Genomic DNA, 56,880 nt, shown 5'->3' on the forward strand with positions numbered 1-56,880 from the left:
GCTCCGGCGGCTCCGGCGGCTCCGGCGGCTCCGGCGGCTCCGGCGGCTCCGGCGGCTCCGGCGGCTCCGGCGGCTCCGGCGGCTCCGGCCCGTCCCGCACCTGCGGCCTGCACCGGTACGGCAGCCGCCACGGCCGTGCCCTCGCCGGGTGCGGACTCGACCGTCAGGGTGCCGCCGAGTTCGGCGATGCGCTCGCGCATGCCGTGGAGGCCGAAGGTGCGGCGCCCGTCGGCGGGGCCCTCGCCCGGGGTGAAGCCGACGCCGTCGTCGTAGACGTCCAGCGTGACCTGACCGTCGAGGTAGGCCAGGGTCACGGCGGTGTGCGCGGCCCGTGCGTGGCGGGCGACGTTGGCGAGCGCCTCCTGGGTCAGGCGCAGCAGGGCGACCTCGCACTCCACGGGCAGCGGGCAGGGCTCGCCGTCGAGCCGGAAGACGGCCCCCGGGAGGGCCCGGGCGGTGACCCGGCGCAGTGCCTCCGGCAGCGGCGCCTCCGCCAGGGCGGGCGGGACGAGGGCGTGGACGAACCGCCGGGCCTCGGCCAGGTTGTCCGAGGCGGTACGGCCGATCTCGCGCACCCGCTCCGGCACCGTGGCGGGCGCGGCGGTCTCCGCGGCCCGGGCCAGCAGCACGATGCTGGACAGGCCCTGGGCGAGGGTGTCGTGGATCTCCCGGGCCAGCCGCTGCCGCTCGGCGAGGCGGCCCGCCTCGCGCTGGGCGGCGGCGAGCTCGTCCCGGGTGCGCACCAGGTCGTCGATGAGCTGCTGGCGCCGGCGGCTCTCCCGGGACAGCGCGGCGTAGCCGTACCCGGTCAGGAGCGCCGCCGCGGCCCCGGCCACCGGCCCGATCACCTTGGCGACGGTGAGCCCGCCGGGTGCGGCCGCCTGCGCGGCCACGACCGCCGCGGTGGCGGCCGCGACGGCGGCGTGCGCCCGGCGCACGGGCAGGGCGCGCAGGAAGTGGAAGAACAGCGGGAAGGCGAGGTAGCTGAAGCCGTGGTCCATGGCCAGCAGGAGCAGCCAGAGCGCGGTCACGGCGGCCAGCGCGACGCCGGGCCGCCGGCCGTGCCGGACGAGCCCGGCCCCGTAGACGACGGCGAGCGCGCAGGCGGGCGGCAGGACGGCCGGGGAGCCGTCCCCGAGGAGCGTGGGGCCGAGGGCGACGAGCAGCAGGGCGTAGAACGCGCCGTGCAGCGCGAGCCGCACCAGCCGCAGCGAGGGCACGTCGAAGCCGGCCCGCACGTCGGCGAGCGAGGCGCCCGGCCGCCGCGGGCCGCGCGGGGGGTCGCCCGCCGAGGAGGTGGCGGCGGCGAGGGACGGTCGGCTCATCCCATCGAGCCTACGGGCCCCCGGGCGGGCCCTCGCCGCCGTGGCCATCAACCGTTCGATGGATTTCCGGGTGCACCGCAGGGACGAGCCCGCAACCGCTCCTTGCCCTGATGGCGGGCGGGCCCGCGCGGGCGACCGTGGAGGGGTCGTTGCCCGAGCCCCGGAAGGGTTCCCCGTGTTCGTCGCGCTCCGTGACATCCGCTTCGCCCGGGGGCGGTTCGCCCTCATGGGCACCGTCGTCGCGCTCATCACCCTGCTGGTGGTCTTCCTCCACGGCCTGACCGCCGGCCTGGCCCGGGAGGCGACGTCGGCCGTCGCCGGGCTGCCGGCGGACCGGATCGTCTTCGGCGCCCCGGCCGGGGGCGAGCCGCGGGCGTCCTTCTCCCAGAGCACCGTCGACGAGCGGCAGGCCGCCGCGTGGGGGCGGGCACCGGGCGTGCGGTCCGCCCGTCCGCTGGGCGTGGCGATGACGCGTCTCGCGGCAGGCGGCCACGCCCTCCCCGTGAGCGTCCTCGGCGCCTCCGCGGAACTGCTCCCGGCGCTCCGGACGGGCACCGCGCCCGGGGACGGCCAGGTGGCCGTCGGGCAGCGCACCGCCCGCGAGAACGGGCTGCGCCCCGGCGACCGGATCACCCTGGGCACCCGCGGGCTGACCGTCTCCGGCATCACCGCCGACCGCAGCCACGCCCACGCCCCCGCCGTGTGGACGACGCTCGCCACCTGGGGCGAGGTGACCCGCCAGCCGCAGCCGACCGTGCTCGCCGTGACCGGCGGCGGCAGCCCCCCGGGCGCCGCGGCGCGCACGACGAAGGCCGTGGGCCTCCGCGCGGCGCTGGACGGCATCGACGGCTACGCCGCCGAGCACGGCACCCTCCGGCTCGTCCAGGGCTTCCTGGTCGTGGTGGGCGCCCTGGTGGTGGGGGCCTTCTTCGCCGTGTGGACGGTGCAGCGGCGCCCCGACGCGGCGGTGCTCAGGGCGGTGGGGGCGAGCAGCGCCTACCTGCTGCGCGACGCCCTCGGGCAGGCCGCCCTCGTGCTGACCGCCGGGACCGCCGCGGGCACCGCGGCGGGCGTGCTGGCCGGGGTGCCGGCCGCGGCGGCGGTCCCGTTCGAACTGAGCGCGGCCGCGGTGGCCGCGCCGGTGGCGGCGATGGTGCTGCTGGGACTGGCCGGCTCCGCCCTCGCCGTACGCCGTATCACCTCCGTCGACCCGCTGACCGCCCTGGGAGCCTCCCGATGACCGCCACACCCGCCGGCCGCCCGCCGGCCGCCACCCCCGCAGCCGCCGCGACCGCACTGTCGCTGGAGGACGTCACCCTCACCTACCCGGACGGCGGCCGACGGCTCACCGCCCTGGACGGGGTGTCCCTGTCCGTGGCCGAGGGCGAGCTCGTGGCCGTCGTCGGCCCGTCCGGGTCCGGCAAGTCGACCCTGCTGGCGGTGGCCGCGACGTTGCTGAGCCCGGACGCGGGGCGCGTGGTCGTGGCCGGGCGGGACACCTCGGGGACGACCGCGAAGGAGCGCACGGCGCTGCGCCGCGAGCGGATCGGCATCGTCTTCCAGCAGCCGAACCTGCTGCCGTCGCTGACGGCCGAGGAACAGCTGATGGCGGTGGCGCACCTGCGGGGCGGCCGGCGGGGACGCCTCCGCGCGCCGTTCGGGCCGTGGGCGCGGGCGGCGCGGGCGGACGCCGCCGGGCTGCTGGAGTCGGTCGGGCTGGACGCGGCGCAGCGGGCCCGCCGCCCCCACCGGCTCTCGGGCGGCGAGCGGCAGCGCGTGAACATCGCCCGGGCGCTGTCCGGCGGCCCGTCGGTGCTGCTGGTGGACGAGCCGACGTCGGCCCTGGACCACGAGCGCGGCGAGCGGGTCGTGGAGCTGCTGGCCGAGGTCACCCGGCGGCACCGGACGGCGACGGTGCTGGTCACCCACGACCGGACGCTGCTCGGCCGGGCGGACCGCGTGCTGGAGATGCGCGACGGCCGGCTGGGCGCCGGCCCGGCTCACTCCTCCTCGTCCGGCGTCTCCTCCACGTCGTTGTGGGCGTAGAGCTTCAGGACGGGCACGCCGACCTTGTGGCGGGCGCGCGACGCCCAGTCGCGGTGGAAGAACTCCTCGACCAGGTGCGGGGCGGTCAGCACGATCACCTCGTCGGCGTGGGTCTGCTCGACGACGGAGCGCAGCAGGTCCAGCGGGTGCTTGTCGATGATCTGGCCGACGGCCTCGCAGCCCGCCGTCCGCAGGCTCTGCAGGGAGTGCTCCAGCGCGAGGGCGGCGGGCCGCAGGGCCGCCTCGCCCTCGGGCTCGTCGGCCTCGTGGACGGCCTGCTCCAGCTCACCGAGGGCCACGTCGTCGATGGCGCGCAGCAGCCGGTCCTCGTCCCCGCGGGGCCGCATGAGGACCACGAAGGACAGGTCGTCGTCGTGCAGGGTCGTGACGAAATCGACGTCCGCGGCGGACAGCGGCTGCTCGATCATCAATACGCTCGTGAACACGTGAGGGCCCTTCTCCTACGTGGCCCAGCCGGGCCCAACAGAAACCATCCTGCGCGTGCTCCCCATGAGCCCGCCTGTTGTGATCCTGTGCCCTCGGGGGAGCGTCTGACTCAATTCTGCCCACCGGAAGCGAACCGGAACGGCAAATTCCGCCGATTGTCAGATCCTTCGGTAGCGGGTGAAGAGGAAGCCGCCGTCCTCCAGCACGGAGCCGAGGGCGAAGCGTTCCGGCACCGCGAGCGGCGGGCCCGCCATGATGCGCGGCGCCGTACCCGTGGCCACCACCGGAGCCAGCGACAGGCACATCTCGTCCAGCACCTGCGCCGAGGCGAACTGCCCCAGCAGCCGGGGCCCGCCCTCGGTGAGCAGGCGGGTGAGCCCGCGCTCGGCCAGCACCTGCGGCACCCGCACGGGATCCACCCCCGGCCCCTCGCCCGCCACGATCACCTCGGCACCCGCGGCCCGGGCCGCGGCCACCCGCTCCGCCGGCGCGTCCGCGCCCGTCAGCACGACGGTGGGCACGAGCGGCGAGACGAAGAGGGGGAGGGAGAAGTCCAGGTCGAGCCCGGCGCTCACCACCGCTATGACGGGCGCGGGCCCCTGGCCCAGCGCCGCCCGCCGCGCCGCGAACGCCTCGCGTGCCCGCGCGGGCCGGTACCCCTCCTGCCGCACGGTCTCGGCGCCCACCACCACCGCGTCGGCGAGCCCCCGCAGGGTGCCGAAGATCCGCATGTCGGCGGCGGACGACAGCGGCTGCGAGCGCCCCTCGTGGTGGGCGGCGCCGTCCAGCGAGGAGACCATGTTGGCCCGCAGCCACGCGCCGCCGGCGGGCACGTCGGAGGGGTAGGCGTAGAGGTCGGCGAGCTCGTCCAGCCCCCATTCGCGGTCGTCGAGGTCGGAGGGGCTCAGCGGGGAGGGGAACAGGCGTCGCATAGGCCGCAGTGTGACACGGGTCGCCCCGCGCGCGGCCTTCTCCTCCTCGTCCCGGGGCTACCCTGGACAGCTGTGTCGTCCTCCACCGCATCCCCCGCAAGCGCAGCAGGCTCCGCCGCGAGCAGTCCCGCAGCCGGACGTGACCTGGCCGGGCAGCCCGTCGCGCTGACCTCGCGCGCCCCGCACGTCCCGGCCGACCGCCTGGTCGCCGAGATGGTGCCGCCGCCGCGGTTCGGCTCGGTGCGGTTCGACAACTACATACCCGACCCGAACCAGCCCAGCCAGGCCGAGGCCGTCACCGTCCTCAGCGGCTTCGCCGCCGGCCTCGGCGGCGCCGCGGAGAGCGGCGGCCGCAAGCGCTGGTTCCGGCGCGAGACGAAGCCCGCCGCCCCCGCCGGCCCCCGCGGCGTCTACCTCGACGGCGGCTACGGCGTCGGCAAGACCCACCTGCTGGCCTCCCTCTGGCACGCCACCGCCGCGGCGCCCGAGCAGAAGGCGTTCGGCACGTTCGTGGAGCTGACCAACCTCGTCGGCGCCCTCGGCTTCCAGCAGACCGTGCAGACCCTCAGCGGCCACAAGCTCCTGTGCATCGACGAGTTCGAACTCGACGACCCGGGCGACACCGTGCTCGTCTCCACGCTCCTGGGCAAGCTCGTCGACGCGGGCGTCGCCCTGGCCGCAACGTCCAACACCCTGCCCGGCAAGCTCGGCGAGGGCCGCTTCGCCGCCGCCGACTTCCTGCGCGAGATCCAGGGCCTGTCCGCGCACTTCCGCCCGCTGCGCATCGACGGCGAGGACTACCGCCACCGCGGCCTGCCGCAGGCGCCCGCCCCGCACGACGACGACACCGTCAAGCGGGTGGCGCACGCCACGGACGGCGCCTCCTACGACGCCTTCCCCGACCTCCTCGACCACCTCTCGAAGGTCCACCCCAGCCGCTACGGCGCCATGTGCGACGGCATCCGCGCGGTCTGCCTGACCGGCGTCGAGCCGGTGCCGGACCAGTCGACGGCCCTGCGCCTGGTGGTGCTCGCCGACCGGCTCTACGACCGCGAGGTGCCGGTGCTGGCGTCGGGACGCCCGTTCGACGAGCTGTTCAGTGAGGAGATGCTGAACGGCGGCTACCGCAAGAAGTACTTCCGGGCCATCTCCCGCCTCACCGCGCTGGCGCGCGACGCGAAGGGGCTCGTCGAGGCGTAGGGCGCAGCCCCGGTTTCGGGAAGGGGCGGGGTGGGGGAAAGAATCGGCCCATGCCCCGACCCCCGCGCGCCGCACTCGCCGTGGCGGCCCTCCTGTGCTGCACCCTCACCGCCTGCGGCGGCAGCGGAACGGCCCAGCCTGCCTCCACCGGACCGGCGAGCGCCAAGGCGTCCGCCTCTGCCACCGCCGGCCCGTCCGCAACCCCCGCCCCCACCCTGCCGCCCGGCCCCGGCGGCGCCGCCCCCGTCTTCTCGCACGGCCGGCGCGACGGCGGCAAGAAGGTCGCCCTCACCTTCGACGCCGACATGACGTCCGATCAGGGCCCGCGCGCCGCCCGGGGCGAGCACTTCGACAACCCCGCGCTGATCGAGACCCTGCGCCGGCTGAAGGTCCCCGCCACCGTCTTCATGACCGGCAGGTGGGCGGAGCAGTACCCGGACCAGGCCAAGTCCATCGGCACGGACCCCCTCTTCGAACTGGCCAACCACTCCTACAGCCACCACGCCTTCTCGACGCCCTGCTACCGCCTGCCGACCGTGCCGCCCGGCGAGGCCCGGGCCGACGTGGAGCGCGCGTTCACGGCCTTCCGGCGCGCCGGGGCCGAGCGGATCGTGCCCTACTTCCGCTTCCCCGGCGGCTGCCACAACGAGGCGGCGCTACGGGAGATCGGCCCGGCGAAGGTGACGGCCGTGCAGTGGGACGTCGTCAGCGGCGACGCGTTCGCCAAACAGGCGGCCCCCGTGGCGACGCAGGTGATCTCGCAGGTCAAGCCGGGCTCGGTCGTGGTGATGCACTGCACGCGCAGCGCGGCGCCGACGACGGAGGAGGCGGTCCGGCGGATCGTGCCGGAGCTGCGGGCCAAGGGCTACGAGTTCGTCCGCGTCTCCGACCTGATCGGCGCGGCCGCCGGCCGCTAGGGCGTGCCCTGGCCGGCCTCCCGCGCCCGTATCAGCAGGGCCACCGGCCAGGGCCCCAGCAGCCGGTCCAGCGGTGCGCACCCCTCGTACGGACGGTCCGTCAGCAGCTCCCGCCACGGGCCGCCCCCGGGCAGCGGCAGCACCGCGCCCCGCCAGCCCCCGGCCTCCGCCAGGCGGCGCGGCAGCCGCGTCACCGCCGTGACCACCTCGCCCGCCCGCGCGAACGCCACGCAGTGCTCGGCCGCCGGGCCGTCCACGACGACCGGCTCGTACGCACCCCCTGCCCCGAACCACTGCGGATGCGCCCGCCGCAGCCGCAGGGCCGTGCGGGTCAGGCGCAGCTTCTGCCCGTCCAGCCCCTCGCCCGGCCCCTCGCCGTCCCCGGGCGGGAAGCGCGGCGGCTGCCGGTTGTCGGGGTCGACCAGCGCCGCGTACACCGACTCCGTGCCCATGTAGACGTCCGGGACGCCCGGCATCGTCAGGTGCAGCAGGGCCGCGCCCAGCACATGGGCGCGTACGGTCGGCTCCGTCTCGCGTGCCAGGGCGGTCAGCGCCTCGTGCGCGGGGCCGGCCGGGCCGGCCGCGACGAACGCCTCGACGGCCGCCTCGTAGGCGGTGTCCTGCTCGGTCCACGTCGTCAGCAGGGCGGCCTCGCGGACGCTCTTGAGGACGGCCGGGGCCAGCCGCCCGCCGTCCCGGGCGCCGAGCCCGACGGCGTTCTGCCAGGCCACCCACGCCACGTGCGGATCGGGTGCGGGGACCTCGGCCCACAGCCGGTCCATCAGCTCCGCCCACCGCCCCGGGTACTCGCTCAGTGCCGCGATCCGCGCCCGGGCGTCGGCGCTGCGCTTGGTGTCGTGGGTGGAGAGCACGGTGCCGCCGGCGGGCCAGTGGCGCTGCCGGCGGGCGCAGTGGGCGTGGAAGTCGGCCGGGGCCAGGGCCGGCCGGTCCGGGACGGCGCCGACCTCGGTGGCCGAGAGCAGCGGCGCGTAGCGGTAGAACGCGGTGTCCTCCACCGACTTGGCGCGCAGCGCGGAGGCGGTCTGGGCGAAGCGGGCGCAGAAGTCCCGCTGGTCCGGGCCGTCCCCGAGCCGCCCGAGGGCCGCGTCCCGGACGAGCTCGACGACCTCGGCCTCCTCGGGGACGGCGAAGGCGGTGCGGGCGCCCTGGGCGGCCTCGTCCAGCAGCGCCGCGTCCGAGGGGGCGACGGGCCGGCCGGGCGCGGCGTAGGGGCGGTAGACCGGCAGCCGGACGAGGATCTCGCACAGGGCGGTGCGCAGGGCCCAGGGGGCGTGGTCGCGCAGGGGGTGGGCGGCCTCGCACAGCCGGGTGGCGGTGCGCACCAGCCGCCCGACCTCCGTGGCCAGTTCGTGGGTGACCACCCGGTAGGCGGCGCGGCGCAGCGTCGCGGGCCAGTCGCCGCCCCGGTCGGCCGGCGCCCCGGTGAAGGCGCGGTAGGCGGCGGTGAGCGCGGCGGCCCCGTGGGGGTCGGTGAAGAGCCCGTCGAGGTCGCGCAGGGCGTCGTAGCCGGTGGTGCCGGCGACGGGCCAGGCGGCGGGCAGCCGCTCGTCCCCGCTGAGGATCTTCTCCACGACCGTCCAGCGGCCGCCGGTGGCCTCGTGCAGCCGGCGCAGGTAGCCGGGCGGGTCCGCGAGGCCGTCGGGGTGGTCGACGCGCAGCCCGTCCACGACGTCCTCGCGCAGCAGCTGCAGCACCTTGGCGTGCGTGGCGGCGAAGACCTCGGGGTCCTCGACGCGCACGGCGATGAGCTCGGCGATGGTGAAGAAGCGCCGGTAGTTCAGCTCGGTGCGGGCGAGCCGCCACCAGGCGGGGCGGTACCACTGGGCGTCCAGCAGCTCGGGCAGCGGCAGCCGTTCGGTGCCCGGCCGCACGGGCAGCACGTGGTCGCCGTAGTGCAGCACGGCCTCGCCGCCGGGCCCCTCGCCCGTGCGGAAGCGCGCCAGCTCGGCGCCGAGCCGGCCGGCGAGCACCGGCAGCAGGACCTTGCCGCCGTGCTCGGACCAGTCGACGTCGAACCAGCGGGCGCAGGGGGAGGCCGGGCCGTCGCGCAGCATCTGCCACAGCGGCCCGTTGAGGTGCTCGGGCGCGGGCACGGCCATGTGGTTGGGCACGATGTCGAGGACGAGCCCCAGGCCGTGGGCGCGGGCGGTGCGGGAGAGCGCCCGCAGGCCCTCCTCCCCGCCCAGCTCGGCGCGCACGGCCGTGTGGTCGACGACGTCGTAGCCGTGGGTGGAGCCGGGCACGGCCTCCAGCACGGGGGAGAGGTGCAGGTGGGAGACGCCGAGGGCGGCGAGGTGCGGCACGGCCCGCTCGGCCGCCGCGAAGGGGAAGGCGGGCTGGAGCTGGAGCCGGTAGGTGGCGGTCGGCGGGGAGCAGATGTCGCGCTTCACGGGAACATGCGTACCCACAACGGGCCCGGATGCCGCAGCCCGCTTCGCTTCCGATGTGCTAGGCGGGTCGTTGCAGCACCGTCAGGCTGCGGTCGGTGAGCGTCATCCGTTCCCCGGCCGCCACCTTCGGGCCGCCGGGAGCGGCGCCCTCGGGGCGGGCGGTGTCGACGATCACCTGCCACTGCCTGCCGTGGTTCATGGGCACGACGAAGTCGAGCGGCCGGTCGTGGGCGTTGAACATCAGCAGGAAGGAGTCGTCGACGATCGGCTCACCGCGCGGCCCCGGCTCGGAAATGGCCCCGCCGTTGAGGAAGACGGTCAGCGAACGGGCGTGGGCGGCCTGCCAGTCGCCCTGCTGCATCTCCTCCCCTTCCGGGGTGAACCAGGCGATGTCGGACAGGTCGTCGTGGGTGCCCTGTACCGGACGGCCGTGGAAGAAGCGGCGGCGCCGGAAGACGGGGTGGTCGCGGCGGAGCCAGACCAGCGAGCGGGTGAAGCGCAGCATCCGCTGCGCCCGCTCCGAGGACTCCTCGCCCGGGCGCGGCCAGTGCACCCAGGACAGCTCGCTGTCCTGGCAGTAGGCGTTGTTGTTGCCCTGCTGGGTGCGGGCGAACTCGTCGCCGTGGCTGAGCATCGGCACGCCCTGCGACACCAGCAGGGTGGCCATGAAGTTGCGCATCTGCCGCTCGCGCAGCTCCAGCACGCCCGGGTCGTCGCTCTCGCCCTCGGCCCCGCAGTTCCACGAGCGGTTGTGGCCCTCGCCGTCCTGGTTGTTCTCGCCGTTGGCCTCGTTGTGCTTGTCGTTGTACGCGACCAGGTCGTGCAGGGTGAAGCCGTCGTGACAGGTGACGAAGTTGACGGACGCCAGCGGGCGCCTGCCGTCGCCCTGGTAGAGGTCGGAGGAGCCGGTCAGGCGCGAGCCGAACTCGGCCAGGGTGGCCGGCTCGCCGCGCCAGAGGTCCCGCACCGTATCGCGGAATTTCCCATTCCACTCGGTCCACAGCGGAGGGAAATTACCGACCTGATAGCCGCCCTCGCCCACGTCCCACGGCTCGGCGATCAGCTTCACCTGGCTGACCACCGGATCCTGCTGCACCAGGTCGAAGAAGGACGACAGCCGGTCCACCTCGTGGAACTGCCGGGCCAGCGTCGCCGCCAGATCGAAGCGGAAGCCGTCCACCCGCATCTCGCTCACCCAGTAGCGCAGCGAGTCCATGATGAGCTGCAGCACGTGCGGGCTGCGCATCAGCAGGGAATTGCCGGTGCCGGTGGTGTCCATGTAGTAGCGCGGATCGTCCGTCAGCCGGTAGTAGGAGGCGTTGTCCAGCCCCCGGAAGGAGAGCGTCGGGCCCAGGTGATTGCCTTCGGCCGTGTGGTTGTACACCACATCCAGGATCACCTCGATGCCCGCCGCGTGCAGCGCCCGCACCGCCGACTTGAACTCCAGCACCTGCTGCCCCCGGTCGCCCCACGAGGCGTAGGCGTTGTGCGGGGCGAAGAAGCCGATGGTGTTGTACCCCCAGTAGTTGGCCAGCCCCGCGTCCACCAGCCGGTGGTCGTTGACGAACTGATGCACCGGCATCAGCTCGATCGCGGTGACCCCCAGCTCCGTGAGGTGCTCGATCACCGCCGGGTGCGCGAGCGCGGCGTACGTGCCGCGCACCTCCTCCGGCAGCGCCGGGTGCAGCATCGTCAGGCCCTTCACATGGGCCTCGTAGATGACCGTGCGGTGGTAGTCCGTGCGCGGCGGCCGGTCGTCGCCCCAGTCGAAGTACGGATTGACCACCACCGAAGTCATCATGTGCGGGGCGGAGTCCATGTCATTGCGCTTCTCCGGCCGCCCGAAGTGGTAGCCGTAGACCGCCTCCCCCCAGTCGACGGCCCCGCTCACCGCCTTCGCGTAGGGGTCGAGCAGCAATTTGGCCGAGTTGCACCGCTGCCCACGGGCCGGCTCGTACGGGCCGTGGGCCCGGAAGCCGTACCGCTGGCCCGGCATGATGCCGGGGAGATAGGCGTGGCGCACGAACGCGTCGCTCTCGCGCAGCTCCACCGCAGTCTCCGAACCGTCGTCGTGCAACAGGCACAACTCGATCCGGTCGGCGGCCTCGGAGAAGACCGCGAAATTGGTCCCGGCGCCGTCGTACGTGGCGCCGAGGGGATACGCCTGACCCGGCCAGACCTGCATGGGCGTCAGTCTTCCACCCCGGGCGGCCCTTTCCGCAGATCTTCCCCAAAACCCCAGCGGGAAGCCGCCACCGGGGCCGCCCGGGCTCCGCCAAGCGGGTGATCACCACTCTTCCGGCTATGAATCAGCTCACTCCCGCCGCACGGGCCGCCGGACAACCGCCACGTGAACGCGGCGAGTTGTCCGGAAGGGGCTGCGGAGGCGCGTGCACCGCCTCCCGCCCGCACAGTAGTCTGCCTTGATCGTTGGACGGGGGCGGAAGGCGGTGCACTGGTGAGCTCGGGCGGGCTGGAGCTGCCCCCCGGGGACGGAATCCCCGAGGGAGACGGCTCGACCGACACACCACCGGGTGTGGTGTCCCTGACCCGCCCGAGGGAGATCGGGGCGGAACTGGACTGGGACGCCGGTGCCTGGAGCGAGGTGCGCACGCGCGCCCGCCGCGCCGGGCGGGCGTACATCTGGCTGAACCTCGTCGAACAGCGGCTGCGCGTCGTCGTGGCCGCCGTGCTGCGGCCCGTCTACGAGCCCGTGCACGGCGAGGAGGAGTGGGTCGTGGCCGCCGCCGGCCCCGCCGGCCAGGAGTGGGTGCAGCGCGCCGTGGCCGTCCGCGAGGTCAGCCGTCGCAAGGGCTACCTGCTCGACCCCGCCGACGACAACGTCCTCAGCTTCCTCACCCTGCCGCAGCTGCGCGAACTGCTCGTCCAGCACTGGCCGTGCTTCGAGCCGTACCTCGACGACCGGCGCGAGCTCGAACTCGCACTGGACGAGCTGGAGGTGGCCCGCAACGTCGTCTCCCGCAACCGCGCCCTCTCCCGGGCCGTCCTCGCCCAGGCCGAGCGGGCCTCGGCCCGCCTGCTGGAGATCCTCGGCGGCGGAGGCACCCCCTCCGCCGACCGGCTGCCCGTCGACGCCGTCGAGGACCTGGTCGGCGACCGCTACGCCGACGTCGTCGGCGTCCACCCCGACCGGGTCCGCCTGCAGCGCCAGCTGCCCGTGGAGGACCTCTTCGGCAACGCCCGCCGCCTCGACGCGGTCGGCATAGGGCTGAACCTGCTCGTGCAGAACTACTCCGGCCGGCGCCTGGTGCGCCTGGCGGAGTCCGGCTGCCGCGCCCGGCTGCTCTTCCTCAACCCGGCCAGCAGCGCGGTGCGCCGCCGCGAGCGGGAACTGGGGATCAAGAAGGGCGAGATGAGCCGGTCCGTGGAGATGAACATCATGCACATGCGGCGGGTGCGCGACCGGCTGCGCGACACCGCCGCCTTCGAGATCCGCGTCTTCGACGAGACGCCGCGCTTCACCGCCTACCTCGTCAACGGCGACGGCCCGGACGGGCTGGCCGTCGTCCAGTCCTACCTGCGCAAGGCGCGCGGCATGGAGTCGCCGGTGCTGGTGCTGCGGGGCGGCAGCCGGGACGTCCTGCGCGAGGGCCGCCCCGCGGACGACACCGGGGGCCTCTTCGAGACCTACCGCGAGGAGTTCGAGGGGGTCTGGGCCGACTCCCGGCCCGTCTCCTGACGGGTGCGCAGCCGAGGCGTTGTCAGTGGGCCGTGCGACGCTGGGGAACCAGACGGGGGAAGCACCACCGAAGGGGGAACCGCCATGGGCTGGCACGAGGAGCTGCTGATCGGCTTCGACCTGGAGACGACGGGCACCGATCCGGCCGAGTCCCGGATCGTCACGGCCGCGGTCGTGGAGACCAAGGGCGCGGAGGTGGTCGCCAGCCGGCACTGGCTGGCGGACCCGGGCGTCCCGATCCCGGCCGAGGCGGCGGCCATCCACGGCATCACGAGCGAACGGGCCGCAGCCCAGGGGCGGCCCGCGGCCGAGGTCGCGGAGGAGATAGCCGCGGTGCTGGCCGGCCACTGGTCCGTGGGCGTGCCGGTGGTGGCCTACAACGCCGCCTTCGACCTCAGCCTGCTGGCGGCGGAGCTGCGCCGGCACGGCCTGACCCCGCTCTCCGAGCGGCTGTCCGGTGCCCGGACGGGCCCGGTCGTCGACCCGTACACGATCGACCGGGCGGTGGACCGCTACCGCAAGGGCCGGCGCACGCTGGAGGCGGTCTGCCGGGAGTACGGAATCGTGCTGGACGGGGCGCACGAGGCGGGCGCGGACGCCCTGGGCGCGGTGCGCGTCGCCCGGGCCATCGCCCTGCGCCACCCGCGCATAGCGGAGACCGGCCTCTGGGAGCTCCACCGCGACCAGGTCCGCTGGTACGGCGAGTGGGCCGCGGGCTACCAGAAGTGGCTGCGCCGCCAGGGACAGGAGGACGCGGTGGTGGACGGCACCTGGCCGGTGCGCTGAGGCGCACCGCGCCGGGGCCGCGCCCCGGCGGGGGTCAGCCCGGCTGCCGCAGCCGGAGCACCTCCGCGTCGCAGGCGACGATCTCCACGACGCGCTCCGGCCGCCCGGTCCCCGGGAAGGACAGGGTGATCCGCCGGTCGTCCTCCGCATGCCAGAACCCCGGCACCGAGGCCGGCGCGTCGCCCCGCCCGATCGGATGGTCGACGAACGTGCCGTCGGTGCGGAACTCCACGCCGCTGCGGCCCCGCGCGGGCGGGAAGGCATAGCCGGTGGGCCGGTAGACGCTCACGTCGTCGTAGTCCTCCTCGTGCGCGTGCACCCAGCGCTGGAAGAGGGCGGCGGGGGGCTCTTCCTGCGGGTCGTCCACGGCGTCCATTGCCTCACACACCTCCGAAATCGCCCGGAATCACCGGGGTTTACCCAAAATCGGAATCACGTCTTGCACTTACTGCAGGTCGTGTGATGTCCCTAGATGTCTGGGCTGTGCGGGTCTACGGTAATCCGTACCGGGCCCGCGTTCCCCACCCGGCCGTGTCCCACGGCGATTCCAGGAGGGCGCAGCATGCCCGACACCCAGACCACCGGATCCGCACCCCGGCCGCCAGGGCGCAGGCTCTGCGCCACCATGGACGTCCACCGCCGGCTGCTTGACACCCACCCCGCGTACGCCGCCGCCCGCGCGGCCGTCGAGAACCGCGCGTTCGCCTACGAACGGGGAGCGGAGCGGGCCGCCCGCACGGGCGTGACCTGCGTTCCCGTCGTCGTCCACGTCGTGTACCAGGCCGGCGCGCAGAACATCGGAAACGCCCAGATCGCCAGCCAGATCAACGTCCTCAACCAGGACTTCCGCAAGCGCAACGCGGACGTGGTCCAGGTCCCCGCCGTCTGGAAGCCGCTGGCGGCCGACGCCCGGGTGGAGTTCCGCCTGGCCTCGGTGGACCCCACCGGGCAGCCCACCACGGGCATCACCCGCACGCAGACGCAGGTGACGGCGTTCCCGGCCGACGACTCGGTGAAGTTCACGGCCCAGGGCGGCCACGACGCCTGGCCCGCCGACCGCTACCTCAACGTCTGGGTGTGCCAGCTGGGCGACTCGCTGCTCGGCTACGCGCAGTTCCCCGGCGGGCCGGCCGCCACGGACGGCGTGGTCATCCTGCACTCCGCGTTCGGCACGTCCGGCACCGCGACGCCGCCGTTCCACCTCGGGCGCACCGCCACCCACGAGGTGGGCCACTGGCTCAACCTCTTCCACATCTGGGGCGACGACGGGACGGGCTGCAGCGGCAGCGACTTCGTCGCCGACACCCCCAACCAGGGCGGCCCCAACTTCGGCGAGCCGGCCTTTCCCCACGTCTCCTGCGGCAACGGCCCGAACGGCGACATGTTCATGAATTACATGGACTACGTCGACGACGCGGCGATGTTCCTGTTCACCCAGGGCCAGGTGACCCGCGTCGACGCCACCTTCGACGGCCCCCGGAGCAGCTTCCCGGCCGCCGGCCCCTGCTGAACGCCCCGGTGCAGGGGCCGGCCCGGAACGCTCAGAACGGATTCCACCGCACCGCCGGGTCGCCGTCCCGCAGGGACGCCACCCGGCGGTCGAACTCCGCCCGGGCCGCGGGGTTCCCCGGGGCGTGCTGGGCCACCCAGGCGCAGCTCGCCGTCTCCCGGGCCCCGCGCAGCACGGCGCAGCCCTCCCACTCCCGCACGTCCCACCCGTAGGCGTGCACGAAGGCGTGGTAGACGTCCGGGTTCAGGCCGTACCGGTCCCGGCTGAGGGTCATGACCACCAGGTCGTGCTCCCGCAGGTCGGTGGCGAAGGTCTCCAGGTCGACGAGGACGGGACCGTCCGGCCCGACGTGCACGTTGCGCGGCAGCGCGTCGCCGTGGACCGGGCCCGGCGTCAGGTGCGGGGTGAGCGCGGCGGCCGCGGCCGCGAAGCCGTCGCGGCGCTCGCGCAGGTAGTCGGCGTCGGCCGGGTCGATCGCGTCCCCGGCCAGCCGCAGCCACCGCTCGACGCCGGAGAGCAGTTCGCGCCGCGGCAGCGCGAAGTCCGGTTCGGGCAGGGCGTGGACCAGGCGCAGCAGCCCGGCCAGGTCGGCGGGTGCGGCGGGGCGCCGCACGGCGTCGGGAAGCCGGTGCCAGAGCGTCACCGGGTGGCCGTCGGCGTCCTGCACTGCGGTGTCCGCGGCCCGTACGGCGGGAACGCCGCACTCCGCGAGCCAGTCGGCGATGTGCAGCTCGCGCGCGGCGCGCTCGTGCAGCGATGCGTCCCGGCCCACCTTGGCGACGAGACCGCCGGCGGCGAACACCGCGTTCTCACCGAGCGAGAGCAGCTCCGCCTCCGCCGCGGGCAGCGGCGTCGCCGCCGTGGCGAGGAGCTCGCGTGCCCGCTGTTCCGTGAACGGTTCCGTCACCTTCGCGTCCGCCATGTCGTACCTTCCGTGCCCGCCGTACCCGAGGCCGGCGTGCTGGGTGCCGGCCACCGCAAGTGTCCCTCCCCGCGGTGGGCCGGCCGGCAGCGGGGGCGCGGCGGGCGCAGCGGGTCGCGAAAAAACTTTGAACGATACGTATCGTCTCGTCTATGGTGACGGCATGACTTCCCCCGCCGGTCAACGGCCCGCACACATCGCCATGTTCAGCATCGCCGCCTCCGGTCACGTCAACCCGACCCTCGACGTCATCCGCGAGCTCGTCGCCCGGGGCCACCGCGTCACGTATGCGGTCCCCGCGGCGTTCGCGGAGCTGGTGGCCACCACCGGCGCCGAGCCGCGGATCTACGAGTCGACGCTGCCCACCGGCGAGGACCCCGACGCCTGGGGCACCGAGCCGATCGACCACTTCGAGCTGTTCCTCGACGACGCCGTGCACGTCCTGCCCCAGCTCGCGGCGGCCTACGAGGGCGACGAGCCGGACCTGGTCCTGTACGACATCACCGCCTACCCGGCCCGCGTCCTCGCCCACCGCTGGGGCGTGCCGTGCGTGCAGCTCTCGCCCTGCCTGGTCGCCTGGGAGGGCTACGAGGAGGAGGTCGCGGCGCCGATGCTCGACCCGATGCGGCGCACCCCACGCGGCATCGCCTACTACGAGCGCTTCACCGCCTGGCTGGCGGAGAACGGCATGACCCTCCACCCCGACGACTTCGTCGGCCGCCCCGACCGTTGCCTCGCCGTCATCCCGCGGGCCATGCAGCCGCACGCCGACCGGGTGGACGAGACCGTCACCACCTTCACCGGCCCCTGCCAGGGCGACCGCGGCGACCAGGGCACCTGGCAGCGCCCCGCCGATGCCGAGCGGGTCCTGCTGGTCTCCCTCGGCTCGACGTTCACCAAGCAGCCCGGCTTCTACCGCGCGTGCATCGCCGCCTTCGGCGACCTGCCGGGCTGGCACGTCCTGCTGCAGATCGGCCGGCACGTCGACCTCGCCGACCTGGGCCCGGTCCCGGCCACCGTCGAGGTGAGCCGCTGGGTCCCGCAGCTGTCGGTCCTTCAGCAGGCCGACGCCTTCGTCACCCACGCGGGGATGGGCAGCTGCCAGGAGGGCCTGGCGTGCGGGGTGCCGATGGTCGCGGTGCCCCAGGCCGTCGACCAGTTCGGCAACGCCGCGCTGCTCCAGGAGCTGGGCGTCGCCCGGCACCTGCCGAGGGAGGAGGCGACGGCCGCGGCCCTGCGCGAGGCGGTGCTCGCCCTGGTCCACGATCCCGTCGTGGCCGAGCGGTCGGCGGCGCTGCGGGCCGGGCTGGCGGCGGAGGGCGGCACCCCCTATGCGGCCGATCTCATCGAGGCGGAGCTTCGGTCCGGCCGGTGACCCCTGGTACGGTCCCGTGCGGGCGGCTGCCGTGCCCAACCCCCACGGGGCGCGGCGGCCGCCCGCCGCCGGCCAGGACACCTAGGCCGCCGCCGCTTCCGCCGCCTGCTCGTACCGCCGCACCAGCAGCGACACCACCTCCGGCGCCGCCCCCAGCACCTCCGTCAGCACCTCCGCACCGGCCGCGCGCGCCCCTTCGGCGATGCGGTCCGGAAGCCGCCCCGGAGCCAGGGCGTAGCGGGCCACCGCCACCCGGCGCACCCCCTCCGCGCGCAGCGCGCGCACCGCGTCCTCGGTGCGCGGCGGGGAGGCGGAGGCGAACGCGGGCCGCACGGCGCACCAGCCGGTGTGCCGCCACTCCCGCGCGATGTCTGCGATCACCGCGTTCGCCTCCGGGTCGGAGGAGCCCGCCGAGGCCAGGACGACCCCGGTCGAGCCCCGGTCGCCGGGGCGCACCCCGGCCTCGTACAGCCGCCGCTCCAGCGCGGCCGTCAGCAGTGCGGACGGGCCGAGGACCGCGGCCTGGCGCACCGTCAGGCCCGGCAGGGCGGACGTGGCGCCCGCGAGCACGGCCGGGATGTCGGACTTGGCGTGGAAGGCGCGGGTCAGCAGCAGCGGGACGGCCACCACCTTCCGTACGCCCTCCGCCGCCAGGCCGGCCAGCACCTCCTCCACGCGCGGGGCGCAGAAGTCCAGGAAGCCGGCCTCGACCCGCAGCCCGGGCCGCCGGGCCGCGACGCGGGCGCGCAGCGCGGCGACGGTGGCCGCGTGCCGTGCGTCGCGGCTGCCGTGGGCGACGATCAGCAGGACCATGCTCCCGCTCCTAACGCGCCGCCAGCCCGCGCATGCGCAGCACCCTGCGCTCCAGCGGACTGAAGACGATCAGGTCGATGGCGATGCCCACGAACAGGATGAGCAGGATGCCCAGCAGCACGCCCGGCATGTCGGAGTCGGTGCGGGCGTTCTCCAGGTACTGGCCGAGGCCCAGTCCCAGCTCCGGGGAGGAGGCGATGAGTTCCGCCGCCATCAGCGACCGCCACGAGAACGCCCAGCCCTGCTTCAGGCCCGCGATGTACCCGGGCAGCGCGGCCGGGAAGAGCACGAAGCGGGCCCCGCGCACCCCGGTCGCCCCCATCGTGCGCCCCGCCCGCAGGTACAGCGGCGGCACCTGGTCGACCCCGGACACCAGGCCGTTGGCGATCGACGGCACCGCGCCCAGCAGGATCACCGCGTACATCGCCGCGTCCGTGATGCCCAGCCAGATCACGGCCGCCGGCACCCACGCCACCGACGGCAGCGACTGCAGGCCCGAGAGGATCGGCCCGATCGCCGCCCGGACCACGGGTACCCGGGCGACCAGCAGCCCGAGCGGGGTGCCGATGGCCAGGGCGGCGACGAAGCCGAGCAGGCCGCGCGAGACGCTGGTCCAGATGATGTCCAGCAGCGTCCCGTCCAGCCACAGCCGGCGCAGGCTCCCGCCGACCGCGGACGGGTCGGGCAGCTTGTAGTCGTCGGTGACGCGGGCGAGCACCAGGAGCTTCCACACCACGAGGACCAGCACCACGGCCACCACCGGCGGCAGCACCTTCTGCAGCAGCACCTGGCGCAGCGGCGTGCGCTTGACCTGGACGGCGTCCAGCGCGTCGAGCCCGGCCTCCAGGCCCGCGAGGTCGCCCCCGGCGACGGGGGTGGTGTCAGTGCCGGCCATGACGGCGGATCTCCTCGCGCAGCTCTTCCGTGATCTCCACCGACAGGTCGGCCACCGCCGCGTCCTCGATCCGGCGCGGCTGTGGAATGCCGACCTCCCACTCCCGCACCACCCGTCCCGGCCGGGACGACAGCAGCACCACCCGCTGGCCGAGCCGTACCGCCTCGCGCACGTTGTGCGTGACGAACAGCACCGACAGCTCCGTCTCCGACCAGATGCGGGTCAGTTCGTGGTGCAGCACGTCCCGGGTGATGGCGTCCAGCGCCGCGAACGGCTCGTCCATCAGCAGCACCCGGCTGTCCTGCGCCAGCGCCCGGGCCAGTGCGACCCGCTGGCGCATGCCGCCCGACAGCTCGTGCACGCGCTTGCCGTACGCCCCGCCCAGCCGCACGAGCTCCAGCAGCCGCTCCGCCTCCGCCCGCCGTCCGGCCCGCGGCACGCCGCGCAGCCGCAGGGCCAGCTCGATGTTCCGGCCCGCCGTCAACCACGGGAAGAGCGCGTGCTCCTGGAACATCAGTGCCGGCCGGCCGCCGGGCACCGTGATGCTGCCGGCCGTCGGCCGGTCCAGTCCGGCCACCAGGTTCAGCAGCGTGGACTTGCCGCAGCCGGAGGCGCCGAGCAGGCACACGAACTCGCCCGGCCGGACGTCGAGCGTGATGTCGTCGAGCACGGGCCGGTCCGCGCCGGGGCGGCCGTAGCTCTTGTGGACGTGGTCGATCCGGACGGCCGCCGGTATGTCGTCGCCGACTGCCGTGCCGGAGGTCGCGGTGGTCAGTGCCGGGGTCATCCGGCCACCTCCTGGTGTGCGGACGGGCATGCGCGCCCCTACTGCGGCGTACACGTCACTGCCTGCCGAGCTTCGCGGCGTCGACCGCCGGCTTGCCCTCGGCCTTGAGCACCTTGTTGAGCAGGGTCAGGTCGTAGATCCCCGACAGGTCGGGCTTCTCCAGCAGCCCCGCCGCCACGGCGTGGTCCGCCTGGGCCCGCAGCGTCGTGGCCAGCGGGTCGTCCGTCGTCGTGAGGGACGACCAGGCGGGGTCCAGCACCTCGGCCGGCAGCTCCTTGCCGGACAGTTTCTTCAACGCCGCGTTGGCCGACGCCTTGGCCTTGTCCGGGTTGTCCGCGATCCAGGCGTTGGTCCGCACCGAGCCGCGCAGCACGGCCTCGACGACGTCGGGGTGCGCGTCGAGGAACTTCTGCGACACGATCACGTTGGTGATGACGAACTTCTTGTCCGGCCACAGCGTGCTCTCGTCCAGCAGCACCGTGCCGCCCTCGGAGACGAGCTTGGAGGCCGTCGGCTCCGGTACCCAGGCGCCGTCCACGGAGCCGGACTTGAAGGCGTCGGGCGTCACCTTGTTGTCGGTGCGGACGACGGAGACGTCGCCCTTGCCGCTCTGCGGATCGACCTTCCAGCCCTTCTCGGCGATCCAGTTCAGGAAGGCCACGTCCTGGGTGTTGCCCTTCTGCGGAGTGGCGATGCGCTTGCCCTTGACGTCGTCCAGCGAGGTGATCTTCTTGGGGTCGACGACCAGCTTCACGCCGCCGGAGGCCGAACCGGAGACGATCCGCAGGCTCTTGCCCTTGGACTTCACATAGCCGTTGATCGCGGGCGAGGGGCCGATCCAGCCGATGTCGATGGAGCCCGCGTTGAGCGCCTCGATCTCGGACGGGCCGGCGTTGAACGTCGTCGTACGGAGCTCGGTGCCGCCCAGCTCCTTCTGCAGCAGCCCCTCCTGGTCACCGACGAGCGGGGTGGCGTGCGTGATGTTGGGGAAGTAGCCGATCCGCACGGTGTCGGCCGAGAGCTTCCTGCCCTGGGTCCGGGCCTTCGCGGCGTCGGTCTTCCCGGAGTTCTCCTCCGAGCCGTACCCACAGGCCCCGAGGGCGCCGATCAGCAGGGGGAGGACGGCCGCGGCCGCGAGGGCGCGGCGGCGTGCGGGGTGAGCGGCAGCAGACATGAGGGGGGTTCCTCTCCGCGGGCCGGTGCGTACGGCGACGGCACGCCCGGCGGTTCACAGGGGACGGGGGAGCGGCGGTGTCACGGGCGTGCGCCCGCGCCGGCACATCGGCCGACCCCGCCCTGGCCGCTGCCGAGGGCACCGCTGCCGATCCGGCCGCCCTCCTTGTCGAAGGTCGAGAACGCGTCCCGGACGCTCCCGGTCCCGGCCCCGGTCACAGGTCCCAGTCCTCGTCGTCGGCCGTCGCCAGCGGGGTGTCCGCGGCGAAGGCCGGGCCCGCCATGCCCGCCGTCAGCGTCGTCCCGTCGGCCGGGTCGATCAGCAGGAACGAGCCGGTGCGCCGGGAGTCGGCGTAGGCGTCGAGGGCCAGCGGCTCGGCGGTCCGCAGCACCACCCGCCCGATGTCGTTGGCGGCCAGCTCGCCCGGGTAGGGGTGCTGGGAGATCGCCGGGGAGCCGTCCAGTGCCAGCCGGGACGGCACCGCCTTCACCAGCGCCTTGACCGTGCGGGTGGTGTGCTTGAGCAGCACCCGGTCGCCGACGCGCAGCGGGCGGTCGGCCACGTGGCAGACCGTCGCCTCGACGTCCCGCACCGGCGCGGGCGCCCCGGCGGTGGGCACGATGAGGTCGCCGCGCGCGACGTCCACGTCGTCGGCGAGCCGCACCGTCACCGACTGCGGCGCCCAGGCCACGTCCACGCTCGTGCCGAGCGCGTCGATGCCGGCGACCGTGCTCGTCCGGCCCGACGGCAGCACGGTCACGCTCTCGCCGACGCGCAGCACGCCGGAGGCGAGCTGACCGGCGTAGCCGCGGTAGTCGGGGTGGGCCGCGGTCCGCGGGCGGATGACGTACTGGACGGGGAAGCGCGCCGGGGCCGCCGTGGGGTCGGCGACGACGGGCACGGACTCCAGGTGCTCCAGCACGGTCGGCCCGCCGTACCAGTCCATGTGGGCGGACGGGGTGACCACGTTGTCGCCGACGAGCGCCGAGACGGGGATCGCGGTGACCTCCGGCACCCCGAGCGAGGCGGCGTACGCGGCGAACTGCTCGGCGATGGGCGCGAAGACGGACTCCGCGTAGCCGACGAGATCCATCTTGTTGACCGCCAGCACCACGTGCGGCACGCGCAGCAGCGCGGCGACGGCGGCGTGGCGGCGGGTCTGCTCGACGACGCCGTTGCGGGCGTCGACCAGCACCACGGCCAGTTCGGCGGTGGAGGCGCCCGTGACCATGTTGCGGGTGTACTCCACGTGGCCCGGCGTGTCCGCCAGGACGAAGCGTCTGCGGGGGGTGGCGAAGTAGCGGTAGGCGACGTCGATGGTGATGCCCTGCTCGCGCTCGGCGCGCAGCCCGTCGGTCAGCAGCGCGAGGTCGGGTGCGTCGTGGCCGCGGCTGCGGGAGGCGTGCTCGACGGCCTCCAGCTGGTCGGCCAGCACCGACTTCGCATCGTGCAACAGCCGCCCGACGAGCGTGGACTTGCCGTCGTCGACGGAGCCGGCGGTCGCGAAGCGCAGCAGCGACGTCGCGGACGTGTCGGGGATGGTGCTGGTCATGGCTAGAAGTACCCCTCGCGCTTGCGGTCCTCCATCGCGGCCTCCGACAGCTTGTCGTCGGCCCTGGTCGCGCCCCGCTCGGTGAGCCGGGACGCGGCGATCTCGGCGATGACGGCCTCGGTGCTCGCCGCGCCGGACTCCACGGCACCGGTGCAGGACATGTCCCCGACCGTGCGGTAACGCACCAGCCGTCTCTCCAGCCGCTCCCCGTCCCGGGGGCCGCCCCAGTCGCCCGGGGCGAGCCACATGCCGTCGCGGGCGAAGACCTCGCGCTCGTGCGCGTAGTAGATCGAGGGCAGCTCGATCTTCTCGCGGGCGATGTACTGCCACACGTCCAGCTCGGTCCAGTTCGACAGCGGGAAGACGCGCACGTGCTCGCCGGGGGAGTGGCGGCCGTTGTACAGCTGCCACAGCTCCGGGCGCTGCCGCCGCGGGTCCCAGCCGCCGAACTCGTCCCGCAGCGAGAACACCCGCTCCTTGGCGCGCGCCTTCTCCTCGTCCCGCCGCCCGCCGCCGAAGACCGCGTCGAAGCGGTGACGCCCGATCGCGTCCAGCAGCGGCACGGTCTGCAGGGGGTTGCGCGTGCCGTCGGGGCGCTCGCGCAGCTCGCCGCGGTCGATGAAGTCCTGCACCGAGGCGACGTGCAGGCGCAGGCCGTACCCGGCGACGGTCCGGTCGCGGTAGAGGAGGACCTCGGGGAAGTTGTGCCCGGTGTCCACGTGCAGCAGCGCGAAGGGCACGGCCGCCGGCGTGAACGCCTTCAGCGCCAGGTGCAGCATGACGATGGAGTCCTTGCCACCGGAGAAGAGGATCACCGGCCGCTCGAACTCACCGGCCACCTCCCGGAAGATGTGCACCGCCTCCGACTCCAGCGCGTCCAGGTGGGACAGCACGTACGGGTTGTCGCCGACGTCGCTCACGGCCGCACCAGCCCCTTCTCGCCCAGCAGGGCGTACAGCGCCGCCACCGACTCCCCGACGCCCTGCTCGTGCGCCGCGATCCGCAGGTCGGGGTCGGCCGGCACCTCGTAGGGGTCGTCCACCCCCGTCAGCCCGGCCAGCTCACCGGCCGCCTGCCGCGCGTACAGGCCCTTGACGTCCCGTGCGGAGCACACGTCCACCGGCGTGGCCACGTGCACCTCCACATAGCCGGTGCCCTGCGCCTGGTGCCGCCCCCGCACCTCCTCCCGCGCGTGGGCGTAGGGCGCGATGACCGGCACGAGCACGGTCACCCCGTGCGAGGCCAGCAGCTGGGCGACGAACCCGATGCGCCGCACGTTGACGTCCCGGTCCTCGCGGGAGAAGCCGAGCCCCGCGGAGAGGAACTCCCGTATCTCGTCGCCGTCGAGCACCTCCACCCGCCGGCCCTCGTCGCGCAGCCGCGCCGCGAGCGCCCGGGCGATGGTCGTTTTGCCCGCGCTCGGCAGGCCGGTGAGCCACACGGTGGCACCCACGCTCATGTTCCTCTCCCGTGTCATCCGTGCAGTCCGCACTCGGTCTTGCCCCGGCCCGCCCAGCGGCCGGCCCGCGCGTCCTCGCCGTCCGCGACGCGACGCGTGCACGGCGCGCAGCCGATGGAGGCGTAGCCGTCCGCCAGCAGGGGGTTGGTGAGCACGTGGTGCTCGGTGATGTAGGCGTCCACGTCGGCCTGGGTCCAGCGGGCGATGGGGGAGACCTTCACCTTCCGGCGCCGCGCGTCCCAGCCCACGACGGGCGTGCCCGCCCGGCTCGGCGACTCGTCGCGGCGCAGGCCCGTGGCCCAGGCGTCGTACGACGCCAGCCCCTCCTCCAACGGCCGGACCTTGCGCAGCGCACAGCACAGGTCCGGGTCCCGGTCGTGCAGCGCCGGGCCGTGGACGGCGTCCTGCTCGGCGACGCTCAGCCGGGGCGTGAGCGTGAGGACACGGACGTCCATCACCGCCTCGACCGCGTCCCGGGTGCCGATGGTCTCCGGGAAGTGGTAGCCGGTGTCGAGGAAGACCACGTCGACGCCCGGGCGGGCACGTGCGGCCAGATGCGCCACGACCGCGTCCTCCATGGAGGAAGTGACGCAGAAGCGCTCGCCGAAGGTGTCCACCGCCCAGCGCAGGACCTCCAGCGCGGGAGCGTCCTCCAGCTCGCGCCCGGCCCGCTCGGCAAGCTGCTCAAGCCCCGTCATGGGAGCCTCCCGTGGCCAGGCCCCGGGCCAGGAGCCCGAGGAACGACAGCTTGAACGCCCGGTTGCAGGCACCGCACTCCCACGCCCCGTGGCCCTGTTCACCCGGCCGCAGGTCCTCGTCGCCGCAGTAGGGGCAGTGGAAAGGGGCGGCTCGTTCGCTCACCGTTCTCCCCCGTTCGCTTCTCCGCCCGCGTGGCGCAGAGGTGCGGGCGTCGTTGCTGTCTGCGGCCCGGCGGCCGCGCGTGCGTCGCTCACGACAAGTCCTCCTCGCTCGCCCGGGTCACCCACTGGGCGAACCGCTCGCCGTCCGTGCGGTGCTGCTGGTAGCGGCGCAGCACCCGCTCCACGTAGTCGGGCAGCGCAGCCGACGTGACCTTCAGGCCGCGCACCTTGCGGCCGAATCCGGCCTCCAGCCCCAGCGCGCCGCCCAAGTGCACCTGGAAGCCCTCCACCTGACGACCCGTCGCCTCGTCCGTGACCAGCTGGCCCTTGAGGCCGATGTCCGCGACCTGGATGCGGGCGCAGGCGTTGGGGCAGCCGTTGACGTTGATGGTCAGCGGCTCGTCGAAGTCCGGGAGGCGGCGCTCCAGTTCGTCGATGAGCGAGGCGCCGCGCGCCTTGGTCTCCACGATCGCGAGCTTGCAGAACTCGATGCCCGTGCAGGCCATCGTGCCGCGCCGGAAGGGCGAGGGGCCGACCCGCAGGTCCAGCGCCTCCAGGCCCGCCACCAGGGAGGTGACCTGCTCCTCCGGCACGTCGAGCACGATCATCTTCTGCTCGGCGGTGGTCCGCAGCCGGCCCGAGCCGTGCTCCTCGGCCAGTGCGGCGATCTTGGTGAGGGTGGCGCCGTCGACGCGGCCGACGCGCGGGGCGAAGCCCACGTAGAAGCGGCCGTCCTTCTGCCGGTGCACGCCGACGTGGTCGCGCCAGCGCCCGGCGGGCTGCGCGGGGGCGGGCCCGTCGGCGAGCGGGCGGCCGAGATACTCCTCCTCCAGCACCTGCCGGAACTTCGCGGCGCCCCAGTCGGCGACGAGGAACTTCAGCCGGGCGCGGTTGCGCAGCCGCCGGTAGCCGTAGTCGCGGAAGATGCCGATGACGCCGCCGTAGACGTCCGCGACGTCCGCGAGCGGCACCCAGGCGCCCAGCCGGACGCCGAGCCTGGGGTTGGTGGACAGCCCGCCGCCCACCCACAGGTCGAAGCCCGGCCCGTGCTCGGGGTGGTGCACGCCGACGAAGGCGACGTCGTTGATCTCGTGCGCCACGTCCAGCAGCGGGGAGCCGGAGACGGCCGACTTGAACTTGCGGGGCAGGTTGGAGAAGTCCGGGTTGCCGACGAAGCGGCGCTGGATCTCCTCGATGGCCGGGGTGCCGTCGAGGATCTCGTCCTCGGCGATCCCGGCGACCGGCGAGCCGAGGATGACCCGGGGCGTGTCACCGCACGCCTCGGTGGTGGACAGGCCCACGGCCTCCAGCCGCCGCCAGATCTCGGGCACGTCCTCGATCCGGATCCAGTGGTACTGGACGTTCTGCCGGTCGGTGAGGTCGGCGGTGCCGCGCGCGAACTCCTCGGACACCTCACCGATGACGCGCAGTTGCCCGGTGGTCAGCCGGCCGCCGTCGATGCGCACCCGCAGCATGAAGAACTCGTCGTCCAGTTCCTCCGGCGCCAGGACCGCGGTCTTCCCGCCGTCGATGCCCGGCCTGCGCTGGGTGTACAGGCCCCACCAGCGCATGCGGCCGCGCAGATCGGCGGGGTCGATCGAGTGGAAGCCGGCCTTGGAGTAGACCGTCTCAATACGTGTCCGCACATTGAGACCGTCGTCGTCCCTCTTGACCTGCTCATTGGCGTTGAGGGGGGTGAAGTGGCCGACGGCCCACTGGCCCTCGCCACGATGGCGGCCGGTCTTGCGCCGGGGTGGCGCGGCAGGGGAGGGGGGAGCGGAGTCAGCCATGGGGAAATGTCCTTAAAGTCCGCATGCGTCGGTAATGGAGGGGCGCGGAGGCATGGGAATCGGGTGCGGCAAGCGCGCTCGTCGGCAACGGCGGCGACGAGCGGGGACGGCGGTGGTGCTGTGACTGTCAGCCCGCCGGACAGATGGCGCTGGACATGCGGCAGAGATCGACGTGACGCCGACTCACCAAGAGGATTCCAGCACGGGACATGGGGGAAGCGTGGCACGGCGCTCTTCGGCCAGTCCACTGTTGTCCGTATGGCAAGACGAGCCGTCCCAACGCATGGGACGGCTCGTGGGGGCCGCGGGCCGGCCGGCGGCCCGCGCGCCGGGGTTCACACCGGGCTCACGCAGGGTGGGCGCCGGGCCAGGGGCCGGGCGGCGGGGTGTCCGGCTCCTCCTCGGTACGGGTGTCGAACAGCCGGAAGCCGCGCCGCTCGTAGTTGGCCATCGCGTGCGGCCCGTCCTTGCTGCAGGTGTGCAGCCACACCCGCTTCGTCGGCTCCAGTCCCGGCCACCGTCCGGCCAGGTCCCAGGCCCGCGCGGTCCCGTACGTCAGCAGGTGCCCGCCGATGCGGCGCCCCCGGAACTGCGGGACGAGCCCGAAGTACACGATCTCCACGGCCCCCTCGGGCTGCGCCTCCAGTTCGACGTACCCGGCCGGCGTCCCGTGCTCGTACGCCACCCACGTCTCGACGCCCGGCCGCTCCAGGTGCGCCCGCCACCGCTCGTACGGCCAGGGCAGCCGGTCGGTCCAGGTCACGTCCCCGCCCACGGCCGTGTAGAGGAAGCGGCTGAACTCGGGCGAGGGCACCTCGGCCCGTTCGATCCGGATCCCGGACGAGGCGTCCGGAATGCGGGCGGGCACGAGGTCGGCCGGCGAAGTCTGTTCCAGCGACCAGGTCGTCACGGTCGTCGTCGCGCTGTTGTTCATGGCCGGAAGCCAATCACGGCACCCCGCCCCGCCCGACGGGCAGGCCCCGCCGTGCGGCCAGCACCGCCGGTGCCGTCGAGCCGGGCAGCAGGTCCGCCGGGTGCGGCGGGATGCGCAGCAGCACCTCCAGGCCGTCCGCGAAACGGTACGGGCGGTGGCCGAGCACTCCGGCCAGCGTGCGCCGGATCCGCGACAGCTCCGCGCGCACCGTCACCGTCCGCGTGGGGTCGCCGAACAGATCCGCCGCCAGCTCCGCGGCCGTGCGCCCCGCCGGGTGCCGGGCCAGGACGTACAGCAGCTCCGCGTGGCGCGGACTGAGCTCGTGCGACCACTCGCCGGCCGCCCCCGAGACCGTCACCGTCCAGCCGCGGGGCCGGCGCAGGTCCAGCACCAGCCGGCCCGGCGCGTCCCGGGGCCGGCCCTCCTCGATGCGTACCAGCCAGCCGTCCGGCAGCGGCTCCAGCGTGCACGGCCCCAGCGACGGCAGCCAGGCCGGGCCGGGCCGCACGTCGCGCGGCAGCACCACCCGGCTCACCGGGGCCATCCCCGTCACCGCCGCCGTCCAGCCGTCCCGGTCCACGGCCAGGGCCCGCCCGGGCAGCCGCGCCAGCATCGGCGCCGCAACCGCCCGCAACCGGTCCACGGACTCCCAGTGCCGGGCGCGCAGCTCCGCCTCCGCCACCTTGGCGACGGCGGTCACCAGCGCCAGCGTCGCCGGATTGAACGCGGGCGCGGGCCCGCTCACGTTCAGCACCCCCAGCAGCCGCCCGTCGCGCGGGTCGTGCAACGGCGCCGCCGCACACGTCCAGGCGTGGTGCGAGCGCACGAAGTGCTCCGCGGAGTGCACCTGCACCGGCCGCCGTTCCACCAGCGCGAGCCCGATGCCGTTGGTGCCCACCAGCTCCTCCGTCCAGGAGGCCCCCACCTCGAAGCCCAGCCGGTCGGCGCTCCGGCGCACCCCATGGCTGCCCTCCCGCCACAGCACCCGCCCGTCCGCGTCCGTCACGGCGATCAGGTGCCGCACGGCGTCGGCCGCGTCCCGCAGGCCCCCGCGCAGCTGCGGCAGCAGCTCGGCCAGCGGCGAGGAGTGGCGCCGGTGCTCCACCTCCTCGGGCGAGATCAGCGGCACCGGCCGGCCCTGCTCCGGGTCCACGCCGTGCCGCCGCACCCGGTGCCAGGACTCCCCGATCACCGTCCGCGGCCGCACCGGGGGCGTCGAGCCGGCGAGGGCCGCCTCCCGGATGGCGGGAAGCAGCCCCGCGTCGATTGGTATGCGCTCCACGCAGCAATGGTGCCCGTCGGGGGCGGCCGCGCGCCGGGGCATCGGCGATATTGCAACGCCTTGCAACCATTGCGAACGCACCCCCGCCGGGCGGAAGGTGACGGTGAGCGGCCGGAGGGTGGTGCCGAGTCGGCGCAGCACCACCCTCCGCGGCCTCCCACCAGCGCCTCCCGTGCCCCCGGCCGCCGGGGCCGCGGGATGAAGCGACCCGCCCGCGGCCGATACGGTTAGGGCGTGCAGGCAGCAAAAGAACATTCGGGCCGGCAGGTCGGCCGCCTTCACAGGGCAAGGGCTCTGTACCGAAATGTCTCCAAACGCAGGATGGCGTGGCTGCTCCTGAAGGACACCGTCAACTCCTGCATGGAGTACCGCGTCACAGGACTCGCCGCGGAAGCCGCCTTCTTCACCCTGCTGTCCTTGCCGCCCCTGCTGCTCGGTCTCCTCGGTCTGCTCCGCTACCTGGACGACTGGGCCGACATGGACACCATCGGCAGCATCCAGCAGAACATCCTCAGCGCCTCCGCGGCCGTCCTGTCGGACCGGGGCACCCAGGAGATCGCCCAGCCGCTGGTGCGCGAGGTCATCAAGCTCGGCCGCCCCGACGTCATCTCGGTCGGCTTCGCCCTCGCTCTGTGGTCCGGCTCCCGCGCCGTCAACGTCTTCGTCGACACCATCACGATCATGTACGGGCTGGAGGGCAAGCGCGGCATCGTCAAGACCCGTCTGCTGGCCTTCCTCCTCTACGTCGCCGCCCTCGTCGTCGGCGCCGTGGCCCTGCCGCTGATGGTGGCCGGCCCCGAGGCGGTGGTCGACGTCGTGCCCTGGAGCGCGGACCTCGTGCGCTTCCTGTACTGGCCCGTCGTCATCATCCTGTCCATCGCCTTCCTCACCACGCTCTACCACGTGTCCGTGCCGGTGCGTTCGCCGTGGGAGGAGGACATCCCCGGAGCGCTCGTCGCCCTCGCGATGTGGGTGCTCGGCAGCTTCCTGCTGCGCCTGTACCTGACGCACACGGTCGAGGGCGTCACCATCTACGGCTCGCTCGCCGCGCCCGTCGCCGTCCTGCTGTGGATCGGCGTCTCGGCCTTCGCGGTGCTGGTCGGCGCCGCGGTCAACGCGGCCCTGGACCGCGTGTGGCCGTCCGTCGCCACCGCCGCGGCCCGGGCCGAGGTCGACCGCCAGCGGGAGGCCGCCGCCGCCCAGGCGGCCGCCGAACGCGCCGCCATGGCCCTGGTGCACGAGCTGGAGGACGACCCCTTCGACGAACCCGACGACGGCAGCGTCGGGCAGGACCGCGAGCCCCCCTCGGAGTTCCCCGAGCGCTGGGCCCAGTTCCTCCCCCACGACGACGTCCGCTCCCGCATCCAGAAGCCCGAGCACCAGCCGAAGCACGCCAAGCACCGCAGGGAATGACGGCCGGGGAAAAACCCTTCGCGCCACCGCGCCCCCGGCCCCTACGATCACCAGGCAAGAACGAAGAGCTCCTCAGGAGGTGAGTACGTGATGACTGTCACGGCGACGGGATCCACCCGCACTCAGCAGATCCATCCCACCTCCCTCCTGAAGGACCACCACCTTGTCCGAGCTCAGTGCTGCGCACCCCCTCTCCGCCTACGGCTGGGACGCGGGCTTCGCTGACAGCTTCGCCCCCTACGCCGCCCAGGGGCTCCTCCCCGGGCGGATCGTCCGCGTCGACCGCGGCCGCTGCGACCTCGTCGTCCCCGACGGCGACGGCATACGGTCCGTGCTGGCCGACGCCTCCCTCGTCACCACCGGCGACCCGCTCGCCATCATGTGCACCGGCGACTGGGCCGCCGTCGACCCCGCACCCACCGGGGCGTACGTACGGGCCCTGCTGCCCCGCCGCACCGCCTTCGTGCGCTCCACGTCCTCCAAGCGGTCCGAGGGGCAGATCCTCGCGGCCAACGTCGACCACGCCGTCGTCGCCGTCTCGCTGGCCGTGGAGCTCGACCTCGGCCGCATCGAGCGGTTCCTCACGCTGGCCTGGGAGAGCGGCGCCGAGCCGCTCGTCGTGCTCACCAAGGCCGACCTCGTCCCCGGCCCCGACGTCCTGGGCCACCTGATCGCCGACACCGGGGCGGCCGCCCCGGGCGTACAGGTGCTGGCCGTCAGCGCGGAGACCGGCGAGGGCGTCGACGTCCTCGCCGCCGTCCTGGCCGGCGGGACCTCCGTCCTGCTCGGCCAGTCGGGCGCGGGGAAGTCCACGCTTGCCAATGCCCTGGCCGGCGAGCAGGTCCAGGACGTCAACGCCACCCGCGACCGCGACGGCAAGGGCCGGCACACCACCACCACGCGCAACCTGCTGCCGCTGCCCGGTGGCGGAGTCCTCATCGACACCCCGGGGCTGCGCGGGGTGGGGCTGTGGGACGCCGAGAGCGGCGTGGCCCGGGCGTTCTCCGAGATCGACTCGCTGGCGGCGGACTGCCGCTTCCACGACTGCGGCCACGCATCGGAGCCGGGCTGCGCGGTCCTCGCCGCGGTCGACGCCGGAGAGCTGCCGCAGCGCCGTCTGGACAGCTACCGCAAGCTGCTCCGGGAGAACGCGCACATCGCGGCCCGCACCGACGCCCGCCTGCGGGCGGCGATGCGCCGTGAGTGGAAGCTGATGCAGACCGCCGGCCGGCACATCGCGGCCCGCAAGAAGGACGGCCTGTACTGACCGTCCGCGCCGACGGCACCGCCGCGCCGGCCGGGCTCCACGAGCTCGTCCGGCACGGCGGCCGCCGGCGCCCGGCCCCCCGAGGGCCCTGTCCGATTCCCGCCAGTCACGCGCCCGCGGGTACCGCAGACTGGAGGACATGACGGACCTTGCGCGACAGCTCGACGACCCCCGTTACGAGGCGGTGAGCAGCCGGGACGCACGCTTCGACGGAGAGTTCTACTTCGCCGTGAAGACCACCGGCATCTACTGCCGGCCGAGCTGCCCCGCCCTGACCCCCAAGCGCGCCAACGTGCGCTTCTACCCCTCGGCGGCCGCCGCCCAGGGCGCCGGCTTCCGGGCCTGCCGCCGCTGCCGGCCCGACGCGGCCCCCGGCTCGGCCGAGTGGAACGTACGGGCGGACCTGGCCGGCCGCGCGATGCGGCTGATCGGCGACGGCGTCGTCGACCGCGAAGGCGTCGCGGGCCTCGCCACCCGCCTCGGCTACAGCGCCCGCCAGGTGCACCGCCGGCTCACCGAGGAACTGGGCGCGGGCCCCGTCGCCCTCGCCCGGGCCCAGCGCGCCCACACGGCACGGGTGCTGCTGCAGACCACCGACCTTCCCGTCACCGAGATCGCCTTCGCGGCGGGCTTCGCGAGCGTGCGCCAGTTCAACGACACCATCCGCGAGGTCTACGCCCGCACCCCCAGCGAGCTGCGGGCCCGCCCCGCCCACCGCCGCCCGGGCACGCCCGGCGGCATCCCCCTGCGGCTCGCCCACCGCGGCCCGTTCGCCGCACCCGAGATCTTCGACTTCCTGCAGCGCCGGACCGTCGACGGCGTCGAGGAGATGCTCGGCACGCCCGGCTCCCGCCGCTACCGCCGCACCCTGCGGCTCCCCTACGGCACGGGCGTCGCCGAGGTCCACGAGCCCGGCCGCACCCACCGCGGCGACTGGCTCGACTGCCGGCTCCACCTCACCGACCCCCGTGACCTGTCGACGGCCGTACAGCGCGTCCGCCGCCTCTTCGACCTCGACGCCGACCCGTACGCCGTCGCCGAGCGGCTGGGCGCCGATGCCCGGCTGCGGCCGCTGGTCGCGGCCCGGCCCGGGCTGCGCTCCCCCGGGGCGGTGGACGGCGACGAGCTCGCCGTACGGGCCGTGCTCGGCCAGCAGGTGTCGGTGGCCGCCGCCGCACGGCTGGCGGGCACACTGGTGGCCGCCTACGGAAAGCCCCTGCCCGCACCCGACGGCACGCTGACCCATCTCTTCCCCGACCCCGGCACGCTGGCCGACGCCGCCCTCACCGAACTGGGCATGCCCGACAGCCGCCGCACCGCCCTGCGCACCGTCGCCGCCGCCCTGGCCGACGGCCAGGTGCGCCTCGACGCGGGCGCCGACCGCGAGCACGCCGAGCACGCCCTGCTCGCCCTGCGCGGCATCGGCCCGTGGACGGCCGGCTACATCCGCATGCGCGCGCTCGGCGACCCCGACGTCTTCCTGCCGGGCGACGCCGGCGTGCGCCACGGCCTCGCGGCCCTGGGCGCCGACGCCGCAGACGCCGAGTCCTGGCGGCCCTGGCGCTCGTACGCCCTGCACCACCTGTGGAACGCCCCCGGCCACGCGCCGGACACCCCGAAGGACATCTGACATGCTCTACACCGAGACCGCCAGCCCCCTCGGCCGGCTGCTCCTCACCGGCCTCCCCTCGGCGGACGCGCCCGGCGGCACGGCCATCGCCTCGCTGTCCGTGCCCGGCCAGCGGAACGCCCCGGCCGTGCAGCCAAACTGGCGGCGCGAGCCCACCGCGTTCGCCGAGGCCGAACGGCAGCTCGCCGCCTACTTCGCGGGGGAGCGGGCGGACTTCTCCCTCGTCTACGCGGTCCAGGGCACCGAGTTCCGCCGCAAGGTCTGGGACGCCCTGGACGCCGTCCCCTACGGCACCACCACCAGCTACGGCGCGCTGGCCGCCCGCATCGGCGCCCCGCGGGCGGCCGTGCGCGCGGTGGGCGGCGCGATCGGCGCCAACCCGCTGCTCGTGCTGCGGCCCTGCCACCGCGTGATCGGCGCGGACGGCTCCCTCACCGGCTACGCGGGCGGCCTGGAGCGCAAGCGGCTGCTGCTCGCCCTGGAGAACGTCCCGCTGTGAACCGCGCTCCGCGTCCCGCCCCGCATCCCGCACCCTGCGGCACGGGGCGGCGCGTCAGCGCCGGGTGGTCCAGCCGCGCTCGGCGGCGTGCCAGCCCAGTTGCAGCCGGGTGGTCACCCCGGCGATCTCCATCAGCCGTTTGACGCGGCGCTGCACGGTCCGCAGGCCCAGCCCGAGCTGCTTGGCGACGCTCGCGTCCGTCAGCCCCGCCAGCAGCAGGGCCAGCACCTCCAGGTCGGTGGCGTCGGGCCCGTCCACGGCAGCGGGGAAGGGGCCGGGTGGACGTCCCTCGTGCCAGACGTCCTCGAACAGGTCGACCAGGCGGTCCAGCAGCCGGCCGGAGTGGACGACGAGGGCGGCGCTCCCGTCGCCGGAGGCCAGGGGCAGCAACGCCACCCTGCGGTCGGCCATGACCAGTTCGGCGGGTATCCGCTCGACCACCCGTATCAGCCCGCCGCCGTCCGGCCGGCCCCCGGCGGCCGGCCCGTGCCGGCCGAGGCGCTCGACGACGGTGCGGTGGGGCACCGCGCCCCCCTTGGCCGGGGCGGCGGCCCCCGGCCCGCGCGTCAACACCCCGGGCCCGCCCGTCAACATGGCGCACACTTCTTCCGCCGCGCTCAGTCGCAGCCGCAACAGCCGCCGGGTGATCGCTTCGGCACCCGTCACCACCTCCACCGGACTCTCCCCGGCGGGCCGCTCCACCCGTCTTTCCCCGTGTGCCGTCTGCCGGATGGCCTCCACACCCATGGAACCCAGCACGCGCGACTCCCCTCCCCGTCCCCGCAACCGCGTTGCGCCTGCGGACATCATCCCTGGGGTGGTGTTCGCCGTGCACTCTTCCCGTATGCCCCGCAGTGTGGACAATAAGGGCATGAGTCAGCAGGGGGACCAGTACGCCGAACAAGAGGACGCCTGGTGGCGCGAGTTGTACGGCAGGAGTGAACCCGACGCGGGAGCCGCCGTCGGCGGCGACAGCCTGGACGAGAGGTTCTCCTCCGCCTCGGCGGTCGTCGGACCGGAGCCGCGGCCGAGGCCGGAGCCGAGGCGGCCGAGAGCCGCCGAGCCGCCCGCACGGCCCGACCCGTGCGTGCTGCCCGGCCCGCCGACCGCCTCTCCGTCGGGCCTCTCGCCCGCACTCTCGCGCGGGGTGCCGCGGCAGACCAAGCGCTGGGTCGCGCCCGCGGGCGGATCTTCCCTGCCCGTTCCCGCCGAGCCCGACGGGGCACAGCCCCCGGCCCCGCCGCCCGGCGCCGCCCCCGAACTGCGCCCGCCCGTCGGGCCGGAGCGCAGGCCCGAGAGCCCGCCGCCCCCCGACCCGCGCACCCGCGTCGGCCCGCCCGCGCCGCCCGACGTGCGCGAGGCCCGGGAGGCACCCGGATCCCCGGCCGGCACCGGCCTGGCGGGCCGGCCTGGCGGGCCGGGCACCGCGGCGGCCCGGCCCGGCGGTGACATCGAGGAGGTCCGCGACGTCACGGACGTCACCGACTTCACGGACCTCGCGGACTTCACCGGACTCGCGGAGCTCACCGACGTCTCCGAGGCGACCGGCCCCCTGGCCGCCGGCGAGATGTCCGAGGTGCCCCCGACGGGATCCGCGCACGGCCCCTCGCCCGTGCGGAGGAACGGGACGCTGCGCGCCGCCGACTTCGTCGGCCGGCGGCCGCCCACCTACGAGGCCGAGCCGACCGCCTGGCCGCCCGCGGACCCCGGCGGGCTGGAGGACCTCGTGCCCGACACCGTGCTGGACGGCGCCCGCTACGGCGCGATGGTCCTGCGGGCCGTCTCGCTGCGCGGCGACTCCGCCCGCTACCGCGGCGAACCCCGCCGGGACGCCCTGCTCACCGCCCGCTTCGGCACCGGCGAGGACGCCCTGCTGCTGGTCGCCCTCGCCAGCGGCGTCCGCGCCGCGGACAGTTCCCACCGCGCGGCCCGCGAGGTCTGCGCGTGGATCGGCGGCGCCGTGGGGCGCAGCCACGCCCGGCTGGCCGAGGACATCCACGCCGGCCGCCGTGACGAGCTGAAGTCCGGACTGCACCGGCTCACCGACCGCACCTACGGGCGGCTGCGCGCCCGCGCGGCCGAACTGGGCCTGCCCCCCGCCGAGTACACGGCGGGGCTGCGCTGCCTGCTGCTGCCCGCCGACGTCCGCTGCCGCACCCGCGTCTTCTTCGGCGTCGGCGCGGGCGGGCTCTTCCGGCTGCGCCAGGGCACCTGGCAGGACCTGGACCCCGAGCCGCACGAGCCCGACCCCACGGGGGAGCCCGTGGTGGGCTACGGCGCCGGCGACCGCATCACCGTCGACCTCGGCATCCCCACCCCGGGGACCACGCCCGTCATCGACCCGGCCGAGGTGCCCAGCGAGCCCTTCCGTTTCCGGGCGTCGATCGCACGCCCCGGCGACGCCCTGCTGCTGTGCACGGCGGGCCTCGCCGACCCGGTGCGCGGCGAGCCGGAGCTGGGTGTCCGGCTCGCGGAGCGGTGGTCCCGGGAGGAGCCGCCGGGGCTGGCGGAGTACCTCGCCGACGTCCAGCTGCGGGTGAAGGGGTACGCGGACGACCGCAGCGCCTGCACCGTCTGGGAGGTCTGACCGGCCGCCCGGGCGGCCGGCCGGGCCGGCCCGCGGTCAGTACCCGGTGGCGCCGTCGATGCGCTCGCGCAGCAGGTCGGCGTGGCCGTTGTGTCGCGCGTACTCGGCTATGAGCTTGACCAGGACCACCCGCAGGGAGATCGGCTCCCCGGTGGCGAAGACCCGGCCGGTGGCGTCCAGCGAGGCGGTGGCGGCGACGATCTCGCGCGCCCGCTCGCACTCCGCCCGCCAGACGGCGAGGGCCTCGGCGGGGTCGCCGTCCAGCTGCCCGAAGTCCTGGTCGGGATCGTCGTCGGTGTAGTACAGCTCCGGCACGTCCTCGCCCGCGAACTGCAGGCGGAACCACCAGCGTTCCACCGCGGCGAGGTGCCGGACCAGCCCGTGCAGGCTCAGCCCGGAGGGCGCAACCCCCTTGTCGGAGAGGCGCTCCTGCGGAACGCCGGCGCATTTGAGGGCGAACGTCTCGCGGTGCCAGTCGAGATAGGCCGTCAGGACCTCGCGCTCGCCGCCGGTGGTGGGCAGGGCGGGACGGGGGTCGTCGGCCCAGGCCGGGGCGTAGTTCTCTGCAGGGATCTCGGTCATGCGGTGAGTCTTGCAGGGGGCACTGACAATCGGTCGCCGCGGCCGGGGGCCTGACAGCTTTTCGGGAAGCGCACAAGAGGTGCGCCCATGCCGGTCATATAACCATGTTGATACGTCAACAGGCGTCGAAGCGCCGGGCAGGGGGCATGCATGTGCCGTGAGCGTGTTCGATGCCGGGGCGCCGGGGAGGGGTCGGGGCGGCGAGGGATGAAACGGCGGACTGCACACTGGGCGGGCGCGGAGCGGCGCGAGGGCAGGGGAGGGTCCGCGGAGAGCACGATGCAGGAGGGGGCGGGGGAAGCCGATTCCCCGGCCGCGGGCCGGTCCTGGGAGAGACGGCTCCGGCGCGGGGAGCTGACGGCCGTCGCGGACGTGCGCTCGGGCCTGCGCGCGCTGCTCGGGTCGTGGGGCGCTCCCGGGCGGGCCGACACCGCCGTGCTCCTGGCGAGCGAGCTGGTCACCAACGCCCTGGTGCACACCGACGGCGGGGCCGTGGTCACGGCCCGGCTCACCGGCGGCGCCGCCGCACCCGTCAAGGAGCGGCTGCGCGTGGAGGTGCGGGACTTCCTCTCCCGGCCGCCCACGCTGCGCCCGCCTCCCGTCGCGGCCGACCGGGGCGACGGCGCGGCGCCCGCCGGCCGTCCGGAGACGGCCGCCACGTCCGGGCGCGGCCTGTTGCTCGTCCACGCCCTGGCCGACTGCTGGGGCGTGCGCGCCCACGGTGTCGGCAAGGCCGTGTGGTTCGAGCTGGATGCGCAGGAGCCCTGAACCGGTCGCGTACGACGGGTTCAGGGCTCCGTGAACGTCAGCCGAACTGACGCTCGATCTGGGCGAGTTTGGCCTCCAGCGAGTCGAGCCGCGGGATGGCCTGGGTGTCGTCCTCGGCGGTGAGGTCGATGGGGTCCGGCTTGCCCACCGCCTGCAGCGGGCGGGAGCGTACCGGAAGCTGCCCCTGCTCGACTATGGAGGGCTCCGGCCCCGCTTGCGAGCCGATCTGGGCGGGCTGCTGGACCGCCGGCACGGCCGGTCCGGTCACCTCGACCTGCCGGCCGCCGCGGTTGCGGCCCCAGACGCGGTGCTGCCGGTTGTACGCCTTGATCCGGGCCCGTTCCAGCTTGCCCGCCTCCCGGCGGCGCAGCCGGTGCTGCGCCTGCTGGCGCTTGTCCTCGCGGACCTCCTCGACGGCCTCGTCCAGGCTGCGCACGCCCTCCAGGAGCATGAGCGACCAGGCGCCGAAGGTCTCGCGCGGTGCACGCAGCCATCGCACTATCCGGATCTGCGGCAGTGGGCGGGGCACCAGCCCCTGCTCGCGCAGGGCGGCCCGGCGCGTCTGCTTGAGCGCCCGGTCGAAGAGCACCGCCGCCGACAGCGACATGCCGGCGAAGAACTGCGGGGCCCCCGCGTGGTCCATCCCCCGGGGCGCGTGCACCCAGTTGAACCAGGCCGCGGCGCCCGCGAACGTCCACACCAGCAGCCGGGAGCCGAGCGCGGCGTCGCCGTGGCTCGCCTCGCGCACCGCCAGCACCGAGCAGAACATCGCGGCCCCGTCGAGGCCGAAGGGCACCAGGTACTCCCAGCCGTCCGTCAGCCCCAGGTTCTGCTGGCCGAAGCCGACCAGGCCGTGGAAGGACAGGGCCGCGGCGACCGCGGCGCAGCAGAAGAGAAGTACGTAGGAGGCGCTGCCGTAGATGGCTTCCTTGCGGCGTCTGCGCTCCTCGTTGCGCTCCCAGGAGTCCGTGCCGGCCGCCGTGTCCTCCGAGCCGGATCGCCGGCCGCGCGCGTACACCGTCACCGCCACCACTGCCCCGATGAGTGCCACGGCACTGGGGAGCACCCAATTCAGCGGTATGTCGGTCACTCTCATCTTGCGTCCCTTGCGTGCAGTACGGATTCGCGCGCCATCCTGACGGAGTCGGACCGGACGCCAAGGGGTTTCGCAGCAACTTTCCGCGAATGGACGGCAGGGATATACGGAGAGCTACGCTTCCTTTCGAACGTCCCCCAGGGCGAAGCGAGTTGAGTTCTATTCAATTCACTCGATCGAGTGGCTTAGGTATTTTGCTCGGCTGACAGCCGGGTGAAGCGCCCGGCGCCGCTGGTGCGGGGGCGGGTGATGCGGTGTCCGCGGCCGCACGGGGACGGCCACGTCGTGATCGTTAGAAGGTAAGGCTTGCCTTATCCGTGCTGCCCGGGGTTTGAACTGTCGGATTGGCCGCCTATGGTTCCGAATGGACACCAGGAGGACCCCATGGAGCAGGGCAGACCCCACGGCACGGCACCCGGGCCGGGCGTCGCGCTGCCCGCGCAGGCCACGCCGTCCGCGCGGGGCGAGCACACCCACGACGAGAGCCAGCACCTGCGCAGGACGCCGCAGCGCTACTCCGTGCGCGGCCAGGTGCTCGACGCGCTGCGCAGGGCGCTGGTGAGCGGCGAGCTCGTACCGGGCGAGGTCTACTCGGGCCCGGCGCTCGGCGAGCGGTTCGGGGTCTCGGCCACGCCGGTGCGGGAGGCCATGCAGCAGCTGGCCCTCGAAGGCGCGGTCGAGGTCGTCCCCAACCGCGGCTTCCGCGTCACCAGCCGGACCCCGCGCGACCTGACCGAGCTCGCCGAGGTCCGTGCCCTCCTGGAGGTGCCCGCCCTGCTGCGGCTGGCCCGGACCGTCCCGGCGGCGCGCTGGGGCGAGCTGCGCCCGCTGGCCGAACGGGCCGCCGTGGCGGCCGCCGGGGGCGACCGGGCCGCCTACGCGGAGCTGGACCGCGCGTTCCACCGGGCGGTCTTCGAGCTCTCCGGCAACCGCCAGCTGATGCTCGTCGTGGACGACCTCCACCGGCGGGCGCAGTGGGCCGCGCCGCCCGCCGGGTGCCTCCTGGCCGACGCGGCCGAGCACCTGACGCTGCTGGACGCCCTGGCGGCGCAGGACCTGCCGGCGGTCGAGGCGGTGGCCACCCGGCACTGCGCGGGACCGGCCTAGGCGCCGGTCAGGCCCCGGCGGCCTGCCCCAGGGCGCCCAGCCCGAGCCGCTCCGCCAGCCAGCCCGGTACGCCGCCCAGCAGACGGACCAGGCGGGCCGCCTCCGCGCGCAGGCGCACGGCCTCCGCCTCCTCGCCCACCACCGCGGCGAGCGACGCCAGGGCCGGCGCGATGCCGACCAGATAACCCAGCTCCTCCCGGATGCGCAGCGACTCCGCGAAGCCGTGCCGGGCCTCGGCGAGCTTGCCGTCGTGCTCGGCCATCGCCGCCACGTGGCGCCAGGTGAAGGAGAGCAGCAGCCGGTGCCCGTGCGCGGCGGCGCCGGCGTGGGCGCGCTGGAAGGCGGCGGTGGCGTCGGAGGGGTTGTCGGAGAGGTGCTGGGCGATCAGGCCCCGCCGGAAGTCCAGCAGGGGCCGCGTCGGCGAGCGCGGGGTGAGCAGGGCGGCCGCGCGCCCCAGGGCGGCCCGCGCCTCGTCGGCCCGGTCCCGTACGCCCAAAAGAGTGGACGCGTACGCGAGGTGACCCCGTTCGCAGGCGGCCGCGCCGCGCTCCTCGTCGTCCGTGGCCAGCGCCTCCGCCGCCCGCAGCGAGTCCTCGGCCGCGCCCCAGCCCTCGCCGGTGAACATGCAGCGTTCGACCAGCACCGCCGTCCGGTGCAGGGCCGGGCCCGGCTCTGCCGCGGCGCGCGGGGCGAGCAGCGCGGCGGCGTCGTCCCAGCAGGCCCGGGAACGCAGCCGCCACACGTCCCGGTCGAGCGGATCGCCCCCGTGCGGGCCCTGTCCGCTCTCCTGTGGTCCTGATGGCTCCGGCAACCCTGCATTCCGCATGGCGGTGTCCGCCACAGTGCCCTCCCCAAGCGCGCCGTCGAGCTGGAAGCCTGCTCCGATCACAGCACGAGGACACGGGCGCGGCCAAGGGTCAGGTGTGAACCAATTCACAAACGCGGGGCCCATGGCCCGGGGCGAACCGTCCGTGTGTGAAAGGGGTGGCCGCAGTGCGGCCTGTGACTCCTGCTGGTGGGCGCAGCGTACCGAAGAGCGCACCGCTCCACGGGCGGTGATCCGTTCGTCCGGTGAGCGGACCACCACCCGGGCCGGCCCCTCAACTCATGCGCAGGGCAAGGAAGAAGTCCAGCTTGTCCTCCAGACGGGACAGGTCGCGCCCGGTCAGCTGCTCGATGCGCCCCACCCGGTACCGCAGGGTGTTCACGTGCAGGTGCAGCCGCGTCGCACAGCGGGTCCAGGAGCCGTCGCAGTCCAGGAACGCCTCCAGCGTCGGGATCAGCTCGGCGCGGTGGCGGCGGTCGTAGTCGCGCAGCGGGTCCAGCAGCCGGGCGGTGAAGGCCCGCCGGACGTCGTCGGGGACGAACGGCAGCAGCAGGACGTGCGAGGCCAGCTCCTGGTGGCCGGCCGCACAGACGCGGCCCGGACGGGCGGCGGCCACGCGGCGGGCGTGCCGGGCCTCCTCCAGGGCGCCGCGCAGGCCCTCCGCCGAGTGGACGGCGGCGCTGACGCCGAACGTCAGGCGCCCGTCGTCGGCGAGGCCCCGGGCCAGGGGGTCGCGGACGGCCGCCAGGAGCGCGTCGGCGTGCAGGCCGGGCGCGGCCGGGGCCTCCGCCTCCGCGGGCACGGCCGGCAGCGGCACGAGCGCCACCGCCTCGTCGCCCGTATGGGCGACGGCGATCCGGTCGGAGGGCTCGGGGCCGGCCGCGTCCGGGTCGACCAGCACCTCCTCCAGCAGCGCCTGCGCCACCGGCCCGCCGGGGATGTCGCCGCCCTCCCACTCCACGCGGGCCACGACGACCTGCCAGTGCGGGGCGGCGCCCAGGCCGGGCAGCAGCACCGGCGCGGCCACCCGCAGCCGGGCCGCGATCTCGGCGGGCGCGGCACCCGCCTGGACCAGCTCCAGGACCTCCTGGGCGAGGCGGCGCCGCACCGTGCGGGCCGCGTCGCGGCGGTCGCGCTCCACGGCGATCAGCTGGGTGACGCCGTGCAGCAGGTCGAGCCGCTCCTCCGGCCAGTCCCCGGCGTCCGCCTCGACGGCCAGCAGCCAGTCCGACAGCACCGTCTCGCGCACGTCCCGCGCGGACGCGGCGCGGCCGCTGCTGCGGACGGGGAAGAGGGAGTACGTGCTGCCGGCGGCCGCCACCCGGTGCGGGCCGCGGCGGCCCGAGCGCGAGGCGGCCAGGTGCTCGCCCGCGAGGGCGGCGCCGACCGTGGCGGGCAGCCCCGGGCCCGCGTCGGCCAGCGAGGACCCGGCGATCTGCCGGCCGGCGGGGGACAGCACCCAGGCGCGCAGGTCGAGGTCGGAGCCGAGCAGGTCGAGGACGACCTCGGGGCCGCCGCCCGCCGGGCCGCCCGTCATCAGCCGGCGGTGCCGGTCCACGACGGCCGCCAGGTCGCCGGCCCGCTCGCTGGAGACCTGCCGCACGACGTGCTCGGTGATGGAGGCGAAGGAGACCTTCTCGTTCACCGAGAACAGTGGCATCCGGTGCCGGGCGCACGCCTCGATCAGGTCGTCGGGCGTCGAGGCGATCTCCGCCTCGCCCGCCGCCAGCCCGGCCACGCCCGCCGCCGTGAGGATGCGGACGAACCGCTCGGAATCCTCCGGCTCCCGCCGCCAGGCCAGGCCGGTGAGCACCAGCTCGCCACCGGAGAGGTAGCGGCTGGGGTCGCGCAGGTCGGTGGTCATCACGCCGCGCACGGTGCGGTCCAGCTCGTCCTCGCCACCGAGCAGCCGCAGGCCCAGCGCATCGGTCTCCAGCAGTGCGCGCAGCCGCATCGTCGTCGCCGCCGATCTGTCTTCTTGTAACCAGTGGAATGCCGTGAGGTTCCGGAACCCCGTCTTTCGTTCGAATCTACAAGACAGGGGCCCTGGCCAGCCAACCGCTTCATGTTTTCGGTGACTGCGCCGCCGCGTCCGGGCGTCGCTGTACTGGGCCCACGCCGCCCGGAACGGCGTCGGAACCGCCCTGACGACCCCGCCGCAGCCCCCCTGAGAAGAGACCTTCCATGGACTTCCTGCGCCCCGCCAGCTGGGCGGAGGCTCTGGCCGCCAAGGCCGAGCACCCCTCGGCCGTGCCCCTCGCGGGCGGCACGGACGTGATGGTCGAGATCAACTTCGACCACCGCCGGCCGGAGTACCTGCTCGACCTCCAGCGCATCGGCGAACTCCACACCTGGGACGCGGACGGGCCCGACGTCCGGCTCGGCGCCGCCGTTCCCTACACCCGCATCATCGACCACCTGGCGGACGAGCTGCCCGGCCTCGCCCTCGCCGCCCGCACCGTCGGCTCCCCGCAGATCCGCAACCGCGGCAGCGTCGGCGGCAACCTCGGCGCCGCCTCCCCGGCCGGCGACAGCCACCCGGCCCTGCTGGCCGCGGGCGCCGAGGTCGAGGCGGAATCGGTGCGCGGCACGCGCCTCATACCGGTGGAGGAGTTCTACACCGGCGTCAAGCGCAACGCCCTCGCACCCGACGAACTGATCCGGGCCGTCCGCATCCGCAAGGCCACCGGCCCGCAGCAGTTCTCCAAGGTCGGCACCCGCAACGCCATGGTCATCGCCGTGTGCGCCTTCGGCATCGCCCTGCATCCCGGCAGCCGCACGGTGCGCACCGGCATCGGCTCCGCCGCCCCCACGCCCGTACGCGCCCGCGCCGCCGAGGAGTTCCTCGCCGCCGCACTGGACGACGGCCGCCTCTGGGACACCCGCGGCCCCCTCGGCCCCGCCGTCGCGGGGGAGTTCGCCGAGCTGGCGTCCGGAGCCTGCAACCCCATCGACGACGTGCGCGGCAGCGCCGCCTACCGCAGGAGGGCGGTCGGCGTCATGGCCCGCCGCACGCTCGGCTGGGTCTGGGGCGCCTACCGCGGGAACGAAGGGAGGGGAGCGGCGTGCGCGTGACCTTCACCGTCAACGGCCGCGTCCACGAGGCCGACGACGTCTGGGAGGGCGAGAGCCTGCTCTACGTGCTGCGCGAGCGGCTCGGCCTGCCCGGCTCCAAGAACGCCTGCGAGCAGGGCGAATGCGGCTCCTGCACGGTCCGCCTCGACGACGTGCCGGTCTGCGCCTGCCTGGTGGCCGCGGGCCAGGCCGAGGGCCGCGAGGTGGTCACCGTCGAGGGGCTCGCCGAGCGCTCCGGTGCCCCCGGGGGCCGGCTCTCGCCCGTGCAGCAGGCGTTCGTCGACGCCGGAGCCGTCCAGTGCGGCTTCTGCACCCCCGGCCTGCTCGTGGCCACCGACGAACTGCTGGAGCGCCACCCCGACCCCTCCGACGCCGACATCCGCGAAGCCCTCTCGGGCAACCTGTGCCGGTGCACCGGTTACGAGAAGATCCTCGACGCCGTGCGCCTCGCCGCGGCCCGGGGCGGGGAGACGGCCCGTGACGGAGAGGCGGCCCGCCCGTGAGCGACGTGACGCGCACCCCCACCGGCCTCACCCAGCACAGCGGCACCCAGGGCGGCATCGGCGCATCCACCCTCCGCCCCGACGGCACCCTCAAGGTGACCGGTGAGTTCGCCTACGCCTCCGACCTGTGGCACGAGGACATGCTCTGGGGCTTCACCCTGCGCAGCCCCCACGCCCACGCCCGCATCCGCTCCGTCGACGTCTCCGCGGCCCTCGCCACGGGGGGCGTGCACGCCGTCATGACCCACGACGACCTGCCCGCCGCGACCCGCTACGGGCTGGAGATCCAGGACACCCCCGTCCTCGCCGACGGCGTCGTGCGCCACCACGGCGAGCCGGTGGCCCTCGTCGCCGCCGACCACCCCGAGACCGCCCGCCGCGCCGCCGCGAAGATCGTGGTCGACTACGAGCAGCTGCCCGTCGTGACCGACGAGAGGACGGCCACGGCAGACGGCGCCCCCGTGCTCCACCCGGACCGGACCGATCCCCACGCGGCCCACGTCCCGCACCCCAACGTCGTCCACCGGCAGCCCGTCGTCCGCGGCGACGTCGCCGCCGCCCGGGCCCGCGCGGACGTGATCGTCACCGGCGAGTACGAAGTGGGCATGCAGGACCAGGCGTTCCTCGGCCCCGAGTCCGGCCTCGCCGTCCCCGCCGAGGACGGCGGCGTCGACCTCTACATCGCCACCCAGTGGCTCCACGCCGACCTGCGCCAGATCGCCCCCGTCCTCGGCCTGCCCGAGGACAAGGTGCGCATGACGCTCTCCGGCGTGGGCGGCGCCTTCGGCGGCCGCGAGGACCTGTCGATGCAGGCCCACGCCTGCCTGCTCGCCCTGCGCACCCGCCGCCCCGTGAAGATCGTCTACAACCGCTTCGAGTCCTTCTTCGGCCACGTCCACCGCCACCCCGCGAAGCTCCGCTACGAGCACGGGGCGACCCGCGACGGAAAGCTGCTCTTCATGGCGTGCCGCATCGTCCTCGACGGCGGCGCCTACGCCTCCTCCTCGCCCGCCGTCGTCGGCAACGCCGCCTCGCTCTCCGCCGGCCCGTACGTCGTCGACAACGTCGACGTCGAGGCCCTCGCCCTCTACACCAACAACCCTCCCTGCGGCGCGATGCGCGGCTTCGGAGCGGTGCAGGCGTGCTTCGCCTACGAGGCGCAGATGGACAAGCTGGCGGCCGCGCTGGGCCTGCACCCGGTGGAGTTCCGCCGCCGCAACGCCATGGCGCAGGGCTCGGTCATGCCCACGGGGCAGGTCGTCGACTCGCCCGCGCCGGTCGCCGAACTCCTGCGCCGCGTCCAGGCGCTGCCTCTGCCGCCGCAGCGCCAGTGGGAGAGCGCCGGCGGCGCCACGGACGTCCGCGCCCTGCCGGGCGGCCTGTCGAACACCACGCACGGCGAGGGCGTGGTCCGGGGCGTCGGCTACGCCGTCGGCATCAAGAACGTCGGCTTCTCGGAGGGCTTCGACGACTACTCCACCGCCCGCATCCGGCTGGAGGCCGTCGCCGGCGAGCCCGTCGCCACCGTGCACACCGCCATGGCCGAGGTGGGCCAGGGCGGCGTCACGGTGCACGCCCAGATCGCCCGCACCGAACTGGGAGTCGCCCGGGTGACCATCGCGCCCGCCGACACCCGCGTGGGCTCCGCCGGCTCCACCTCGGCCTCCCGCCAGACGTACGTCACCGGCGGCGCGGTCAAGCACGCCTGCGAGGCGGTGCGCGAGCGCGTCCTGGAACTGGGCCGCGCCCGGTTCGGCACGTACCACCCGGCCTGGGCGTCGGCCGAACTCCTGCTGGAGGACGGCAAGGTGGTCACCGACGGCGGCGAGGTCCTCGCCGCCCTCGCGGACGTCCTCGGGGAGGAGAGCATCGAGGTCGAGCGGGAGTGGCGGCACCGGCCCACCGAGCCCTTCGACCTGCGCACGGGACAGGGTTCCGGTCACGTCCAGTACTCCTTCGCCGCCCACCGGGCGGTCGTCGAGGTCGACACCGAACTCGGCCTGGTCAAGGTCGTCGAACTGGCCTGCGCCCAGGACGTCGGCAAGGCCCTCAACCCGCTGTCGGTCACCGGACAGATCCAGGGCGGCACCCTCCAGGGCCTGGGGCTCGCCGTCATGGAGGAGATCGTCGTCGACCCGGTGACGGCGAGGGTCCGCAACCCCTCGTTCACCGACTACCTGATCCCCACCATCCTCGACACCCCCACGCTCCCCGTCGACGTCCTCGAACTCGCCGACGGCCACGCCCCCTACGGCCTGCGCGGGGTCGGCGAGGCCCCCACCCTCTCCTCGACGCCCGCCGTCGTGGCGGCCGTCCGCCAGGCCACGGGCCTCGCCCTGCAGCGCGTCCCCCTCCGGCCGGAGCACCTGACCGGGACCTGAGCGGGGCGCGTCCCAGGACGCGACGCGTCCCCGCCCGCCGTCACCGCACGCGCGCCCCCACCGGTGGCGGTGCGGCGGCACCACCCTTCGTCTCGGGCCGTCCCCCGGGTCGTGCAGCCCCCACCCGCGACGTCTGGAGCAGGCACCATGACCCATGCATCAGCGCGGCCCACGACCGCGGCGCAGGACGCGGGCGCGGGCCCGCGGCGGCCCGCCGGCCCCTCCCGGCTCGACCGGTACTTCCTCATCACCGAGCGGGGGTCGACCCTGGCACGCGAAGTGCGCGGCGGCCTCACCACCTTCATGGCGATGAGCTACATCCTGCTGCTCAACCCACTGATCCTCTCCGGCCCCGACGTCGCGCGGCACACCCTCGACCGGCAGGGGCTCATCACCGCCACCGCCTTCGCCGCGGCGGCCTGCACCCTGCTCATGGGCCTGATCGGCCGCGTCCCGCTCGCCCTTGCGGCCGGGCTCGGCGTCTCCGGAGTGCTCTCCACCCAGGTCGCGCCCCACATGACCTGGCCGCAGGCGATGGGCATGTGCGTGGTGTACGGCGTCGTCATCATGCTGCTGGTCCTCACCGGACTGCGCGAACGCGTCATGAACGCCATCCCGCTGGCGCTCAAGCACGCCATCACCATGGGCATCGGGATGTTCATCGCCCTCATCGGCCTGGTCAAGGCCGGCTTCGTGCACGCCGCGCGGTCCGGCGGGCCCCTCACGCTGGGCCCGGCCGGCGAACTGGCGGGCTGGCCCGTGCTGCTGTTCTGCGTCACCCTGCTGCTGATCTTCATGTTGCAGGCGCGGGAGGTGCCCGGCGCGATCCTCATCGGCATCGTGGCGGGCACGGCCCTGGCCGTCCTCGTCAACGCCGTCGGCGACCTCGGCCCCCGCACCTGGCAGAACGGCCCCCCGGCCCTGAAGGGCAGCGCCGTCTCCCTGCCCGACTTCTCCCTCTTCGGGCAGGTGGAGTTCGGCGGCTGGGGCGCGGTGGGCGGCGCCACCGTCTCCATGATCGTCTTCACTCTGGTGCTGGCCGGCTTCTTCGACGCCATGGCCACGATCATCGGCGTGGGCACCGAGGCGGGCCTCGCCGACGACAAGGGCCGGATGCCGGGACTGAGCCGGGCGCTGCTCGTCGACGGCGCGGGCGGGGCGATCGGCGGGGTGGCCGGGGCGTCCGGTCAGACGGTCTTCGTCGAGTCCGCCACGGGCGTGGGCGAGGGTGCCCGCACCGGCCTGTCCTCCGTCGTCACCGGACTGCTCTTCACGGCCTGTCTGTTCTTCACGCCGCTGACCCGCATCGTCCCCGGAGAGATCGCCGCGGCCGCCCTCGTGGTCATCGGCGCCATGATGACCAGCCACGCCCGGCACATCGACTGGACCGACCGCGCCGTGGCCGTCCCCGTCTTCCTGACGGTGGTGCTGATGCCGTTCACGTACTCCATCACGGCCGGCGTCGGCGGCGGCGTCATCGCCTACACGGCCATCAAGGCGGCCCAGGGCAGGGGGCGCGAGCCCGGCGCCTTCATGTGGGTCCTGAGCGTCGTCTTCGCGGGCTACTTCGCCCTGCATCCGATCGAGCACTGGCTGGGCGTCAAGTAGGAGGCGGACGTGCTGGACATCGCCGGGGAACTGCACCTCTGGTGCACACAGGGGCGCGACGTCGCGGTGGCCACGGTGGTGGCCGTCCGCGGCAGCGCGCCCCGGCAGCCGGGCGCGGCCCTGGCCGTCGACGCGGCCGGCACGGCGCTCGGCTCGGTCTCGGGCGGCTGCGTGGAGGGCGCGGTCCACGAACTGTGCCGTGCGGCGCTGGCGAGCGGCGAGCCGGTGCTGGAACGGTTCGGCTACTCCGACGCCGACGCGTTCGCGGTCGGGCTGACGTGCGGCGGGGAGATCGACGTCCTGGTGACGCCGGTGTGCCCGGTGGCCGCCGCGGCCCTGTCCGCGGCGGCGTCCGGCGAGACGGTGGCGCTGGCCCGCGTGGTGACGGGCCCGCCCGGAACCCCGGGACGCGCCCTGCTCGTGCGCCCGGACGGTACGGGCGAGGGCACCCTGGGCGGCCCGCCCGCGCTGGACGACGCGGCGCGGGACGCGGCCCGCACCTTGCTGGACGCCGGCCGTACGGCCTGCGTCGACCTCCCCGCCCACGCGGTGGGCCTGCTGGTCGAATGCAGCGTGCCGCCGCCGCGGATGCTCGTCTTCGGCGCGATCGACTTCGCGGCCGCGCTGGTACGCGCCGGCTCGTTCCTCGGCTACCACGTGACCGTGTGCGACGCGCGCCCCGTCTTCGCCACAAAGGCCCGCTTCCCGGAGGCCGACGAGGTCGTCGTGGACTGGCCGCACCGCTACCTCGACTCCCAGGTCCTGGACGCCCGCACCGTCCTGTGCGTGCTGACCCACGACGCCAAGTTCGACGTGCCGCTGCTGCAACGGGCCCTGGCCCTGCCCGTCGCGTACGTCGGCGCGATGGGTTCGCGCCGCACGCACGAGGCCCGGCTGCGGCTGCTGCGCGACGCCGGTGTCGGGGAGGGGGAGCTGGCCCGCCTCCGTTCCCCGATCGGCCTCGACCTCGGCGCCCGTACGCCCGAGGAGACGGCCCTGTCGATCGCCGCCGAGATCGTGGCGGTGCGCCGCGGGGGAACGGGGGTGCCGCTGACGGGCGGGGACATACCGATCCACCACGACGAGGCGGCCGGCCCCCAAGGAGCCCCCGCCGGGTGCCCCCCGTCCCCCGGTCCCCTGCCTGGCCTGAATGCCTCCCTCCTCCCGCCTGCCGGCGCAGGGTGGGTGGAACCGGTGCGTCCGCCGGTTCAGCACCCGGCGGTGACGGGCCGATAGAGAACGAGAGACGGGCACGAGGAGGACGAGGGCATGGCGATGGTGAACGAGTGGCAGCTGGCGGCCAACATCGGGGCCGGCCTCGGCTTCGGCGCGATCATCGGGCTGGAGCGCCAGTGGCGGGCCCGGATGGCGGGGCTGCGCACCAACGCCCTGGTGGCCGCCGGCTCCGCCCTCTTCGTCCTGCTGTCGACCTACGGCTTCGCCGACGCCACCAGCTCGGCGGGGTACGACGGTTCACGGGTCGCCGCGCAGATCGTCTCCGGCATCGGTTTCCTCGGCGCGGGCGTCATCATGCGCGACGGACTGAGCGTGCGCGGCCTGAACACCGCCGCCACCCTGTGGTGCTCGGCCGCCGTCGGCGCCCTGGCCGGCACCGGCCTGTACGTGATCGCCGCCCTGGGCACGGTGGGCGTGGTCGGCGCCAACACCCTGCTCCGGCCCCTGGCCCGGGGCCTGGACCGGGGCCCGCACGGCGGCGCGGAGGTGACCACCGACTACTACTTCGAGGTGGTGTGCACCGAGCCCGCGGAGGCCCACGTGCGCACCCTCGTCGTCCAGGCCGTCACCCGCCCCGGCTTCCGGCTGCGTTCGGTGGACAGCCGCGACGCGGAGACGGCGGGCAAGGTGATCGTTTCGGCCGAACTCAGCACGGAACGCCGGGACGACAGCCTCCTGGAGGAGGCCGTCAGCCGCCTCTCGCTGGAGCCCGCCGTCTCCGCCGTCAGCTGGACGGCCCTCCACGGCCCGGACGACGACGACAACGAGACCCCGGACGAGGACTACCGCGCCGCCCGCAGGGCCCGGCGGCGGGTGCGGAACCTGTTCACCGGGCGGTGAGGGCGGCCGCCTGACGGTGCCGTGACGCACGGGGCGTGAGGGTGTCGTGACGGAGCGTCGCTCCAGTAAATCTTCACACGATGCGGGTAACCGGCGGTATCCACCTGCGCCGATCCTCGATATGCCGGTATTGCCCCAAGCGTTTGGTGGGCGTGTGTCCGTTTATGTTCTGCGAGGACGGCGGGCCTCCTGGATCTGTTACTCGATCCTGTGAAGAAGTTGTGATGATCCAGTAAAGGAAGCGGAAAGCGCATCGCCGTCGGCGGCAACACGGTTGGCCCAGCCACCTGTTCGCGTGCTTACATCTGCGCACCGCAGCGGTTCTCCGAACGGCGGTCGATTTCGACCGGGCCGCTGCGGGAGTGGTCGGACCGTTTTGTCGCGGCCTGCCCCACGTCCTTTGAAAAAATCCAGACGAATGAAGGGTGCGCAAAATAATGCGTAACGACATCGAGACCCGTGAGATCGCCGACGCCGAGCTGGACGCCGTTTCCGGCGGTGTCAGCATCTCCGGTGGTCTCCTCGGCGCCGTGACCGGCGACGTCCACACCGTGCTGGGCACCGTGACCTCCCTGCAGACGGTCCAGGCCGTCCGTCCCACCGTCGGCCAGGTCGAGGGCATCGTCGGCGTCCACGCCGGTGTCGCCGGCCTCTGAGTCGAAGCGGTTGTCCATGCGCCCCGGAACGCCCCCCGTTCCGGGGCGCATGGCTGCCCGCGGTGATGTCCTAAAGGGCTCTCCGCGCAATTCAGCACCCGTGTCACGAATGCAGTCGAAGGAATAGTTCGTGCAGTTCCGCCAGAAGGCGCTTTCCAAGCTGCAATCGCCCGAAGAGCTCGATCTGCCCCTGCGCTTCGCGCGCCCGCAAGGCCGGCTCGTCCTGGCCGTAACGGTCGTCGTCATGGCCGTCGCGGCATTTTGGGCATTTATCGGATCCGTGTCCTCAAAACTGAGCGCACCGGGCATCCTCACCCATGCCGAGGGCAGTTACCTGCTCCAGAGCCCGTTCGCCGGACAGGTCACCGCGGTCCTCGCCAAGGAGGGCCAGCTGCTGTCCCCGGGCGCACCCCTGCTCCAGGTCAGCACGGACCGGGGCGACCGGGCCGTGCGCGTGGTGGCCGGCGGGCGGCTGACGACCCTGGTCGCCAAGATCGGCTCGGTCGTCACCACCGGCGCGGACGTGGCGACCGTGGAACGGGTGAAGAACCCCGACGACCCGCTGGTGGCCGTGCTCTACGTGCCCGGCGGGAGCGGCGGGACCATTCCGGTGGGCGCCCCCGTCGACCTGAACGTCCAGTCCGTCCCCCAGCAGCGGTTCGGCGTGCTGCGCGGCCGCGTCACGGCGGTCGGCCGCGCGCCCCAGACCCCGGCGCAGATCGGCGGCTTCCTCGGGGACAACCGGCTCGCCGCGCAGTTCGCGCGGCAGGGCAACCCCGTCGCGGTGCTCGTGCAGCTGGAGCGCTCCTCCGCGACCCGGTCCGGCTACCGGTGGTCCTCCGCGGACGGGCCCCCGTACCCCGTCGACTCCACGACACCGGTCACCGGCGCCGTCCACCTCGCCGCGCAGCACCCCGTCGACTGGCTGCTGCCGTGACCGCCCGTCGACGCCGTCCCGAGCCCCGGGGCGGTGCGCGGCGCCGCGCACCCGCCCCCGACGTCCGCCGGCAGAAGGCCGTCCGCACCCCCACCGTGCTGCAGATGGAGGCCGTCGAGTGCGGCGCCGCCGCGCTCGCCATGGTCCTCGGCCACCACGGCCGCTTCGTCCCCCTGGAGGAGCTGCGCATCGCCTGCGGCGTCTCCCGCGACGGCTCCCGCGCCAGCAACCTCCTCAAGGCCGCCCGCGGTTACGGCCTGCAGGCCAAGGGCATGCAGATGGACCTGGCCGCGCTCGCCGGAGTGCGGCCCCCGGCCATCCTCTTCTGGGAGTTCAACCACTACGTCGTCCACGACGGCATGGGCCGCCGCTTCGGCCGCAAGGGCGTCCACGTCAACGACCCCGCCAAGGGCCGGCGGTTCGTCCCCATGGACGAGTTCGACACCAGCTTCACCGGCGTCGTCCTCACCTTCGAGCCCGGCGAGGGCTTCCGCCGCACCGGCCGCAAGCCCGGCGTCGTGGACGCCCTGCCGGCCCGGCTGCGCGGCACCTCCGGCACCCTGCTCGCCGCCGTGCTCTCCAGCATCCTGCTGGTCCTCGTCGGCGCCGCGGTGCCCGCCCTGAGCCGCACGTACATCGACATGTTCCTCATCGGCGAGCAGACGTCCCTGCTGGGCGTGCTCTTCGCGTCGATGGCGGCGACCCTCGTGCTCACGGCGGCCCTGACCGCGCTGCAGCAGGCCAACCTGCTGCGCGGGCGCATCATCTCCTCCACCCTGGGCAGCGCCCGCTTCCTGCGCCACCTGCTCCGGCTCCCGGTCGCCTTCTTCTCCCAGCGCAACCCCGCCGACCTCGTCCAGCGCCTGCAGTCCAACGACGCCGTCGCCGAGACCCTGGCCAGGGACCTCGCCGCCGCCGGCGTGGACGCGGTGGTCGTGGTCCTCTACGCGGTGCTGCTGTGGACCTACGACCCCCAGCTCACCGTCGTCGGCATCGGCATCGCGCTGCTCAACGTCGTGGCCCTGCGCATCGTCGTCCACGTACGCGCCACCGGCACCCAGAAGCTGCGGGCCGAGAGCGCCCGGCTCACCAACACCTCCTACAGCGGCCTGACGCTCATCGAGACCATGAAGGCCACCGGCGGCGAGAACGGCTTCTTCCGGCGCTGGGCCGGCCAGCACGCCGTCACCCTCGACGTGCAGCAGCGGCTCGGCGTGCCCAGCGCGTGGCTGGCGGTCGTCGCGCCCGCGCTGGCCGCGCTCAACAGCGCCCTGATCCTGATGATCGGCGGCCTGCGGGCGGTCGAGGGGCACCTCTCGGTCGGCCTGCTCGTCGCCTTCCAGGCCCTGGTGACCGGCTTCACCGCACCCATCACCCGCCTCAACGGCGTGGCGGGACGGATCCAGGACTTCGCCGCCGACGTCGCCCGCCTGAAGGACGTCGAGAACTTCCCCGTCGACCCGCTCTCCGCGCGGCGCGAGCCCGCCGCCGGCACCCGCCGCCTCAAGGGCCACGTGGAGCTGGAGAACATCACCTTCGGCTACAGCCCGCTGGACGCCCCGCTGCTGAAGGACTTCTCGCTCTCGGTCGGCCCCGGCCGGCAGGTCGCGCTCGTCGGCGGCTCCGGCAGCGGCAAGTCCACCGTCTCCCGGCTGATATCCGGCCTCCACGCCCCCTGGGAGGGCACCATCCGCATCGACGGAATGCGGCTGGAGGACATCCCGCGCAGCGCACTGGCCGCCTCCGTCGCCTTCGTCGACCAGGACGTCTTCCTCTTCGAGGGCACCGTCCGCGACAACGTCGCGCTGTGGGACCCCTCCGTCCCCGACGAGGCCGTCGTCGCCGCCCTGGAGGACGCCGCCGTGTACGACGTGGTCGCCCGTCGCCCCGGCGGCATCCACAGCCACGTCGAGCAGGACGGCCGCAACTTCTCCGGCGGCCAGCGCCAGCGCCTGGAGATCGCCCGGGCGCTGGTGCGCCGCCCCAGCGTCCTGGTCCTGGACGAGGTGACCAGCGCCCTGGACGCGGCCACCGAGCAGATCGTCATCGACAATTTGCGGCGCCGCGGCTGCGCCTGCGTGGTCATCGCCCACCGGCTGAGCACCGTCCGCGACAGCGACGAGATCGTCGTCCTCGACCGGGGCACGGTCGTCGAACGCGGCCGGCACGAGCACCTGCTCGCCGCGCGGGGCGCCTACGCCGAACTGGTCAAGGAGCACTGAGGTGACGACCCCTCACCAGACCCACCTCGCCCCGGACCCGGTCGTGGCGGCCCTCGGCCACCTCGGCACGGCCGTCGACTGCACGGGTCTGCGCAGCCTGTCCCTGGAGGGCCCGCTCGTGCTGTGGCTCGTCGTGGACGGCGAGCTGGACCTGTTCGCCGTCGACGCCGCGCAGGCGGGGCACTGGCACTTCCTGGGCCGCCTGGCGACGGGCACCCTGCTGCTGGGCCCGGCCGAGGGACCCGAACACACCCTGCTCGGCCGGCCGCTGCACGGCTGCCGGCTGCGCCGCATCGAGCTGCGCGAGCTGTTCCGCCCGGAGCACGGCGGCCCCGGGGCCCCGGTGCACGACGGCTGGGGGAGCGGCTGGGACCAGGGATGGTACGGCGCCGCCGGCGGCGCGCTGAGCCCCCTGGAGAACGCCTTCGCGCTCGGCGTCGGCCGCGGCCTGCACGTGCTCTACCAGGCCCCACTGGAGAGCCCCGCAGGCCCCGGCCGGGCCGGGGCCGACGACGACGTCCTGTGGATGCAGATCACCCCGGGCAGCGTCCAGTACGGCGCCGCCTACGAGGGCTACGGCGCGGACGCGTCCGCCGCGCTCCTCGTCGACGGGGCGATGTGGCAGGGCATGATCGACCAGCAGTACCGGCTGCTGTACGCCCTGGACCACTGGATCGAGCAGCTGGAGCGCGCCCACGAGGACCGCACGGCGGCCGGCATCGCGGCCGGCGAGGCCGCCCGCACCCAGGCGGACCGGACGCTGCTGGCCTCCATCGACCGCTCCGGCCGCCGCCCCCACCGCGGCGCGGGCGACGACGCGACGTTCGCCGCGTGCCGGCTGGTCGCCGCCGCGGCCGGCATCGCCCTCGTGGACCCCGGCGGGACGACCGCCACCGCCGGCCGGACCGACCCCGTCGACCGCATCGCGACCGCCTCGCGCATCCGCACCCGCACCGTCCGGCTCGACGGCCGCTGGTGGCGGGAGAACAGCGGGCCCCTGGTGGGCCTGCGCGAGGCGGACGAATCACCGGTCGCGCTGCTGTGGCGGCGCGGCCGGTACGAGGCCGTCGACCCGGCCACCGGCGCGCGCGAACGCATCGGCAAGGCCAACGAGGCCGCCTTCGCACCGCGGGCCGTCATGTTCTACCGCCCCCTGCCCGACCGGAGAGCGGGCCTGCTGCCGCTGCTGCGCTTCAGCGTGCGCGGCACCGGCGAGGACCTGCGCGGCATCCTCCTGGGCGGACTGGTCGCACTCGGCCTGGGCGCGCTCGTGCCCGTCGCCACCGGCCGGGTCCTCGGCCGGTACGTGCCCCAGGCCGAGAACGGCCTCATCGTGCAGACCGCCCTCGCGCTCATCGCCACCGGCGTCGTCTCGGCCGCCTTCATGCTGCTGCAGAACCTCTCCCTCCTGCGGATGGAGGGCCGCATCGAGGCCACCCTGCAGCCGGCCGTGTGGGACCGGCTGCTGCGGCTGCCGGTGTCGTTCTTCGCCGGCCGCTCCACCGGCGAACTGGCGAGCGCGGCCATGGGCATCAGCTCCGTCCGCCGCGTGCTGTCCGGCATCGGCCCGGTGGTCCTCCAGGCAGGCACCGTCGGCACGATGAACCTCGTGCTGCTGCTCGTCTACAGCGTGCCGCTGGCGCTGGCGGCAGTCGCCATGCTGCTCGTCGTCGCCGCGGTCTTCCTGGGCCTGGGGCTGTGGCAGCTGCGCTACCAGCGGCAGCTGATCGTGCTCGGCAACAAGCTCAACAACCAGGCGTTCCAGACCCTGCGCGGGCTGCCCAAGCTGCGCGTCGCGGCCGCCGAGAGCTTCGCCTACGCCGCCTGGGCACGGGAGTTCGCCCGCACCCGCGAGCTGCAGCAGCGCATCGGCCGCATCGCGAACGCCGTCACGGTCCTCAACGCCGTCTACCTGCCGCTGTGCACCCTCGTGATGTTCATGCTGCTGGCCGGCCCGGCCCGCGGCAGCCTGTCCGCCGCCGACTTCCTCACCTTCAGCACCGCCGTGACGATGATGCTGTCCTCGGTCACCCAGCTGACCGGCGCGCTCCTCTCGGCCGCCGCCGTGCAGCCGATGTTCGAACAGATCCGGCCGGTCTTCCGGGCGACCCCCGAGGTGCGCGGCTCCAGCACCCCGCCGGGCGCGCTGAGCGGCGCCGTCGAGGCCAGGAACCTCTCCTACCGGTACACCGACGACGGCCCGCTCGTCCTCGACGACGTGACGTTCCGGGTACGGCCGGGCGAGTTCGTCGCGATCGTGGGGCCCAGCGGCTGCGGCAAGTCGACGCTGCTGCGCCTGCTCATCGGCTTCGACAAGCCCCTGACCGGCAGCGTGCTGTACGACGGCCAGGACCTGGCGGCGCTCGACCAGGCGGCCGTGCGCCGCCAGTGCGGCGTCGTCCTGCAGAACGCCCAGCCCTTCTCCGGCTCCGTCCTCGACTGCATCTGCGGCGCGGAGAGCTACTCGGCGGAGGAGGCGTGGGAGGCGGCCCGGATGGCGGGCCTGGCCGAGGACATCAAGGCGATGCCC

General features: G+C 74.5%; 51 protein-coding genes (1 of these 51 cut by a window edge). 25 read left to right on the forward strand and 26 right to left on the reverse strand.

Features of this window, described 5'->3' with window-relative positions:
* The coding region (locus IE182_RS26520; protein ID WP_229845127.1) for a sensor histidine kinase at positions 1-1,325 on the reverse strand (1,325 nt) is incomplete at its 3' end.
* A gap of 175 nt (positions 1,326-1,500) precedes the next feature.
* Here IE182_RS26520 and IE182_RS26525 point away from each other — a divergent pair.
* On the forward strand, positions 1,501-2,565 hold the full coding sequence (locus IE182_RS26525) for an ABC transporter permease (RefSeq protein WP_190112473.1): 1,065 nt from the start codon (positions 1,501-1,503) through the stop codon (positions 2,563-2,565).
* On the forward strand, positions 2,562-3,371 hold the full coding sequence (locus IE182_RS26530; RefSeq protein WP_190112474.1) for an ABC transporter ATP-binding protein: 810 nt from the start codon (positions 2,562-2,564) through the stop codon (positions 3,369-3,371). The genes IE182_RS26525 and IE182_RS26530 overlap by 4 nt, the downstream gene beginning before the upstream one ends.
* Here IE182_RS26530 and IE182_RS26535 read toward each other — a convergent pair.
* Both IE182_RS26535 and IE182_RS26540 read right to left on the reverse strand, forming a co-directional pair.
* A complete protein-coding gene (locus IE182_RS26535; RefSeq protein WP_190112475.1) occupies positions 3,326-3,817 on the reverse strand; it encodes an indole-3-glycerol phosphate synthase in 492 nt (163 codons plus the stop codon). The genes IE182_RS26530 and IE182_RS26535 overlap by 46 nt on opposite strands.
* A 159-nt stretch (positions 3,818-3,976) precedes the next feature.
* On the reverse strand, positions 3,977-4,750 hold the full coding sequence (locus IE182_RS26540) for a pyrimidine reductase family protein (RefSeq protein WP_190112476.1): 774 nt from the start codon (positions 4,748-4,750) through the stop codon (positions 3,977-3,979).
* 72 nt (positions 4,751-4,822) lie between these two features.
* Here IE182_RS26540 and zapE point away from each other — a divergent pair, with 72 nt between their 5' ends.
* Together zapE and IE182_RS26550 are read left to right on the forward strand one after the other, a co-directional pair.
* Positions 4,823-5,950: a cell division protein ZapE gene (gene zapE, locus IE182_RS26545; protein WP_190112477.1), complete on the forward strand. Its 1,128-nt coding sequence runs from the start codon at positions 4,823-4,825 to the stop codon at positions 5,948-5,950.
* 50 nt (positions 5,951-6,000) lie between these two features.
* Entirely contained in the window at positions 6,001-6,867 is an 867-nt protein-coding gene (locus tag IE182_RS26550) for a polysaccharide deacetylase family protein (RefSeq protein ID WP_190112478.1), read from the forward strand.
* Here the strand turns inward: IE182_RS26550 and treY are convergent.
* Both treY and glgX read right to left on the reverse strand, forming a co-directional pair.
* Entirely contained in the window at positions 6,864-9,278 is a 2,415-nt protein-coding gene (gene treY / locus IE182_RS26555) for a malto-oligosyltrehalose synthase (RefSeq protein ID WP_190112479.1), read from the reverse strand. The two genes, IE182_RS26550 and treY, sit on opposite strands and share 4 nt — an antisense overlap.
* A gap of 58 nt (positions 9,279-9,336) precedes the next feature.
* Positions 9,337-11,463, reverse strand: coding sequence for a glycogen debranching protein GlgX (glgX, locus tag IE182_RS26560; protein WP_190112480.1), 2,127 nt, complete (start codon positions 11,461-11,463; stop codon positions 9,337-9,339).
* A 273-nt stretch (positions 11,464-11,736) separates the two neighbouring features.
* Between glgX and IE182_RS26565 the strand changes: the two genes are divergently transcribed.
* The gene (locus tag IE182_RS26565; RefSeq protein ID WP_190112481.1) at positions 11,737-12,978 is read left to right on the forward strand and encodes a DUF5919 domain-containing protein; all 1,242 of its coding nucleotides are present in this window, start codon (positions 11,737-11,739) and stop codon (positions 12,976-12,978) included.
* Positions 12,979-13,062: 84 nt separating this feature from the next.
* Complete coding sequence (locus IE182_RS26570) at positions 13,063-13,764, forward strand: 3'-5' exonuclease (RefSeq protein ID WP_190112482.1); 702 nt, start codon at positions 13,063-13,065, stop codon at positions 13,762-13,764.
* Between the two features lie 34 nt (positions 13,765-13,798).
* Here IE182_RS26570 and IE182_RS26575 read toward each other — a convergent pair whose 3' ends face one another.
* A complete protein-coding gene (locus tag IE182_RS26575; protein ID WP_190112483.1) occupies positions 13,799-14,140 on the reverse strand; it encodes a hypothetical protein in 342 nt (113 codons plus the stop codon).
* Positions 14,141-14,326: 186 nt separating this feature from the next.
* Between IE182_RS26575 and IE182_RS26580 the strand changes: the two genes are divergently transcribed.
* Positions 14,327-15,274, forward strand: a complete 948-nt coding sequence (locus IE182_RS26580) for a zinc metalloprotease (protein ID WP_229845128.1) — start codon at positions 14,327-14,329, stop codon at positions 15,272-15,274.
* 31 nt (positions 15,275-15,305) lie between these two features.
* Here IE182_RS26580 and IE182_RS26585 read toward each other — a convergent pair whose 3' ends face one another.
* Positions 15,306-16,196, reverse strand: a complete 891-nt coding sequence (locus IE182_RS26585; RefSeq protein WP_190112522.1) for a phosphotransferase enzyme family protein — start codon at positions 16,194-16,196, stop codon at positions 15,306-15,308.
* 163 nt (positions 16,197-16,359) lie between these two features.
* Here IE182_RS26585 and IE182_RS26590 point away from each other — a divergent pair, with 163 nt between their 5' ends.
* Positions 16,360-17,571 (forward strand): macrolide family glycosyltransferase, encoded by a 1,212-nt coding sequence (locus IE182_RS26590; protein WP_190112484.1) that lies wholly within the window; start codon positions 16,360-16,362, stop codon positions 17,569-17,571.
* 81 nt (positions 17,572-17,652) lie between these two features.
* On the opposite strand, the gene IE182_RS26595 is transcribed toward IE182_RS26590, so the two are convergent.
* The 14 genes from IE182_RS26595 to IE182_RS26655 form a co-directional block, all read right to left on the reverse strand.
* A complete protein-coding gene (locus IE182_RS26595; protein ID WP_190112485.1) occupies positions 17,653-18,384 on the reverse strand; it encodes a sirohydrochlorin chelatase in 732 nt (243 codons plus the stop codon).
* Positions 18,385-18,394: 10 nt separating this feature from the next.
* Positions 18,395-19,279 (reverse strand): ABC transporter permease, encoded by an 885-nt coding sequence (locus tag IE182_RS26600; RefSeq protein WP_190112486.1) that lies wholly within the window; start codon positions 19,277-19,279, stop codon positions 18,395-18,397.
* Positions 19,266-20,066 (reverse strand): ABC transporter ATP-binding protein, encoded by an 801-nt coding sequence (locus IE182_RS26605; RefSeq protein ID WP_190112487.1) that lies wholly within the window; start codon positions 20,064-20,066, stop codon positions 19,266-19,268. Before IE182_RS26605 ends, IE182_RS26600 begins: the two co-directional genes overlap by 14 nt.
* A gap of 55 nt (positions 20,067-20,121) precedes the next feature.
* Positions 20,122-21,240, reverse strand: coding sequence for an aliphatic sulfonate ABC transporter substrate-binding protein (locus tag IE182_RS26610; protein ID WP_190112488.1), 1,119 nt, complete (start codon positions 21,238-21,240; stop codon positions 20,122-20,124).
* A gap of 80 nt (positions 21,241-21,320) precedes the next feature.
* Positions 21,321-21,458 (reverse strand): hypothetical protein, encoded by a 138-nt coding sequence (locus IE182_RS26615; protein ID WP_190112489.1) that lies wholly within the window; start codon positions 21,456-21,458, stop codon positions 21,321-21,323.
* Positions 21,455-22,792 carry a sulfate adenylyltransferase subunit 1 gene (locus IE182_RS26620; RefSeq protein WP_190112490.1) on the reverse strand — a complete coding sequence of 446 codons (1,338 nt, stop codon included), beginning with the start codon at positions 22,790-22,792 and terminating at the stop codon, positions 21,455-21,457. The genes IE182_RS26615 and IE182_RS26620 overlap by 4 nt, the downstream gene beginning before the upstream one ends.
* A 2-nt stretch (positions 22,793-22,794) precedes the next feature.
* Positions 22,795-23,712 carry a sulfate adenylyltransferase subunit CysD gene (gene cysD / locus IE182_RS26625; RefSeq protein WP_190112491.1) on the reverse strand — a complete coding sequence of 306 codons (918 nt, stop codon included), beginning with the start codon at positions 23,710-23,712 and terminating at the stop codon, positions 22,795-22,797.
* Positions 23,709-24,269, reverse strand: coding sequence for an adenylyl-sulfate kinase (gene cysC, locus IE182_RS26630; protein WP_190112492.1), 561 nt, complete (start codon positions 24,267-24,269; stop codon positions 23,709-23,711). Before cysC ends, cysD begins: the two co-directional genes overlap by 4 nt.
* Positions 24,266-24,949, reverse strand: a complete 684-nt coding sequence (locus IE182_RS26635; RefSeq protein WP_190112493.1) for a phosphoadenylyl-sulfate reductase — start codon at positions 24,947-24,949, stop codon at positions 24,266-24,268. Before IE182_RS26635 ends, cysC begins: the two co-directional genes overlap by 4 nt.
* A complete protein-coding gene (locus tag IE182_RS26640) occupies positions 24,936-25,112 on the reverse strand; it encodes a hypothetical protein (RefSeq protein ID WP_190112494.1) in 177 nt (58 codons plus the stop codon). Before IE182_RS26640 ends, IE182_RS26635 begins: the two co-directional genes overlap by 14 nt.
* An 88-nt stretch (positions 25,113-25,200) precedes the next feature.
* Positions 25,201-26,901 (reverse strand): nitrite/sulfite reductase, encoded by a 1,701-nt coding sequence (locus IE182_RS26645; protein WP_190112495.1) that lies wholly within the window; start codon positions 26,899-26,901, stop codon positions 25,201-25,203.
* A gap of 127 nt (positions 26,902-27,028) precedes the next feature.
* A complete protein-coding gene (locus IE182_RS32875; RefSeq protein WP_340563645.1) occupies positions 27,029-27,112 on the reverse strand; it encodes a putative leader peptide in 84 nt (27 codons plus the stop codon).
* Positions 27,113-27,247: 135 nt separating this feature from the next.
* A complete protein-coding gene (locus IE182_RS26650) occupies positions 27,248-27,835 on the reverse strand; it encodes a GNAT family N-acetyltransferase (RefSeq protein WP_190112496.1) in 588 nt (195 codons plus the stop codon).
* A 13-nt stretch (positions 27,836-27,848) separates the two neighbouring features.
* The gene (locus IE182_RS26655) at positions 27,849-29,117 is read right to left on the reverse strand and encodes a helix-turn-helix domain-containing protein (RefSeq protein WP_229845130.1); all 1,269 of its coding nucleotides are present in this window, start codon (positions 29,115-29,117) and stop codon (positions 27,849-27,851) included.
* A 234-nt stretch (positions 29,118-29,351) separates the two neighbouring features.
* Here IE182_RS26655 and IE182_RS26660 point away from each other — a divergent pair, with 234 nt between their 5' ends.
* From IE182_RS26660 to IE182_RS26675, 4 genes are all read left to right on the forward strand, one after another.
* The gene (locus tag IE182_RS26660) at positions 29,352-30,530 is read left to right on the forward strand and encodes a YihY/virulence factor BrkB family protein (protein ID WP_190112498.1); all 1,179 of its coding nucleotides are present in this window, start codon (positions 29,352-29,354) and stop codon (positions 30,528-30,530) included.
* Positions 30,531-30,693: 163 nt separating this feature from the next.
* Positions 30,694-31,797, forward strand: a complete 1,104-nt coding sequence (rsgA, locus tag IE182_RS26665; RefSeq protein ID WP_190112499.1) for a ribosome small subunit-dependent GTPase A — start codon at positions 30,694-30,696, stop codon at positions 31,795-31,797.
* A gap of 139 nt (positions 31,798-31,936) precedes the next feature.
* Entirely contained in the window at positions 31,937-33,427 is a 1,491-nt protein-coding gene (locus IE182_RS26670; RefSeq protein ID WP_190112500.1) for a DNA-3-methyladenine glycosylase 2 family protein, read from the forward strand.
* A gap of 1 nt (position 33,428) precedes the next feature.
* Positions 33,429-33,926, forward strand: a complete 498-nt coding sequence (locus tag IE182_RS26675) for a methylated-DNA--[protein]-cysteine S-methyltransferase (RefSeq protein WP_190112501.1) — start codon at positions 33,429-33,431, stop codon at positions 33,924-33,926.
* A 54-nt stretch (positions 33,927-33,980) separates the two neighbouring features.
* On the opposite strand, the gene IE182_RS26680 is transcribed toward IE182_RS26675, so the two are convergent.
* Positions 33,981-34,685 (reverse strand): helix-turn-helix transcriptional regulator, encoded by a 705-nt coding sequence (locus IE182_RS26680; protein WP_190112502.1) that lies wholly within the window; start codon positions 34,683-34,685, stop codon positions 33,981-33,983.
* A gap of 112 nt (positions 34,686-34,797) precedes the next feature.
* On the opposite strand from IE182_RS26680, the gene IE182_RS26685 reads away from it, so the two are divergent.
* On the forward strand, positions 34,798-36,513 hold the full coding sequence (locus IE182_RS26685; protein ID WP_190112503.1) for a protein phosphatase 2C domain-containing protein: 1,716 nt from the start codon (positions 34,798-34,800) through the stop codon (positions 36,511-36,513).
* Positions 36,514-36,549: 36 nt separating this feature from the next.
* Here IE182_RS26685 and IE182_RS26690 read toward each other — a convergent pair whose 3' ends face one another.
* Entirely contained in the window at positions 36,550-37,095 is a 546-nt protein-coding gene (locus IE182_RS26690; RefSeq protein ID WP_190112504.1) for a DinB family protein, read from the reverse strand.
* Positions 37,096-37,302: 207 nt separating this feature from the next.
* On the opposite strand from IE182_RS26690, the gene IE182_RS26695 reads away from it, so the two are divergent.
* Positions 37,303-37,863 carry an ATP-binding protein gene (locus tag IE182_RS26695; protein WP_373303621.1) on the forward strand — a complete coding sequence of 187 codons (561 nt, stop codon included), beginning with the start codon at positions 37,303-37,305 and terminating at the stop codon, positions 37,861-37,863.
* A gap of 37 nt (positions 37,864-37,900) precedes the next feature.
* Here IE182_RS26695 and IE182_RS26700 read toward each other — a convergent pair whose 3' ends face one another.
* Complete coding sequence (locus tag IE182_RS26700; RefSeq protein WP_190112505.1) at positions 37,901-38,959, reverse strand: DUF2637 domain-containing protein; 1,059 nt, start codon at positions 38,957-38,959, stop codon at positions 37,901-37,903.
* Positions 38,960-39,343: 384 nt separating this feature from the next.
* Between IE182_RS26700 and IE182_RS26705 the strand changes: the two genes are divergently transcribed.
* Entirely contained in the window at positions 39,344-40,066 is a 723-nt protein-coding gene (locus tag IE182_RS26705) for a GntR family transcriptional regulator (protein WP_229845131.1), read from the forward strand.
* A gap of 7 nt (positions 40,067-40,073) precedes the next feature.
* Here the strand turns inward: IE182_RS26705 and IE182_RS26710 are convergent, their stop codons facing one another.
* Together IE182_RS26710 and IE182_RS26715 are read right to left on the reverse strand one after the other, a co-directional pair.
* Positions 40,074-40,892: a hypothetical protein gene (locus IE182_RS26710; protein WP_229845135.1), complete on the reverse strand. Its 819-nt coding sequence runs from the start codon at positions 40,890-40,892 to the stop codon at positions 40,074-40,076.
* Between the two features lie 274 nt (positions 40,893-41,166).
* Complete coding sequence (locus tag IE182_RS26715) at positions 41,167-42,846, reverse strand: PucR family transcriptional regulator (protein WP_190112507.1); 1,680 nt, start codon at positions 42,844-42,846, stop codon at positions 41,167-41,169.
* Positions 42,847-43,076: 230 nt separating this feature from the next.
* Here IE182_RS26715 and IE182_RS26720 point away from each other — a divergent pair, with 230 nt between their 5' ends.
* From IE182_RS26720 to IE182_RS26765, 10 genes are all read left to right on the forward strand, one after another.
* Entirely contained in the window at positions 43,077-43,967 is an 891-nt protein-coding gene (locus IE182_RS26720) for an FAD binding domain-containing protein (RefSeq protein WP_190112508.1), read from the forward strand.
* The gene (locus tag IE182_RS26725; RefSeq protein ID WP_190112509.1) at positions 43,958-44,470 is read left to right on the forward strand and encodes a (2Fe-2S)-binding protein; all 513 of its coding nucleotides are present in this window, start codon (positions 43,958-43,960) and stop codon (positions 44,468-44,470) included. The genes IE182_RS26720 and IE182_RS26725 overlap by 10 nt, the downstream gene beginning before the upstream one ends.
* On the forward strand, positions 44,467-46,851 hold the full coding sequence (gene pucD / locus IE182_RS26730; protein WP_190112510.1) for a xanthine dehydrogenase subunit D: 2,385 nt from the start codon (positions 44,467-44,469) through the stop codon (positions 46,849-46,851). The genes IE182_RS26725 and pucD overlap by 4 nt, the downstream gene beginning before the upstream one ends.
* Before the next feature lie 147 nt (positions 46,852-46,998).
* Positions 46,999-48,459 carry an NCS2 family permease gene (locus IE182_RS26735; protein WP_190112511.1) on the forward strand — a complete coding sequence of 487 codons (1,461 nt, stop codon included), beginning with the start codon at positions 46,999-47,001 and terminating at the stop codon, positions 48,457-48,459.
* 9 nt (positions 48,460-48,468) lie between these two features.
* Positions 48,469-49,695 (forward strand): XdhC family protein, encoded by a 1,227-nt coding sequence (locus IE182_RS26740; RefSeq protein WP_190112512.1) that lies wholly within the window; start codon positions 48,469-48,471, stop codon positions 49,693-49,695.
* Positions 49,696-49,728: 33 nt separating this feature from the next.
* Positions 49,729-50,535 (forward strand): MgtC/SapB family protein, encoded by an 807-nt coding sequence (locus IE182_RS26745; protein WP_229845132.1) that lies wholly within the window; start codon positions 49,729-49,731, stop codon positions 50,533-50,535.
* Between the two features lie 437 nt (positions 50,536-50,972).
* On the forward strand, positions 50,973-51,191 hold the full coding sequence (locus IE182_RS26750) for a hypothetical protein (RefSeq protein WP_190112513.1): 219 nt from the start codon (positions 50,973-50,975) through the stop codon (positions 51,189-51,191).
* Between the two features lie 130 nt (positions 51,192-51,321).
* Complete coding sequence (locus IE182_RS26755; RefSeq protein WP_190112514.1) at positions 51,322-52,128, forward strand: HlyD family efflux transporter periplasmic adaptor subunit; 807 nt, start codon at positions 51,322-51,324, stop codon at positions 52,126-52,128.
* Complete coding sequence (locus tag IE182_RS26760; RefSeq protein WP_268249640.1) at positions 52,125-54,350, forward strand: NHLP family bacteriocin export ABC transporter peptidase/permease/ATPase subunit; 2,226 nt, start codon at positions 52,125-52,127, stop codon at positions 54,348-54,350. The genes IE182_RS26755 and IE182_RS26760 overlap by 4 nt, the downstream gene beginning before the upstream one ends.
* Before the next feature lies 1 nt (position 54,351).
* Positions 54,352-56,880, forward strand: partial view of an NHLP bacteriocin export ABC transporter permease/ATPase subunit gene (locus IE182_RS26765; protein WP_190112515.1) — the 5' portion only. The gene runs 342 nt beyond the window's last position; 2,529 of the gene's 2,871 nt are visible here — the first part of the coding sequence; its start codon is at positions 54,352-54,354; the stop codon falls past the right edge of the window.

Origin of the sequence: Streptomyces cinnamoneus, assembly GCF_014650495.1 — a bacterium.
GTDB classification, from domain to species: domain Bacteria; phylum Actinomycetota; class Actinomycetes; order Streptomycetales; family Streptomycetaceae; genus Streptomyces; species Streptomyces cinnamoneus.

What these genes read in the sequence shown, in the direction of transcription:
- IE182_RS26675 (WP_190112501.1), top strand. Translation starts at nt 33,429, where the DNA reads ATGCTCTACACCGAGACCGCCAGCCCCCTCGGCCGGCTGCTCCTCACC.
- IE182_RS26685 (WP_190112503.1), top strand. Translation starts at nt 34,798, where the DNA reads ATGAGTCAGCAGGGGGACCAGTACGCCGAACAAGAGGACGCCTGGTGG.
- IE182_RS26750 (WP_190112513.1), top strand. Translation starts at nt 50,973, where the DNA reads ATGCGTAACGACATCGAGACCCGTGAGATCGCCGACGCCGAGCTGGAC.
- IE182_RS26715 (WP_190112507.1), bottom strand. Translation starts at nt 42,846, where the DNA reads ATGCGGCTGCGCGCACTGCTGGAGACCGATGCGCTGGGCCTGCGGCTG.
- IE182_RS26645 (WP_190112495.1), bottom strand. Translation starts at nt 26,901, where the DNA reads ATGGCTGACTCCGCTCCCCCCTCCCCTGCCGCGCCACCCCGGCGCAAG.
- IE182_RS26530 (WP_190112474.1), top strand. Translation starts at nt 2,562, where the DNA reads ATGACCGCCACACCCGCCGGCCGCCCGCCGGCCGCCACCCCCGCAGCC.
- glgX (WP_190112480.1), bottom strand. Translation starts at nt 11,463, where the DNA reads ATGCAGGTCTGGCCGGGTCAGGCGTATCCCCTCGGCGCCACGTACGAC.
- IE182_RS26700 (WP_190112505.1), bottom strand. Translation starts at nt 38,959, where the DNA reads ATGAGAGTGACCGACATACCGCTGAATTGGGTGCTCCCCAGTGCCGTG.
- IE182_RS26705 (WP_229845131.1), top strand. Translation starts at nt 39,344, where the DNA reads ATGGAGCAGGGCAGACCCCACGGCACGGCACCCGGGCCGGGCGTCGCG.
- IE182_RS26605 (WP_190112487.1), bottom strand. Translation starts at nt 20,066, where the DNA reads ATGACCCCGGCACTGACCACCGCGACCTCCGGCACGGCAGTCGGCGAC.
- IE182_RS26600 (WP_190112486.1), bottom strand. Translation starts at nt 19,279, where the DNA reads ATGGCCGGCACTGACACCACCCCCGTCGCCGGGGGCGACCTCGCGGGC.
- IE182_RS26635 (WP_190112493.1), bottom strand. Translation starts at nt 24,949, where the DNA reads ATGACGGGGCTTGAGCAGCTTGCCGAGCGGGCCGGGCGCGAGCTGGAG.
- IE182_RS26575 (WP_190112483.1), bottom strand. Translation starts at nt 14,140, where the DNA reads ATGGACGCCGTGGACGACCCGCAGGAAGAGCCCCCCGCCGCCCTCTTC.
- IE182_RS32875 (WP_340563645.1), bottom strand. Translation starts at nt 27,112, where the DNA reads ATGTCCCGTGCTGGAATCCTCTTGGTGAGTCGGCGTCACGTCGATCTC.
- IE182_RS26720 (WP_190112508.1), top strand. Translation starts at nt 43,077, where the DNA reads ATGGACTTCCTGCGCCCCGCCAGCTGGGCGGAGGCTCTGGCCGCCAAG.
- IE182_RS26590 (WP_190112484.1), top strand. Translation starts at nt 16,360, where the DNA reads ATGACTTCCCCCGCCGGTCAACGGCCCGCACACATCGCCATGTTCAGC.
- IE182_RS26745 (WP_229845132.1), top strand. Translation starts at nt 49,729, where the DNA reads ATGGCGATGGTGAACGAGTGGCAGCTGGCGGCCAACATCGGGGCCGGC.
- IE182_RS26610 (WP_190112488.1), bottom strand. Translation starts at nt 21,240, where the DNA reads ATGTCTGCTGCCGCTCACCCCGCACGCCGCCGCGCCCTCGCGGCCGCG.
- cysC (WP_190112492.1), bottom strand. Translation starts at nt 24,269, where the DNA reads ATGACACGGGAGAGGAACATGAGCGTGGGTGCCACCGTGTGGCTCACC.
- IE182_RS26735 (WP_190112511.1), top strand. Translation starts at nt 46,999, where the DNA reads ATGACCCATGCATCAGCGCGGCCCACGACCGCGGCGCAGGACGCGGGC.
- IE182_RS26690 (WP_190112504.1), bottom strand. Translation starts at nt 37,095, where the DNA reads ATGACCGAGATCCCTGCAGAGAACTACGCCCCGGCCTGGGCCGACGAC.
- IE182_RS26570 (WP_190112482.1), top strand. Translation starts at nt 13,063, where the DNA reads ATGGGCTGGCACGAGGAGCTGCTGATCGGCTTCGACCTGGAGACGACG.
- IE182_RS26710 (WP_229845135.1), bottom strand. Translation starts at nt 40,892, where the DNA reads ATGCGGAATGCAGGGTTGCCGGAGCCATCAGGACCACAGGAGAGCGGA.
- IE182_RS26540 (WP_190112476.1), bottom strand. Translation starts at nt 4,750, where the DNA reads ATGCGACGCCTGTTCCCCTCCCCGCTGAGCCCCTCCGACCTCGACGAC.
- IE182_RS26595 (WP_190112485.1), bottom strand. Translation starts at nt 18,384, where the DNA reads ATGGTCCTGCTGATCGTCGCCCACGGCAGCCGCGACGCACGGCACGCG.
- IE182_RS26620 (WP_190112490.1), bottom strand. Translation starts at nt 22,792, where the DNA reads ATGACCAGCACCATCCCCGACACGTCCGCGACGTCGCTGCTGCGCTTC.
- IE182_RS26670 (WP_190112500.1), top strand. Translation starts at nt 31,937, where the DNA reads ATGACGGACCTTGCGCGACAGCTCGACGACCCCCGTTACGAGGCGGTG.
- IE182_RS26580 (WP_229845128.1), top strand. Translation starts at nt 14,327, where the DNA reads ATGCCCGACACCCAGACCACCGGATCCGCACCCCGGCCGCCAGGGCGC.
- IE182_RS26585 (WP_190112522.1), bottom strand. Translation starts at nt 16,196, where the DNA reads ATGGCGGACGCGAAGGTGACGGAACCGTTCACGGAACAGCGGGCACGC.
- IE182_RS26695 (WP_373303621.1), top strand. Translation starts at nt 37,303, where the DNA reads ATGAAACGGCGGACTGCACACTGGGCGGGCGCGGAGCGGCGCGAGGGC.
- IE182_RS26550 (WP_190112478.1), top strand. Translation starts at nt 6,001, where the DNA reads ATGCCCCGACCCCCGCGCGCCGCACTCGCCGTGGCGGCCCTCCTGTGC.
- IE182_RS26650 (WP_190112496.1), bottom strand. Translation starts at nt 27,835, where the DNA reads ATGAACAACAGCGCGACGACGACCGTGACGACCTGGTCGCTGGAACAG.